This is a genomic window from Streptomyces sp. NPDC055099, from assembly GCF_053607685.1.
The window spans coordinates 467,970-525,082 of the sequence record NZ_JBSGUA010000001.1; the positions used below are offsets into that span (position 1 = coordinate 467,970).

At 71.7% G+C, this 57,113-nt stretch carries 48 protein-coding genes and 1 pseudogene (2 of these 49 cut by a window edge); 26 read left to right on the forward strand and 23 right to left on the reverse strand.

The window, feature by feature from the left end:
* The 3 genes in view from ACWFRU_RS02125 to ACWFRU_RS02135 are tightly spaced (at most 41 nt apart) and all read right to left on the reverse strand, a layout consistent with a single transcriptional unit that may run on beyond the window.
* Positions 1-38 carry the 5' end (the start) of a 3-oxoacyl-ACP reductase gene (locus tag ACWFRU_RS02125; protein ID WP_453683822.1) on the reverse strand. Its footprint begins 916 nt before the window's first position, so 38 of the gene's 954 nt are visible here — the first part of the coding sequence; its start codon is at positions 36-38; its stop codon lies off the left edge, out of view.
* Between the two features lie 17 nt (positions 39-55).
* A complete protein-coding gene (locus ACWFRU_RS02130; RefSeq protein ID WP_453683823.1) occupies positions 56-1,132 on the reverse strand; it encodes a Zn-dependent alcohol dehydrogenase in 1,077 nt (358 codons plus the stop codon).
* Between the two features lie 41 nt (positions 1,133-1,173).
* Entirely contained in the window at positions 1,174-2,028 is an 855-nt protein-coding gene (locus ACWFRU_RS02135) for a MaoC/PaaZ C-terminal domain-containing protein (protein ID WP_453683824.1), read from the reverse strand.
* A gap of 314 nt (positions 2,029-2,342) precedes the next feature.
* Between ACWFRU_RS02135 and ACWFRU_RS02140 the strand changes: the two genes are divergently transcribed.
* Together ACWFRU_RS02140 and ACWFRU_RS02145 are read left to right on the forward strand one after the other, a co-directional pair.
* On the forward strand, positions 2,343-3,620 hold the full coding sequence (locus ACWFRU_RS02140) for a sensor histidine kinase (RefSeq protein ID WP_453683825.1): 1,278 nt from the start codon (positions 2,343-2,345) through the stop codon (positions 3,618-3,620).
* Complete coding sequence (locus ACWFRU_RS02145) at positions 3,617-4,222, forward strand: response regulator (RefSeq protein ID WP_453683826.1); 606 nt, start codon at positions 3,617-3,619, stop codon at positions 4,220-4,222. The genes ACWFRU_RS02140 and ACWFRU_RS02145 overlap by 4 nt, the downstream gene beginning before the upstream one ends.
* A 170-nt stretch (positions 4,223-4,392) precedes the next feature.
* Here the strand turns inward: ACWFRU_RS02145 and ACWFRU_RS02150 are convergent, their stop codons facing one another.
* The 3 genes from ACWFRU_RS02150 to ACWFRU_RS02160 all read right to left on the reverse strand — a co-directional run bounded on the left by ACWFRU_RS02150 (position 4,393) and on the right by ACWFRU_RS02160 (position 9,332).
* Entirely contained in the window at positions 4,393-5,817 is a 1,425-nt protein-coding gene (locus ACWFRU_RS02150; RefSeq protein ID WP_453683827.1) for an MFS transporter, read from the reverse strand.
* Between the two features lie 114 nt (positions 5,818-5,931).
* A complete protein-coding gene (locus ACWFRU_RS02155; RefSeq protein WP_453683828.1) occupies positions 5,932-7,122 on the reverse strand; it encodes a lipid-transfer protein in 1,191 nt (396 codons plus the stop codon).
* Positions 7,119-9,332: an acyl-CoA dehydrogenase gene (locus tag ACWFRU_RS02160; protein WP_453683829.1), complete on the reverse strand. Its 2,214-nt coding sequence runs from the start codon at positions 9,330-9,332 to the stop codon at positions 7,119-7,121. The genes ACWFRU_RS02155 and ACWFRU_RS02160 overlap by 4 nt, the downstream gene beginning before the upstream one ends.
* A 238-nt stretch (positions 9,333-9,570) precedes the next feature.
* On the opposite strand from ACWFRU_RS02160, the gene ACWFRU_RS02165 reads away from it, so the two are divergent.
* Positions 9,571-11,304: an MFS transporter gene (locus ACWFRU_RS02165; protein ID WP_453683830.1), complete on the forward strand. Its 1,734-nt coding sequence runs from the start codon at positions 9,571-9,573 to the stop codon at positions 11,302-11,304.
* A gap of 96 nt (positions 11,305-11,400) precedes the next feature.
* Here ACWFRU_RS02165 and ACWFRU_RS02170 read toward each other — a convergent pair whose 3' ends face one another.
* Positions 11,401-12,045 carry a CatB-related O-acetyltransferase gene (locus tag ACWFRU_RS02170; protein ID WP_453683831.1) on the reverse strand — a complete coding sequence of 215 codons (645 nt, stop codon included), beginning with the start codon at positions 12,043-12,045 and terminating at the stop codon, positions 11,401-11,403.
* Positions 12,046-12,164: 119 nt separating this feature from the next.
* On the opposite strand from ACWFRU_RS02170, the gene ACWFRU_RS02175 reads away from it, so the two are divergent.
* The 4 genes from ACWFRU_RS02175 to ACWFRU_RS02190 all read left to right on the forward strand — a co-directional run bounded on the left by ACWFRU_RS02175 (position 12,165) and on the right by ACWFRU_RS02190 (position 16,019).
* On the forward strand, positions 12,165-12,818 hold the full coding sequence (locus tag ACWFRU_RS02175) for a class I SAM-dependent methyltransferase (RefSeq protein WP_453683832.1): 654 nt from the start codon (positions 12,165-12,167) through the stop codon (positions 12,816-12,818).
* A gap of 22 nt (positions 12,819-12,840) precedes the next feature.
* Positions 12,841-13,839: an N-acetylmuramoyl-L-alanine amidase gene (locus ACWFRU_RS02180; protein ID WP_453683833.1), complete on the forward strand. Its 999-nt coding sequence runs from the start codon at positions 12,841-12,843 to the stop codon at positions 13,837-13,839.
* A 171-nt stretch (positions 13,840-14,010) separates the two neighbouring features.
* A complete protein-coding gene (locus ACWFRU_RS02185) occupies positions 14,011-14,883 on the forward strand; it encodes a hypothetical protein (protein ID WP_453683834.1) in 873 nt (290 codons plus the stop codon).
* 116 nt (positions 14,884-14,999) lie between these two features.
* Entirely contained in the window at positions 15,000-16,019 is a 1,020-nt protein-coding gene (locus tag ACWFRU_RS02190) for an LLM class F420-dependent oxidoreductase (RefSeq protein WP_453684492.1), read from the forward strand.
* Positions 16,020-16,055: 36 nt separating this feature from the next.
* Here ACWFRU_RS02190 and ACWFRU_RS02195 read toward each other — a convergent pair whose 3' ends face one another.
* Complete coding sequence (locus tag ACWFRU_RS02195; RefSeq protein WP_453684493.1) at positions 16,056-16,610, reverse strand: hypothetical protein; 555 nt, start codon at positions 16,608-16,610, stop codon at positions 16,056-16,058.
* A gap of 128 nt (positions 16,611-16,738) precedes the next feature.
* Here ACWFRU_RS02195 and ACWFRU_RS02200 point away from each other — a divergent pair, with 128 nt between their 5' ends.
* Positions 16,739-17,029, forward strand: a complete 291-nt coding sequence (locus tag ACWFRU_RS02200; RefSeq protein WP_361189676.1) for a hypothetical protein — start codon at positions 16,739-16,741, stop codon at positions 17,027-17,029.
* A 73-nt stretch (positions 17,030-17,102) separates the two neighbouring features.
* On the opposite strand, the gene ACWFRU_RS02205 is transcribed toward ACWFRU_RS02200, so the two are convergent.
* Genes ACWFRU_RS02205 through ACWFRU_RS02215 form a run of 3 tightly spaced genes read right to left on the reverse strand, consistent with a single transcriptional unit; the run spans position 17,103 to position 20,295 of the window.
* The gene (locus ACWFRU_RS02205; RefSeq protein WP_453683835.1) at positions 17,103-18,194 is read right to left on the reverse strand and encodes a prenyltransferase; all 1,092 of its coding nucleotides are present in this window, start codon (positions 18,192-18,194) and stop codon (positions 17,103-17,105) included.
* Positions 18,191-18,934, reverse strand: a complete 744-nt coding sequence (locus tag ACWFRU_RS02210; protein ID WP_453683836.1) for a methyltransferase domain-containing protein — start codon at positions 18,932-18,934, stop codon at positions 18,191-18,193. The genes ACWFRU_RS02205 and ACWFRU_RS02210 overlap by 4 nt, the downstream gene beginning before the upstream one ends.
* Positions 18,934-20,295, reverse strand: coding sequence for a glycosyltransferase family 4 protein (locus ACWFRU_RS02215; RefSeq protein ID WP_453683837.1), 1,362 nt, complete (start codon positions 20,293-20,295; stop codon positions 18,934-18,936). The genes ACWFRU_RS02210 and ACWFRU_RS02215 overlap by 1 nt, the downstream gene beginning before the upstream one ends.
* A gap of 221 nt (positions 20,296-20,516) precedes the next feature.
* On the opposite strand from ACWFRU_RS02215, the gene ACWFRU_RS02220 reads away from it, so the two are divergent.
* Both ACWFRU_RS02220 and ACWFRU_RS02225 read left to right on the forward strand, forming a co-directional pair.
* Positions 20,517-21,152, forward strand: coding sequence for a TetR family transcriptional regulator (locus ACWFRU_RS02220; protein WP_365817437.1), 636 nt, complete (start codon positions 20,517-20,519; stop codon positions 21,150-21,152).
* A gap of 506 nt (positions 21,153-21,658) precedes the next feature.
* Positions 21,659-21,901: pseudogene (locus tag ACWFRU_RS02225) on the forward strand (LuxR C-terminal-related transcriptional regulator); the annotation flags it as partial.
* Here the strand turns inward: ACWFRU_RS02225 and ACWFRU_RS02230 are convergent.
* From ACWFRU_RS02230 to ACWFRU_RS02255, 6 genes are all read right to left on the reverse strand, one after another.
* Positions 21,827-23,890, reverse strand: a complete 2,064-nt coding sequence (locus tag ACWFRU_RS02230) for an ATP-binding cassette domain-containing protein (RefSeq protein ID WP_453683838.1) — start codon at positions 23,888-23,890, stop codon at positions 21,827-21,829. The pseudogene ACWFRU_RS02225 and the gene ACWFRU_RS02230 overlap by 75 nt on opposite strands.
* Entirely contained in the window at positions 23,887-25,656 is a 1,770-nt protein-coding gene (locus ACWFRU_RS02235) for an ABC transporter ATP-binding protein (RefSeq protein WP_453683839.1), read from the reverse strand. Before ACWFRU_RS02235 ends, ACWFRU_RS02230 begins: the two co-directional genes overlap by 4 nt.
* 142 nt (positions 25,657-25,798) lie before the next feature.
* Complete coding sequence (locus tag ACWFRU_RS02240; protein WP_365817431.1) at positions 25,799-25,927, reverse strand: SapB/AmfS family lanthipeptide; 129 nt, start codon at positions 25,925-25,927, stop codon at positions 25,799-25,801.
* 45 nt (positions 25,928-25,972) lie between these two features.
* A complete protein-coding gene (gene lanKC, locus ACWFRU_RS02245) occupies positions 25,973-28,654 on the reverse strand; it encodes a class III lanthionine synthetase LanKC (protein ID WP_453683840.1) in 2,682 nt (893 codons plus the stop codon).
* A 206-nt stretch (positions 28,655-28,860) separates the two neighbouring features.
* Positions 28,861-29,094: a ferredoxin gene (locus tag ACWFRU_RS02250; RefSeq protein WP_453683841.1), complete on the reverse strand. Its 234-nt coding sequence runs from the start codon at positions 29,092-29,094 to the stop codon at positions 28,861-28,863.
* A complete protein-coding gene (locus ACWFRU_RS02255) occupies positions 29,094-30,584 on the reverse strand; it encodes an aldehyde dehydrogenase (RefSeq protein WP_453683842.1) in 1,491 nt (496 codons plus the stop codon). The genes ACWFRU_RS02250 and ACWFRU_RS02255 overlap by 1 nt, the downstream gene beginning before the upstream one ends.
* A gap of 196 nt (positions 30,585-30,780) precedes the next feature.
* Here ACWFRU_RS02255 and ACWFRU_RS02260 point away from each other — a divergent pair, with 196 nt between their 5' ends.
* The 7 genes from ACWFRU_RS02260 (at position 30,781) to ACWFRU_RS02290 (ending at position 38,550) form a co-directional block, all read left to right on the forward strand.
* Positions 30,781-31,830: an MBL fold metallo-hydrolase gene (locus ACWFRU_RS02260; RefSeq protein WP_453683843.1), complete on the forward strand. Its 1,050-nt coding sequence runs from the start codon at positions 30,781-30,783 to the stop codon at positions 31,828-31,830.
* Positions 31,831-32,172: 342 nt separating this feature from the next.
* Entirely contained in the window at positions 32,173-33,390 is a 1,218-nt protein-coding gene (locus ACWFRU_RS02265) for a prenyltransferase/squalene oxidase repeat-containing protein (RefSeq protein ID WP_453683844.1), read from the forward strand.
* Positions 33,387-34,061, forward strand: coding sequence for an SCO2322 family protein (locus ACWFRU_RS02270; RefSeq protein WP_453683845.1), 675 nt, complete (start codon positions 33,387-33,389; stop codon positions 34,059-34,061). Before ACWFRU_RS02265 ends, ACWFRU_RS02270 begins: the two co-directional genes overlap by 4 nt.
* Before the next feature lie 7 nt (positions 34,062-34,068).
* Positions 34,069-35,241 carry an energy-coupling factor transporter transmembrane component T gene (locus tag ACWFRU_RS02275; protein ID WP_453683847.1) on the forward strand — a complete coding sequence of 391 codons (1,173 nt, stop codon included), beginning with the start codon at positions 34,069-34,071 and terminating at the stop codon, positions 35,239-35,241.
* A complete protein-coding gene (locus ACWFRU_RS02280) occupies positions 35,238-36,917 on the forward strand; it encodes an ABC transporter ATP-binding protein (protein WP_453683849.1) in 1,680 nt (559 codons plus the stop codon). The genes ACWFRU_RS02275 and ACWFRU_RS02280 overlap by 4 nt, the downstream gene beginning before the upstream one ends.
* Entirely contained in the window at positions 36,914-37,747 is an 834-nt protein-coding gene (locus ACWFRU_RS02285) for an ECF transporter S component (RefSeq protein ID WP_453683850.1), read from the forward strand. Before ACWFRU_RS02280 ends, ACWFRU_RS02285 begins: the two co-directional genes overlap by 4 nt.
* A 347-nt stretch (positions 37,748-38,094) precedes the next feature.
* A complete protein-coding gene (locus ACWFRU_RS02290) occupies positions 38,095-38,550 on the forward strand; it encodes an aggregation-promoting factor C-terminal-like domain-containing protein (protein WP_453684495.1) in 456 nt (151 codons plus the stop codon).
* A 107-nt stretch (positions 38,551-38,657) separates the two neighbouring features.
* On the opposite strand, the gene ACWFRU_RS02295 is transcribed toward ACWFRU_RS02290, so the two are convergent.
* Entirely contained in the window at positions 38,658-39,827 is a 1,170-nt protein-coding gene (locus ACWFRU_RS02295; RefSeq protein ID WP_453683852.1) for a steroid 3-ketoacyl-CoA thiolase, read from the reverse strand.
* Between the two features lie 297 nt (positions 39,828-40,124).
* Between ACWFRU_RS02295 and ACWFRU_RS02300 the strand changes: the two genes are divergently transcribed.
* A complete protein-coding gene (locus ACWFRU_RS02300; RefSeq protein WP_453683854.1) occupies positions 40,125-41,369 on the forward strand; it encodes a cytochrome P450 in 1,245 nt (414 codons plus the stop codon).
* A 148-nt stretch (positions 41,370-41,517) separates the two neighbouring features.
* Complete coding sequence (locus ACWFRU_RS02305; protein ID WP_453683856.1) at positions 41,518-43,140, forward strand: hypothetical protein; 1,623 nt, start codon at positions 41,518-41,520, stop codon at positions 43,138-43,140.
* Here the strand turns inward: ACWFRU_RS02305 and ACWFRU_RS02310 are convergent.
* Positions 43,094-45,190, reverse strand: coding sequence for a bifunctional glycosyltransferase 87/phosphatase PAP2 family protein (locus tag ACWFRU_RS02310; RefSeq protein ID WP_453683858.1), 2,097 nt, complete (start codon positions 45,188-45,190; stop codon positions 43,094-43,096). The genes ACWFRU_RS02305 and ACWFRU_RS02310 overlap by 47 nt on opposite strands.
* Before the next feature lie 507 nt (positions 45,191-45,697).
* On the opposite strand from ACWFRU_RS02310, the gene proP reads away from it, so the two are divergent.
* Positions 45,698-47,212, forward strand: coding sequence for a glycine betaine/L-proline transporter ProP (proP, locus tag ACWFRU_RS02315; protein WP_453683859.1), 1,515 nt, complete (start codon positions 45,698-45,700; stop codon positions 47,210-47,212).
* A gap of 574 nt (positions 47,213-47,786) precedes the next feature.
* Here the strand turns inward: proP and ACWFRU_RS02320 are convergent.
* Entirely contained in the window at positions 47,787-49,031 is a 1,245-nt protein-coding gene (locus tag ACWFRU_RS02320) for a serpin family protein (protein WP_453683861.1), read from the reverse strand.
* Between the two features lie 184 nt (positions 49,032-49,215).
* Between ACWFRU_RS02320 and ACWFRU_RS02325 the strand changes: the two genes are divergently transcribed.
* Complete coding sequence (locus tag ACWFRU_RS02325) at positions 49,216-49,884, forward strand: O-methyltransferase (RefSeq protein WP_453683863.1); 669 nt, start codon at positions 49,216-49,218, stop codon at positions 49,882-49,884.
* Between the two features lie 101 nt (positions 49,885-49,985).
* On the opposite strand, the gene ACWFRU_RS02330 is transcribed toward ACWFRU_RS02325, so the two are convergent.
* The gene (locus tag ACWFRU_RS02330; protein ID WP_453683865.1) at positions 49,986-50,378 is read right to left on the reverse strand and encodes a hypothetical protein; all 393 of its coding nucleotides are present in this window, start codon (positions 50,376-50,378) and stop codon (positions 49,986-49,988) included.
* 115 nt (positions 50,379-50,493) lie between these two features.
* Here ACWFRU_RS02330 and ACWFRU_RS02335 point away from each other — a divergent pair, with 115 nt between their 5' ends.
* The 4 genes from ACWFRU_RS02335 (at position 50,494) to ACWFRU_RS02350 (ending at position 52,681) form a co-directional block, all read left to right on the forward strand.
* The gene (locus ACWFRU_RS02335) at positions 50,494-50,907 is read left to right on the forward strand and encodes a DnaJ family domain-containing protein (RefSeq protein ID WP_453683866.1); all 414 of its coding nucleotides are present in this window, start codon (positions 50,494-50,496) and stop codon (positions 50,905-50,907) included.
* A 79-nt stretch (positions 50,908-50,986) separates the two neighbouring features.
* Complete coding sequence (locus ACWFRU_RS02340; protein ID WP_453683868.1) at positions 50,987-51,313, forward strand: antibiotic biosynthesis monooxygenase family protein; 327 nt, start codon at positions 50,987-50,989, stop codon at positions 51,311-51,313.
* Positions 51,314-51,429: 116 nt separating this feature from the next.
* Complete coding sequence (locus ACWFRU_RS02345) at positions 51,430-52,068, forward strand: LysE family translocator (protein ID WP_453683869.1); 639 nt, start codon at positions 51,430-51,432, stop codon at positions 52,066-52,068.
* Between the two features lie 73 nt (positions 52,069-52,141).
* Entirely contained in the window at positions 52,142-52,681 is a 540-nt protein-coding gene (locus tag ACWFRU_RS02350) for a GNAT family N-acetyltransferase (RefSeq protein WP_453683871.1), read from the forward strand.
* Between the two features lie 97 nt (positions 52,682-52,778).
* On the opposite strand, the gene ACWFRU_RS02355 is transcribed toward ACWFRU_RS02350, so the two are convergent.
* Positions 52,779-54,848: an MDR family MFS transporter gene (locus tag ACWFRU_RS02355; protein WP_453683873.1), complete on the reverse strand. Its 2,070-nt coding sequence runs from the start codon at positions 54,846-54,848 to the stop codon at positions 52,779-52,781.
* A 337-nt stretch (positions 54,849-55,185) separates the two neighbouring features.
* Between ACWFRU_RS02355 and ACWFRU_RS02360 the strand changes: the two genes are divergently transcribed.
* The gene (locus ACWFRU_RS02360; protein ID WP_453683874.1) at positions 55,186-55,989 is read left to right on the forward strand and encodes a peptidoglycan-binding domain-containing protein; all 804 of its coding nucleotides are present in this window, start codon (positions 55,186-55,188) and stop codon (positions 55,987-55,989) included.
* 618 nt (positions 55,990-56,607) lie between these two features.
* Here the strand turns inward: ACWFRU_RS02360 and ACWFRU_RS02365 are convergent.
* Positions 56,608-57,113 carry the 3' portion of an HAD-IA family hydrolase gene (locus tag ACWFRU_RS02365; protein WP_453683875.1) on the reverse strand. The gene runs 160 nt beyond the window's last position, so only the last 506 of its 666 coding nucleotides appear in the window; its start codon lies off the right edge, out of view; its stop codon occupies positions 56,608-56,610.

The window sequence follows — 57,113 nt, forward strand, 5'->3', positions numbered from 1 at the left end:
GCCAAACCGGTCAGTGGCCGTGGCAATGGCTGTGCCATCAGGGATCGAAGTCCTCTCAGATCTCGATGCACGTACGCAGCGCGACGCCCGTACGCATCTGGTCAAGCGCTTCGTTGATCTCGGAGAGCGGCACCCGGTGGGTGATGAGGCTCTCCAGGTCGATCCGGCCCGCGCGCCACAGCGCGATGGCCCGCTCGTAGGACTGCAGGACGTCGCCGCCGCCGTACATGGACGGCAGGATCCTCTTCTCGTCGAAGAACAGCTCAAACATGTTGAGCTGGAGGTTGTCGTCCATGGCGCCCGCGCCGACGACGACCAGCGTGCCGCCGCGCCGCGTCGTCTCGTACGCCGTACGGGCGGTGGCCGACTTGCCGACGACCTCGAAGACGTAGTCGAAGCCCTCGCCCGCGGTGATCCGCTGCTTGGCGTCGGCGAGTTCGCCCGGGGAGACCGCCTCCGTGGCGCCGAACCGCAGCGCGGCCTCGCGCCGCGATGCCACCGGGTCGACGGCGACGATCTGCGCCGCGCCCTTGAGCCGCGCGCCCTGGATCGCGGAGATGCCGACGCCGCCGCAGCCGATGACGGCGACCGACGAACCGGCCTCCACCTTCGCGGTGTTGATGGCCGCGCCGAGCCCCGTCGTCACCCCGCAGCCGATCAGGGCCGCGATGTCGAAGGGCACGTCGTCCGGGATCGGCACGGCGCAGCCCGCGTCGACCACGACCTCCTCGGTGAAGGTGCCCGTGCCCGCGAAGCCGAAGACGTCCCCGCCGGGACGCTTGAAGTTGGGCGTGCCCGCGTTCATGAAACCGGCCAGGCACAGCTGGCTCTGGCCACGCTTGCACGCCGGACACGTGCCGCAGGCGGGCAGCCAGCACACCAGGACCCGGTCTCCCCGGCTGATCCCGCTCACGCCGTCGCCGACGTCGACGATCTCGCCCGCGCCCTCGTGGCCGGGGATGAACGGCGCGGGCTGCGGCAGTACGCCGTTCATCGCGGAGATGTCGGAGTGGCACAGGCCGGTGGCCCGCACCCGGATCTTCACCTTGCCGGGGCCGAAGCCCACCGCCTCGACGTCGTCGAGGACCTCCAGCTTGTCCTGGCCTATCTCGTGCAGTACGGCTGCGCGCATGGTGCGGCTCCTCTCGTACGAAATTCAGGCGGTACGGCGCTTCAGGCGTGCTCGACGATCGTGTCGGCGAGGACCGGTGCGTCGTCCCGTTCGACCGCCGTCACCGCCACGTGGACCTGGCCCGCGGAGTGCCACATCCGGATGCGCAGGGTCTCGCCCGGGAAGACGACCCCGGTGAAACGTGTGCTGTAGCTCCGCACCCGCGACACGTCGCCGCCGAGCACCGTGTCGACGACGGCCTTGAGCGTCATCCCGTAGGTGCACAGGCCGTGCAGGATCGGCCGGTCGAAACCGGCGAGCTTGGCGAACTCGGGGTCGGCGTGCAGCGGGTTCCAGTCCCCGGAGAGGCGGTAGAGCAGCGCCTGCTCCTCGCGGACGGGGCGCTCCACGATCCTGTCGGGCTCGCCCTCGGGTGCCGGGAGGCGGGTCGACGGCCCGCGTTCGCCGCCGAAACCGCCTTCACCGCGTACGAAGATCTGGGCGTCGCTCGTCCACAACGGCCCGTCGGAGTCGGCCACTTCGGTGCGCAGGACGAGGATCGCGGCCTTGGTCTTGTCGTACACGGCGGCCACCTTGGAGGTGGTGACGGCCTCGCCCTTGACCGGGATCGGGCGGTGCAGCGTGATGCTCTGGCCGCCGTGCAGGACCGCGGCCAGGTTCACCTCGATGCCGGGGGCCGAGAGGCCGCCTACGACGCCCATGCCGCCGCCCGCGACGGTCGCGAAGCTGGGCAGGACGTGCAGCCTGGACTCCAGGGTGTAGCGCAGCTCGTCGGGGTCGGTGGCGGGGACGCCCGCGCCGAGGCCCAGGTGGTAGAGCTGGATGTCCTTGTGATCCCAGGTGATCTCGGCCGACCTGGGCTCCGCGGCCAGTGCTTTCGCGGCATCGATGGGCATGGGGTGGCAGCTCCTTGGCCGGTCTGAAGACCTCGGTGCGGCCGTCCGCACCGTCGGTCGCACCGAGGTCGCAACAGGGCCGGAAGGAGCCCGTTCTAGAACGCGTTCCAGTCCGGCGATCCCATGTATAGCCGAGGGCCCGGTAGTTGTGAAGACTCCTGACGTCACGTCAGATGCGCGCTCGGCGGGCCGCCTCACCCAGCCCGTGACATTTGTACCGGCCGACTCCGTACAACCACATCTGCCGGTTTTCCGCCCCGGCTCCGTAGGGTCGGCAGCCTGGGACGAGGCGCCCCGGCGCGACAGGAGAAACGATGGCGGCGAAGGTGGCGGCGAAGGGCTTCTGGCAGCGGCACACGCGCCTCGCGCGCTGGAAACACAGCGGCGGGGCGCAGCTTGCCGAGGTGCGGGCGCGGGAGAAGTCCGGCCGGAGCAGACCCGAGGACCTGGGCCCGCCCAACGGCTTCGCGATGCTGCCCTGGCTCCTGATGGGGATGGGCTCCTTCTCCAACCTCCTCCAGGGCGAGACGGGCAACCCCTGGCTCGGCGGGCTCGGCCTGCTGGTCTTCAACTCCCTCTACATCAGCGTGGTGTTCCGCGCCTTCGACAAGCGGGCGCGGGAGGCGCGCGTCACCAAGCAGCTCCTGCTCGCGCTGACCGCGGTCACCCTCGCCCTCGCGATCGGCTACGGCGGCAGCTGGCTGATGTTCTTCCCGCTGCTCGGCCTGGCCACGGGTTCGGTGCTCCGGGGCAGGCAGCTCATTCCCGCGGCGTTCGCCCTGAGCGCCACGGCGGCGGTGGTCGGCGGCCTCCAGGACGGCTGGGACGCGGCGGGCATCGCGTACGGCACGCTCATCTCGGTCATGGTGACGGCCGCGATCCTCGCCCTCTCCGAGACGGTGAAGGAACTGCGTTCCACCCGCGAGGAGCTGGCCCGCAGTGCGGTCGAGAAGGAGCGGCTGCGTTTCTCCCGGGACCTGCACGACCTGCTCGGCCACACGCTCTCGGTGATCGTCGTGAAGGCGGAGGCGACGCGGCGTCTGGCGCCCCGCGACCTGGACGCCGCGCTCGGCCAGGTCTCCGACATCGAGTCCGTCGGCCGCCAGGCCCTGACCGAGATCCGCGAGGCGGTCACCGGCTACCGCGAGGGCAGCCTGGCCACGGAGCTCGACCGGGCCCGCGACCTCCTGGACGCGGCGGGCATCGAGGCCGCCGTGCGCCAGTCGGGCCCGCCGCTCGCCCCGCAGACCGCGGCGCTGCTCGGCTGGGTCGTCCGGGAGTCCGCCACGAATGTCGTACGTCATTCAAGGGCGACCCGCTGCGAGATCGAGGTGGCGGGCACCGCCGAACGGACTCGGCTGCTGATCACCGACGACGGTCGCGGCGTAGGCTCGGGCACGCCCGGCAGCGGGCTGAAGGGCCTGGCCGAGCGCCTGGCGGCGGCGGGCGGCTCCCTGGAGTCGGGTCCCGCACCGGGCGGCGGATTCCGGGTCGCGGCGGAGCTGCCGGTCATCGAGCCAAGCCCCGGTCCCGGCCCCGGTTCCGGTACCGATCCCGGTTCCGGCCCCCTCCTGGAGGAGCGCACCCCATGATCAGAGTCCTGCTCGCCGAGGATCAGGGCATGATGCGGAGCGCGCTCGCGCTGCTGCTCGGCATGGAGGCGGACATCGAGGTCGTCGCGCAGGTCGGCGCGGGCGACGAGATCGTGGACGCGGCGCTGAACGCCCGCCCCGACGTGGCGCTCCTCGACATCGAGCTGCCGGGCCGCAGCGGGCTCGACGCGGCGGCGGACCTGCGGGACGAGTGCCCGGAGTGCCGGGTCCTCATCCTCACGACCTTCGGCAGGCCCGGTTATCTGCGCCGGGCCATGGAGGCGGGCGCGGTGGGCTTCCTGGTCAAGGACGGCCCGGTGGAGGACCTCGCGGAGGCGATCCGGCAGGCGCTGCGGGGCGAGACGGTGATCGACCCCGCGCTGGCCGCGGCGGCCCTGAGCGCGGGGCCGAGCCCGCTGACCGGCCGGGAGGCGGACGTCCTGAAGGCTTCGGTGGACGGCGCGACGGTCTCCGACATCGCGGAGAAGCTGCATCTGTCGGAGTCGACCGTACGGAACTACCTCTCGGCGGCGATCGGGAAGACGGGGACGCGGAACCGGATGGAGGCGGTACGGGAGGCTCGGCAGCGGGGCTGGTTGTAACTGGCGTGACTGGCCCCTGGGCCTTGACCTGGCCCCCCTGGGCTTTGACCCGGGCCGCCTATGGCCTTGGGCCCCGGACCGGCACATGGCTTGTTGCCCCGCGGCTCCCGGCACCCTCAATCACCGGCTCCGCCGAGTTCGTCCTCAAACGCCGGACGGGCTGATTCCGCTCAGCCCTTGCTCCGCTCCCTCGGCATCCACACCAGCAGCACCACTACCCCCGCCAGCAGGATGAACCCACTGGTCCTGAACGCCGCCGCGTAGCCCTCGGTCAGTGCCTCGGGGCTCGTGGAGCCGCCCATCCGTGAGGCCGCGACGGTGGAGAGCACCGCGAGGCCCAGTGCCCCGCCCATCGTGCGCGAGGTGTTGATGAGACCGGAGACGAGGCCCGCGTCGCCCGGTGCCGCCCCGGACGTGCCCAGCGAGGCCAGCGGCGTCGCGGCCAGGCCGGCCCCGAACATCATCACGATGCCGGGCAGCATGATCGAGGTGAGGTACGCGCCGTCGGCCGTCATCGTCGACTGCCAGCCGAACCCGGCCGACGCCACGATGATGCCGAGCAGCGACACGTTCTTCGCCCCGAGCACCGGCATCAGGCGGGGCGCCAGCTTCGAGCCGAAGACGATCGTCAGCGAGGACGGGATCAGGGCCAGGCCCGCCTTCAGCGCCGAGTAGCCGAGGACGTTCTGCGCGTACAGCGTCATGAACATCCACATGGCGAACATTCCGGCGCCGCACACGAACATCGCTGCGTTCGCCGCCGACACCGACCGCACCCGGAACAGCTTGAGCGGCATCAGCGGCACCGCCGCCCGCGCCTCCACCAGCAGGAACGCCGCGAGCAGCGCGAGGCCCACCGCCAGGGGCACCAGGGTCTCGGCCGCCGTCCAGCCCTGCTCCTCGGTCTGGACGATGCCGTACGCGAGGGTGGCGAGCCCGCCCGTCACCAGGATCGCGCCCGGCAGGTCGAGCTTGCGGCTGCCGCCCGCGCGGCTCTCGGTCAGCCACCACGCGCCCGCCGCCAGGACGAGCGCGCCGATCGGCACGTTGATCAGGAGCACCCAGCGCCAGGAGAGCAGGTCGGTGAGGACTCCGCCGACCAGGCCGCCCGCCGCGCCGCCGCCCGCGCCCACCGCCGACCAGGTGCCGATGGCACGTATGCGCGCGGGCCCCTCGGGCACCGCGGAGGTGAGGATCGTCAGGGTCGAGGGGGCGAGCACCGCCGCGCCGAGTCCCTGCACGGCCCGCGCGAGGAGCAACTGCCACTCGGCCTGCGCGAGGCCGCCCGCGAGCGAGGCCACCGTGAAGAGCGCGAGCCCGACCAGGAACATCCGCTTGCGGCCGAAGAGGTCGCCGGCCCGCCCGCCGAGCAGCATGAAGCCCGCGAACGCGATCGAGTACGCGTTGACCACCCACTGCAGGCCCACCGCGCTCATGCCGAGGTCGGCCCGCATGGAGGGCAGCGCGGTGTTCACCACGGACACGTCGAGGACGACGAGGAACTGTCCCGCGCAGGCGGCGAGCACCACCGCCCACACGGGGGCGGACTTCCGTGCGGTGGCGGACATGTAAGTGTCGGGGGGCGTTTGGACCATGACAGCCATGCTCTCAGGAGTGCATGGCCCTTGCATCGGGGTTTCGCCGCAGAGATCCTCGGCCGTGGGTCCTAGGACCCCGGTCCCTCTCCCGCCCCTCCTTGCTCTTCTCCCTCACTCCTTGCGCAGCAGCGTCACCACCGCGGCCCCGCCGAGACCGATGTTGTGCGCGAGCCCCACCCGCGCCCCCGCCACCTGCCGCGCGTCCGCCTCGCCCCTCAACTGCCAGGTCAGCTCGGCCACTTGGGCGATGCCCGTCGCGCCGAGCGGATGGCCCTTGGAGATCAGGCCGCCCGAGGGGTTCACCACCCAGCGCCCGCCGTACGTCGTGGCGCCGCTCTCGACGAGCTTCCCCGACTCCCCCGCCGCGCACATGCCGAGCGCTTCGTAGGTGAGGAGCTCGTTGATCGAGAAGCAGTCGTGCAGCTCGATCACGTCGATGTCCTCGATGCCGAGGCCCGACCTCTCGTACACCTGCCGCGCCGCCTCCCGCGACATCGGCTGCCCCACGACGTCGATGCACGAGCCCGAGTCGAAGGACTCCCCCGTATCCGTGGTCATCGCCTGCGCGGCGATCTCCACGGCCCGCTCCTGGAGGCCGTGCCGCTCGACGAACCGCTCCGACACCACCACCGCGGCGGCCGACCCGTCCGAGGTCGGCGAGCACTGGAGCTTGGTGAGCGGGCGGTGGATGGTCTTGGCGGCGAGGATCTCGTCGACGGTGTACTCGTCCTGGAACTGGGCGTACGGATTGTTCACCGAGTGCCGGTGGTTCTTCGCGCCCACCGCGGCGAGCTGCGCCTCGGTCGTGCCGTACTTCTCCATGTGCTCGCGTGCCGCGTTGCCGAAGATCTGGGCGGTGGGCGGGGTCATCTCGAAGCCGTGGCGCGCGGCCATCACGCCGTAGTGCCTGGCGACGGGGGATGTTTTGAAGTCCCCGCCGTCACTCCCACCCCCCAGTGCGCCCCGCGCCATCTTTTCGAAGCCGAGCGCGAGCACGCAGTCGTTGATGCCGCCCTCTACGAACTGCCGCGCCATCATCAGCGCGGTCGACGCCGTCGCGCAGTTGTTGTTGACGTTGTAGACGGGGACGCCGGTCAGGCCCAGTTCGTACGCGGCGCGCTGGCCCGCCGTCGAGGCCTGGAAGCAGTACCCGACCGGCACCTGCTCCACGTCCTCGTACGAGATCCCGGCATCGGCGAGCGCTTTCGTCCCCGCCTCCTTCGCCATGTCCCAGTACTGCCAGTCCCGCGTCTCCGGCTTCTCGAACTTCGTCATGCCGACGCCGACTATGTATGCCTTCACTGTCCGGCTCCTTCCGGGTGGTGCGGCTCGGGGTCCCTCGGCAGGCCGAGGAGCCGTTCCGCGACGACGTTCAGCTGCACCTGCGTGGTCCCGCCCGCGATGGTCAGGCAGCGCGACATCAGAAAGCCGTGCAGCGCCCGCTCCCCTGCCCCCTCGCGCACCGCGCCCGCGGGGCCGAGCAGTTCGAGGGCCAGTTCGGCGACCTTCTGCTGATGCGGGGTCTGCACGAGCTTGCGGACGGAGGCCCCGGCGCCCGGTTCCGCCCCGGCCACCTGCCGCATCGTCGTGCGCAGGCCGATGCAGGCGAGCGCGTGCGCCTCGGCGGCGAGCGCGCCGATCCGCGCGCGGCAGGCGCCGTCGAGCTCACCGGCGCGCTCGATGAGCGCCTCCAGGCCGGTGTCGAAGGTCAACTGGTCGGCCATGTGCACGCGTTCGTTGCCGAGCGTGTGCCGCGCGACCCGCCAGCCGTCGTTCACCTCGCCGACGACGGCGTCGGCGGGCAGCAGGACGTCGTCGAAGTAGACCTCGTTGAAGAGGGAGTCCCCGGTGATCTCCTTCAGCGGCCGGATGTCGATGCCCGTCGCCCGCTTCATGTCGACGAGGAAGTACGTGAGTCCCTTGTGCTTGGGGGCTTCCGGGTCCGTGCGGGCCAGCAGGATGCCGTGGTCCGCCCACTGCGCCGCGCTCGTCCACACCTTCTGGCCGCTGATCAGCCAGCCGCCCTCGACCCGCTCGGCCCGCGTCCGCAGCGCGGCCAGGTCCGAGCCCGCCCCGGGCTCGCTGAACAGCTGGCACCACAGCACCTCGCCCCTGAGCGTCGGCGCCAGGAACCGCTCCTGCTGCTCCCGCGTCCCGTACGCGATGAGCGAGGGCACCACCCAGGTGGCGATCCCGAGATCGCTGACGCGCACCCCGGCAGCCGCCAACTCCTGCTGTACGGCGAGCTGTTGGACGGGACCCGCACCGAGACCGTACGGCTCGGGCAGGTGCGGCGCGGCATAGCCGGTCGGCGCGAGGGCCTTGCGGGCGGCGGCGGGGTCGAGGCCGCGGGCCGGGGCGATGGCCTCGCGCGCCTGCTCCCGGTAGGCCGCCGCCTCCTGGGGCAGCTCCATCCGCAGCTCCCGGCGCGCCCCGCCCTCCGCGAGCCGCACCGCGCGCAGCCGGTGCGCGTCACCGGTGCCGAGCAGCTGCCGGGCGACGAGTGCCCTGCGCAGATACAGATGCGCGTCGTGCTCCCAGGTGAAGCCGATGCCGCCGAGGATCTGGATGGCGTCCTTGGCGCAGGAGTAGGCGGCGTCGAGCGCGGCGCCGGCGGCGAGCGCGCAGACGAGGCTGCGCACGTCCGGCGCGGGGTCACGTGACGGCGGGGCGTCCGCCGCCCGCGCCGCGTCCCAGGTCAGCGCCCGCGCCTGCTCAAGGCGCACCAGCATGTCCGCGCAGAGATGCTTGACCGCCTGGAACTGCCCGATCGGCCGCCCGAACTGCTCGCGCACCTTCGCGTACTCGGTGGCGGTCTCCAGCGCCCAGGCCGCCACCCCGCACGCGTCCGCCGCGAACAGGGCACAGGCCAGGTCGCGTACGAGCGCCGCGTCGACGCCCAGCACCCGCCCGGCCGGGACCTCGACGCCGTCCGCCGTCACCTCGGCGGTGGGCCGCGTGGGATCGGTGCTCTCCTGCGTACGTACGGTCAGCTCGGCCGCATCGACGGCGAGCCACACGGTTCCGCGAGCGGACTCGGCGGCCAGGATCAGCAGGTCGGCGTCGGCCCCACAGAGCAGGGGCGGCGCGACGCCGTCGAGCAGATAGCCGTCCGCCACGGACACCGCGGTCAGCGTGCCCGCACCGAGCGCGACGGCGCCGATCCGCGCCCCGGAGGCCAGGTCGGCGGCCAGATCGGCGGCGCCCGCCCGGTGCAGGACGGCCGAGGCGAGGGAGCCGGCCAGGTACGGCCCCGGGAGCGCCGCCCGCCCGGCCTCCTCCAGGGCTACCGCGAGGTCCACGAGGTCGCCGCCCCCGCCCCCGCACTCCTCGGGCAGGTGCACCGCGAGCAGCCCCTGCTCGGCGAGACCGTCCCAGTGGGCGGGCCTGCCGCCGGTGCCGGGCGGGGCGTCGAGCAGCTTGCGTATCTCCTCGGGCGGGACCGCGCGGGCGATCCAGCCGCGCACCGCCGCCGCCAACTCCCTTTGTTCCTGCGTGATTCCGATGCCCATGCGCGTCCTCGCCGGTAGCAGCTTCCGGGACGGCGTCACACTAGAACACGTTCCAATCTTCCGGAAGACTGACGCGGGGTCAGATGGAGGCCGCCCCGACGCCGCCCTTAACCGGCCGGTTAACAACAGGTCAAGAATTCCCCTCGTACGACATCCGTCGGAATAGTCGCCCGGGGAAACAGGTTCGCACTGCACGTACCCCTGCCAGCCTTTGCACCGCCCCCGGAGGCCCCACGTAATGACGCAGTCGACGACCCACCAACGCGGCACCCGCGGAGTCGTCCCCGTACTCGCCTTCGCCGGCATCGTCGTCGCGGTGATGCAGACGCTCCTGGTGCCGGTCATCAAGGACCTGCCGACGCTGCTGAGCACCACGCCGTCGAACGCCACCTGGGTCATGACGGCGACCCTGCTCGCGGGCGCCGTCTCGACCCCGATCATGGGCCGCCTCGGCGACCTCTACGGCAAGCGCCGCATGCTGCTCACGAGCCTCGCCGTGATGGTCGTCGGCTCCCTGGTCTGCGGCTTCACCGACAACCTCGTCGTGATGATCGTCGGCCGCGCCCTTCAGGGCTTCGCGATGGGCGCCATCCCGCTCGGCATCGGCCTGATGCGCGACATGCTGCCCCGCGAGAAGCTCGGCTCCGCGATGGCCCTGATGAGCTCCTCCATCGGCGTCGGCGGCGGCCTCGCGCTGCCCCTCGCGGCACTGACCGCGCAGCACGCCGACTGGCACACCCTGTTCTTCGGCGCGGCGGGCCTCGGTGTCATATCGATGCTCCTGACCGTCCTCTTCGTGCCCGAGAGCACGGTGAAGGCGCAGGGCACCTTCGACGTGACCGGCGCGCTCGGCCTCTCCGCGGGACTCGTCCTCTTCCTGCTCCCCATCACCAAGGGCAGCGACTGGGGCTGGACCTCGGGCATGACGCTCGGCCTGTTCGGCGCGGCCGCGGTCGTCCTCGTCCTCTGGGGCGTGATGGAGCTGCGCCTCAAGGCGCCGCTGGTGGACCTGCGCACCACGGCCCGCCCGGCGGTCCTGTTCACCAACCTGGCCTCGATCATGGTCGGCGTGGCGTTCTACGCGATCTCGCTGGTTCTGCCCCAGCTTCTCCAGCTGCCCACCGCCACCGGCTACGGCCTCGGCCAGTCCATGGTCGTCGCGGGCCTGTGCGTGGCGCCGCTGGGCCTCACGATGATGTTCACGGCCCCGGTCTACGCCCGCCTCTCGGCGAAGTACGGCCCGAAGGTCACCCTCATCCTCGGCATGCTGATCATCGCGATCGGCTACGGGGCGGGCCTCGGCCTGATGAGCGCCGCCTGGCAGACGATCATCATCGCGGTGGTCGTGGGCGCGGGTATCGGCCTCGCCTACTCCTCGCTCCCGGCACTGATCATCGGCGCCGTGCCCGCTTCGGAGACGGGTGCGGCGAACGGCCTCAACACGCTGATGCGCTCCATCGGTACGTCGGTCTCGTCCGCTGTGATCGGCATGGTCCTCGCCAACACGGCGAACCACGTGGGCGGCGTCGCCGTCCCGACGATGGCGGGCTTCCGCACGTCCTTCCTCATCGCCACGGGTGCGGTAGCCCTCGGCCTGGTCTTCGCCCTCTTCCTGCCCTCCGCCCGCCGCTCGGTCAAGACGCAGCTCCGGGCCAGCAGCGAGGAGGACGCGAACCTGCGCGCGGCCACGGAGGCGCTGGCCGGTTTCCACGGCCGCGTCCTGAGCCCTTCCGGGGCACCGGTCGCGCGGGCCAAGGTGACGCTGATCGACCGCCGGGGTCGGCAGGCGGGGTCGGCGCTGACGGATGAGGGCGGCCGCTACGCGCTCTCCGTTCCGGGCGACGGCTCGTACGTCCTCGCGGCCACGGCGTCGGGGCATGCGCCGCTTGCCTCGGCGGCGGCGTATCGCGGTGACGACAGGGCCGTGGAGATGGACCTTTCGCTGCCGGGCGGGAGCGGGGTTCCGGCATAGGACGAACTCGGCGGAGCCGGTGATCGACGGCACGCAAGGCCCCCGCGCCAGAGCGGGTTTTCGGGAAGGGGCGGGGTTGGGGAGGAGAAAGGCCCACTACCCCCGCGGAGCGACCCTCTCCAGCTCATCGATGGTCCCGGACATCACGGTCCGGACATGCTCGGTCAGATGCTCCGCAGGCCAGTCCCACCAGGCAACGGCCAGCAGCCGGGCGACCTCGTCCTCGCTGTACCGCGTACGGATCAGCTTGGCGGGGTTGCCGCCGACAACCCCGTAGTCCGGGACGTCGTCCACGACGACCGACCCCGAGGCGATGACGGCCCCGTGCCCGATCCGCACACCCGGCATCACCGTCACCCCGTACCCGAACCACACGTCATGACCGACGACGGTGTCCCCCCGCCCCGGCAGCCCGCTGATCAGATCGAAGTGCTCGCTCCACGACCCGCCCATGATGGGGAAGGGGAAGGTGGAGGGCCCGTCCATCCGGTGGTTCGCGCCGTTCATGATGAACCGCACCCCCGTCCCGAACGCACAGAACTTGCCGATACGGAGCTTCTCGGGGCCGTAGTGGTAAAGGACGTTGCGCGTCTCGAAGGCGGTCGCGTCGTCCGGGTCGTCGTAGTAGGAGAACTCCCCCACCTCGATCAGCTCGGACTTCACCAGCGGCTTCAGAAGCACGACGCGCGGCTGATCCGGAAAGGGATGCAGCACCGTCGGATCCGCCGGTACGAGTTGCATGGCATGCCGCCTTCCACTCCTCTGCACGGCCCCGCTTCCATGATCAGCGGGACCATGCGGCAGCATAGGGCGGCCCACGGCGGAGACCCACCGCTTTTCGCAAAGCCCAGGAGGACCCCATGGCCGCCCCCCAGCCCACGCCGGAGATCCTCGCCGCCTTCGAGGCGGCCAAGGGCTTCATGCCGGCCGACGAGGGCCTCGCCCTGTACGCCGCGGCGACGGACGCGGCGGCGCTCGGCCTGCCGCTCCTGGAGGTCGGAACGTACTGCGGCCGCTCCACGATCCTGCTCGCGGCCGCCGCACGCGAGGCGGGCGTCACGGCCATCACCGTGGACCACCACCGCGGCAGCGAGGAGCAGCAGCCGGGCTGGGAGTACCACGACCCGGCCACGGTCGACCCGGAGGTCGGCCGCATGGACACGCTCCCCACCTTCCGCCGCACGCTGCACCACGCAGGCCTGGAGGACCACGTGATCGCGATCGTCGGGCGTTCGCCGCAGGTGGCCAAGGCGTGGGGCGGACCGCTGGGTCTGGTCTTCATCGACGGCGGCCACACGGACGAGCACGCGACGGGCGACTACGAGGGCTGGGCCCCGCACCTCGCGGAGGGCGGCCTGCTCCTGATCCACGACGTGTTCCCTGACCCGGCGGACATCATGACCGGCCAGGCCCCCTACCGCGTCTACCTCAGGGCCCTTGAGTCCGGCGCATTCACCGAACTCCCGTCAACCGACTCCCTGCGCGTCCTGCGCCGAACGGGCGCGGGGATCTGACCTGCCCGTTAGAGTCGCTCTCGTGTCGTACGTAGGTCCGGACAGCCAGCCCCCACGCCCGCCCCGCCGTTTCAGCGGCGGCCCTCTCACGGTGACGCTCGCCGCGCTGGTGCCGACGGCCCTCGCGGGATGGCTCATTTACGAGGCCACAAGCGGACCCGGCGGCAGTGAGCCGGCCAGATCGCTTCCCTCCACGAGCCAGTCCGCGAAGGGTTCGCCCTCCGCCGAGCCCTCCCCGTCCGCCTCCGAGAAGGACGACGGCAAGGGAGACAAGGGCGACGGCGACGCGAGTGACGAGCCGAGCGCGTCGAAGCCCCCGAAGTCCTCCACCCGTCCCGCCGCCTCCGGCCCGCTCAAGGGCAAGGTGGTCGTCGTCGACCCCGGCCACAACACGGGCAACGGCAAGCACACCGCCGAGATCAACCGCCTCGTCGATGTCGGCACGCACCGCAAGGAGTGCGACACGACGGGCACCTCCACCAACAACGGTTACAGCGAGGCCCAGTTCACCCTCGACGTCTCGCGCCGCCTGCGCACGCTGCTCGAGAAGCAGGGCGCCACGGTCAAGTTCACCCAGGACGGTGACCGGCCCTGGGGACCGTGCGTCGACGAGCGCGCCCGCATCGGCAACAACGCCCGCGCGGACGCGGTCGTCTCCGTGCACGCCGACGGATCGGCCGCGGGCAACCGCGGCTTCCATGTGATCCTTCCCGCATCGGTGAAGTCCGGCGCCGCGGACACCTCCAAGATCGTCGTCCCGTCGCGCGCCCTTGGCGAGCGGATCGCGGGCAAGTTCCTGAGCGCGACCGGCAGCGCCCCCTCCAACTACGTCGGCGACGGCACCGGGCTCGACGTCCGCAAGGACCTGGGCGGCCTCAACCTCTCCACCGTCCCTAAGGTCTTCATCGAGTGCGGCAACATGCGCGACACGAAAGACGAGGCGTTGCTCACCAGCGGCGCCTGGCGGCAGAAGGCGGCGCAGGGGATCTCCGACGGAATCGTGAGCTTTCTGCGCGGATAACGGGTTGGTTCGTCGGGGATAACGGGTTGGTTGGTCTTTATCCCGAGCAGACACCCCACCCGCGTGAACGATAATGTCCTCCGTACGATGGGGGGCCATCCCCGCGCTCAGCACCACGACCTTGGGGCGAGCGACGCCTCCACCGACGAGACGACTTACGAAGGACCTGAAGTGAATATCCGCTCTCTCACTCGAGGCGACGGCGTGGTGATCGGGGCAGCGGTGTTGCTCTTCATCGCATCGTTCCTCAACACCCTTGACGCCGAAGGCGGCGACAGCGACAAGCTTCCCAACGCCTGGGAGAACGGCAACCTGCTGCTGAGCGTGTACCTGCTCGGGATCATCGGTGCCGCGCTCATCGTCGTGGGCCGTGCGCTCCCGCAGCCGCGCAAGGTCGCGGGCCTCGACCTCGGCCAGCTCGGCGTCGCCTTCACGATCGCCGCCGCCTGGAGCTCGCTCGGTGCGATCTTCGACGCCGACCAGTCGTACGGCTTCTTCTTCGAGAGCAGCCTGGGCGGCAGCTCCAACGGGCCCGAGGCCGGTGTCGGCCTCATCCTCGGCCTGATCGCCGCCCTGGTCCTGGCCGCCGCCGCGGTCGCGACGGCGCTGGTTCCGGCGCTCAAGGCTCCCCTCGTCGGCGCCCCCCGCCCCGCCCCCCAGCCCTACGGCGGCCAGCCGCAGGGCGGGTACGGGTACCCGGGCGCGCAGGGTCAGCCGCAGCAGGGGCAGCCGTACGGCGCCCAGCCCGGTCAGCCGCAGCAGGGTCAGCCCTTCGGTGCCCAGCCGGGTCAGCCGGGGCAGCCGCAGCAGCAGACGCCGCCTCCCGGGCAGGCGCAGGCCGCCGGTGACTTCTCGCCGTTCTGGTTCGCCGTGCCGGTGCCGCGTCCGCTGTACGCGGAGGACGGTTCGCCGACGCCGATCGCCGAACTGGCGCCCGGTACCTGGTACTTGGCCGTCGAGCAGCGCGGGCCCGGCCTGGTGGCCCAGACGCAGGACGGCCGTCGTGGCGTGCTGCAGGACACCACGGGGATTCAGCGCGGCTGATCTCCCGTACCAGCGACACCTCGCGGCCCCTCGCCCTTCCGGGCGGGGGGCCGTTGTCGTACAGTCGCCACCCTGCACCGAACTGACGTACCGTCAGAAAGGATCGGGGTATGGGCATGCGCCTGGGACTCGCACTCGGCTACTGGGGGCGCGGGCCCGACCCCGGGCATGTGGCACTCGCCCAGGAGGCCGAACGGCTCGGTTATGACTCCGTGTGGACGGCCGAGGCGTGGGGGTCCGATGCCTTCACCCCGCTGACCTGGATCGCGGCGCAGACCTCACGGATCAAGCTGGGCACGGCGGTCGTACAGATGGCGGCACGCTCGCCGGTGACGACGGCGATGCACGCGCTGACGCTGGACCATCTGTCCGGCGGGCGGATGATGCTCGGGCTCGGGCTCTCCGGGCCGCAGGTAGTGGAGGGGTGGTACGGACGGCCGTTCCCGAGGTCGCCGCTGACCGCCACGCGGGAGTACGTGGACGTCATCCGCCAAGTGCTGCGACGGGAGGGGCCGGTGGCGCTGGACGGGCGCTTCCACTCGCACCCCTACCAGGGGGAGGACGGGAGCGGCCTGGGCAAGCCCCTGAAGCCGATCACGCATCCGCTGCGGGCGGACCTGCCGGTGCTGCTCGGCGCGGAGGGGCCGAAGAACATCGCGCAGACGGCGCGGATCGCGGACGGCTGGCTGCCGCTCTACTGGTCGCCGATGCGGGCCGACGTGTACGAGGCTTCGCTGGAGGGCGCACCCGAGGGCTTCATGGTCGCGCCCATGGCGCGGGCGAAGGTCTGCGACGACGTTGCGGAGGGCCTGCTTCCGGTCAAGGCGATGCTGGGGTTCTATATCGGGGGGATGGGACACTCCGCGCGGAACTTTCATGCAGATCTGATGGCGCGCATGGGCTTCGAGGCGGAGGCCCGGCGCATTCAGGAACTGTTTCTGGCGGGGCGCCGGGAAGAGGCGGTCCTGGCGGTTCCGGACGCTTTCGCCGATGAGATTTCATTGGTTGGGCCGCGGGAACGCATCGCGGAACGCCTTGAGTTGTGGCGAAAAGGTCCCGTCACGGATCTGCTGGTACTGGCTCCGGACCGGCATACGCTGCGGACGCTGGCGGAGCTGGCCGAGCTGGAGCGGTAGCTCGGCCTCTCCGGCACCTGACGCCCCCGCCGTTGCCTACCCCTTCGCCAGCTCCCCCGCCGAAGGCACCTTGTTCTTGACCTCCGCGCCCGCGTCCTTGCCCGCGTCCTTCACCTTGTTGATGACGTCGTCGAAGGAGTTCACGACCGAGTCCGTGGAGTCGCCCTTGCGGAGCTTGGACGGGAGATCCTTGAGGGCGTCGATGCCCGCCGTCAGCGGAGCCACCGCCTTGGCCAGCGCCGGGTCGCCCTTCGCGTTCTTCGACGCCGCCTTCAGGCGGTTGTAGGCGAGGGTCCCGGCGAGGCCCGCCTTGATCAGGGCGAACTTGCGCCCGTCGGCGCCCTTCTTGAACTTCCCCGCACGGAAGGGCTTCACGATCCACTGGTACGTCGCTCCGGCGGCGATCCCCGCGTTCGCCACGAACCGCGTCTTGGCGTACTTCTGCTTCTCGGCGGAGCTCGAACCCGACGGCGCAGCGGAGGACGACGCGGCGTCCGCGTCGTCACCCCCGCACCCGGTCGCCCCCGCGATCAGGGCTCCGCAGAGCACAGGGGCGACGAGAGACCGGCGTACGGTCGCGGCGGACGGCAACACGGGGACCTCCGGGGGTGGGCAGCCTGCGGACAGCTCTCCCGGCAGCCTCGCCCCGGTCGGCGGGGCCCGCCACTCGGGCGAGCCCGTACGGGTTTCAACCGGGCCGGGCCAGGTACACGGTCTTTATGTCCACCCGACAAGCACGTGGCAGCACCGCAGCGAGGGTCATCGTCATCGTCGCGGACGTGATGGCCATCATCCTCGGCCTGTGGATCCTCATGTATCTGTTGGACGCGAACCGCGCCAACGACCTCGTCCAGTTCATCCACGACGTGGCCCGCTGGCTGGCCGGCTGGTCACATGACCTGTTCACCTTTGACGAGGCCTGGGCCCGTGTGGTCTGCGGTTACGGCCTCGCGGCACTGGTCTACGTCTTCGTCGGCCACGCCATCGCAGGACGTCTCCGCCGCTACTGACCGGCGGAGCCGCCCGCACGTACCACCACGGCCGCCGCTGTCACCCCCCGGCAGCGGCGCCGCTGCGGTGCCGCTACTGCCCCCCGGTGGCGGCGCCGCAGCACTCCGGGGCCAGGCCCACGGGGAGGCGTTCGCCCGAGAAGACCGCGCAGGTGGCCTCGTCGCCGCCGAGTGCCGCCACGGCGAGCAGCAGGGAGCCCGCGGTCCATGTGGTGAGTTCTTCCGGCCAGATCGCGCCGTCGTCGAAGACGTAGCCCGTCCAGTAGAGGCCGGTCTCCGGGTCGCGCAGGTGCTGGATCGACTGGAGGATCTCCAGGGCACGGTCCGATTCGCCCAACACCCAGAGGGACAGGGCCAGTTCGGCGCTCTCGCCGCCCGTCACCCAGTTGTTGGGGATGACGCAGCGCACGCCGAGGTCCGGCACCACGAAGCGGTCCCAGCCCTCCTCCATGCGGGACTTGGCCGCCGCACCCGTGAGCGCGCCGCCGAGGACCGGGTAGTACCAGTCCATCGAGTAGCGGTCCTTGTCCAGGAACCGCTCGGGGTGGCTCTGGATCGCGTGGGCCAGCGCGCCCGTCGCCAGCTCCCAGTCCGGTTGCGGCTCCTCGCGTTGCTCGGCGATCGCCAGGGCGCACCGCAGCGCCTGGTGGATCGATGAACTGCCCGTCAGGAGCGCGTCGTTGACCGGCGTCCCGTCCTGCTCGCGCTTCCAGCCGATCTGTCCGCCCGGCTGCTGCAGAGCGAGCACGAACTCGATCGCGCCCATCACCGTCGGCCACATGCGGTCCAGGAACGTGTCGTCACCGGTCGAGAGGTAGTGGTGCCAGACGCCCACCGCGATGTACGCGCAGAAGTTCGTCTCGCGTCCCCGGTCCGTCACGTCGTGCGGGTCACCGTCGGCGTACGCCGCGTACCAGGACCCGTCCGGATTCTGGTGCCGCGCCAGCCAGTCGTAGGCGCGGGCGGCGGCCGCGTGCTCGCCCGCCGCGTCCAGGGCCATGGCGGCCTCGGTGTGGTCCCAGGGGTCGAGGTGGTGGCCGCGGAACCACGGGATCGCGCCGTCCTCGCGCTGGACCGCCAGAATCCCGCGCACCGTGCGCGTGGCCTGATCCGCCGTCAGGACGCCCGGCAGGACCAGGTGTTCCGTCCGCTCCGGGCTCGTCACGCGTCGGTCTTCGCGTCGGCCTTCGGCAGGTGCGGCTTCGTCGCGTACGCCACGAAACTCTTGCCCACGACCGGGTTGAGCAACTGCTCCGCCACCTTCGTGGCCAGCGGTTTCTTCATGATGTCCCAGACGAGGAGCTTGTGGTACGCCCGCACCGGCAGCGCCTTGTCGTTGTCGACGCCGAACGCGCACTTCAGCCACCAGTACGGCGAGTGCAGCGCGTGCGCGTGGTGCGTGCCGTACGGCTTCAGGCCCGCCTCGCGCATCCTGCCGAGCAGCTCGTCCGCCTTGTAGATGCGGATGTGACCGCCCTCGACCTCGTGGTACGCGTCCGACAGGGCCCAGCAGATCTTCTCGGGGCCGTAGCGCGGGACGGTGACCGCGATGCGGCCGCCGGGCTTCAGGACCCGGACCATCTCCGCGAGCACGCCCTTGTCGTCGGGGATGTGTTCCATCACCTCGGAGATGATCACGACGTCGAACGAGGCGTCGGGGAAGGGCAGGTTGAGCGCGTCGCCCTCCATCGCCGTGGCGGTCGCGCCCGCCGGCGCCTCACCGGCCTCCTTCATCGCGGCGAACCACTTGGCGACCTCGCGGATCTCCTCGGCGTTCTGGTCGAGGGCCACCACCCGGGCCCCTCGCCGGTAACACTCGAAGGCGTGCCGGCCCGCGCCGCAGCCCAGGTCGAGAACGCGGTCGCCCGCGGCGAGCGGGAAGCGGGTGAAGTCGACGGTCAGCATCAGCGATGGCTCCCGGAGTACGTCGGGGTGGTGGCCGGGGGGCGGCCGGATTGCGGGGCCGCGTTGCCGGCGATCGCCGCGCGGTACAGCTCTGCGGTGCCCTGGGCGGCGCGGGCCCAGGTGAATTTGGCGAGAACCCGCTCACGCCCGGCGGCGCCGAGGCGGGCCCGCAGCTCCGGGTCGCCGAGCAGCCGGTTCAGTCCGGCGGCGAGCGCGTCGGGGTCGGCGGGGCGTACCGCCAGGCAGGTCTCGCCGTCCGGCCCCGCGACCTCCGGGATCGCGCCGCCGGTCGTCGCGAGGAGCGGCGTCCCGGTGGCCATGGCCTCGGCCGCGGGGAGCGAGAAGCCCTCGTAGAGGGAAGGGACGCAGGCGATCTCGGCCGAGCGGACCAGGTCCACCAGTTCCTCGTCGGTGATGCCCTTGACGAACTCGACGGCGCCTTCGAGGCCGTACCGCTCGATGGCCTGCGCCACGGGACCGTCCTCGGCGCGTTTGCCGACGACGACGAGGTGGGCGGCGGGGTTCTCGGCGCGGACCTTGGCCAGCGCCTCCACGAGGTGGATGAGGCCCTTGAGCGGGACGTCCGCGCTGGACGTCGTGACGATGCGTCCGGGCACCTCGGGGATCGAGGGGTCCGGCGAGAAGAGGTCGGTGTCGGCGCCGATGTGCACGACGCTGATGCGGTCCTCGCGTACGCCGAGGTGGTCGACGATCTCCTGGCGCGACGTGCCGGAGACGGTGAGCACGGAGGGCAGGCGGCGGGCCACGCGCTTCTGCATGCGCGTGAAGGCGTACCAGCGGCGCACGGACATGCGGCGGCGCCAGTCGGGCGCCGCGTCGAGTTCGAGGCGGCGGTCCACGGTGATGGGGTGGTGGATCGTGGAGACGAGCGGGGCCCCGAGGTCGCCCAACAGGCCGTAGCCGAGGGTCTGGTTGTCGTGCACGACGTCGAACTCGCCCCGCCTGGCCCGCAGATGGCGGCGGGCGCGCAGGCTGAACGTGGCCGGTTCCGGGAAGCCGCCGGTCCACATCGTCGCCACTTCGAGCGCGTCGACCCAGTCGCGGTACTCGTCGCGCTTGGGTGTGCGGAAGGGGTCGGGCGAGCGGTAGAGGTCGAGGCTCGGCAGCTCGGTGAGCCTGAGGCCTTCGAGGCCCTCGTCCAGGACGGGGTAGGGCTGGGCGCCGATCACCTCGACGCTGTGGCCGAGGCGGGCCAGCTCGCGCGAGAGGTGACGTACGTAGACGCCCTGGCCCCCGCAGAACGGGTTGCCCTTGTACGTGAGGAGAGCGATGCGCAACGGACGGTCACCATCGGCGTGCGGCCCCGTCCGGGGGCCGGCCTCCATGGCCTCAGCGGTCACTCTCGGCCCCCTTCTGCCTGCGGTTGTCCGCGAGGTTACGCCGGGACGGTAATCTAGAACAAGTTTCAGACTTGATCGTTGAATGATCGCTGAACGAGCATTGAATCTACCGGCAGGTAGCCGCGCTGTAAGGCCCGGATCAGGTGATTCGCGCCACGGCAGGCGCCCTGCCATGCTGGCCGACCACGCAACCCGACCGGGACGACGGAACAACGGGACATATGACAGCGGAAGCCAAGGCAGCGGAAGTCGCAGCAGCTGATCCGGCGTCGCCACCCCTGACCGAGCGGCAGGAGGCGCGCCGCCGCCGCATCCTGCACGCGAGCGCCCAACTCGCGAGCAGGGGCGGGTTCGACGCGGTGCAGATGCGCGAGGTCGCCGAGTCCTCCAGCGTCGCCCTCGGCACGCTGTACCGCTACTTCCCCTCCAAGGTGCATCTCCTGGTCGCCACCATGCAGGACCAGCTGCAGCACATGCACACCACGATCCGTAAGCGCCCGCCCGCCGGTGAGACGCCCGCCGAGCGGTGCGCCGAGACGCTGATGCGGGCCTTCCGTGCCCTGCAGCGCGAGCCGCATCTGGCGGACGCGATGGTCAGGGCGCTGACGTTCGCCGACCGCTCCGTGAGCCCCGAGGTGGACACGGTCTCGCGGCTGACCACGGCGATCATCCTGGACGCGATGGGCCTGGCGGACGCGCCGACCCCCGAGCAGCTCTCGGCGGTCCGGGTCATCGAGCACACCTGGCACTCGGCGCTGATCACCTGGCTCTCGGGGCGGGCGTCGATCGCGCAGGTCAAGATCGACATCGAGATGGTGTGCCGCTTGATCGACCTGACGTCTCCCGAGGCAGCGTAGGGCCCGACGAGTGCGCGGCCCCGTTTGCCCGGGAACCCGCGAGGCCTAACCCCCGAACCGTTGCATGGGGGGCGCACACGCTCCTGGCAGTTGCGCCCCTGAGCCTCTCCTTGGTCCCGCTTGGCCAGTTATCCGCGTCCGTACGGGCCGTCGGCGCCGCTATGAATGGCTACGTGCTGTACGAAGCCATCGGGACCCCAAGCGGGAACCTGGAGGAGCGAAGCGTGATCCGGGTACTTCTCGTGCACGACGCCTGTCTTCTGCGATCGGCTCTGGCCGAACGCCTCGCCCGTGAGCCGGACCTGGAGGTCTCCCATGCGCCGTGGCACAACGCCCGCGACCGTACGGGGGCGGTGCGCCCCGACGTCTGCGTGGTCGACCCCGAGGACGACGCGGCCCACGCGTCCGCCGAGTTCGGGGAGAAGTCCCATCCCGTTTCCGGGGGCCTCGGCTGCTCACTCCTCGTCCTGGTGTCCGGCAACCGGCCGGGGCTGCTCCGCCGCTGCATGGATGCGGGCGCCCTCGGCTATGTGGACAAGGCGAGCCCGCCGGACCGGCTGCTCGCCGCGATAAGACAGGTGGCCGCCGGCCGGCGGTTCGTGGACGAGACGCTGGGGTTCGGCTTCCTGAAAGCAGCTCAGATGCCGCTCACAGCACGGGAGTTACTGGTGCTTTCACTGGCCGCCGGGGGCGCGCCCGTCGCCGAGATCGCGAACCGCCTGCATCTGACGAACGGGACGGTGCGCAACTACATGGCCGCGATCACCCGCAAGACCGGGGCCCGGAACAGGATCGACGCGATCCGGATCTCGCGGGGCGAGGGCTGGGTGTGAGACCCCGCCCGCCGAACCGTTCCCCGAGGCGTTCGCCGCTCCGTTACCCGAGGCGTTCGCCGGACCGTCCGCCGGCCCCCAGTTGCCGGAGAGCTCGCGGTAGAGGGCGGAGCTTTCGACCAGTTCCTCGTGGCGTCCGCACACGGCGTGCGTCCCGTCCATCACCAGGATCCGGTCGGCACGGCGGGCCGAGCTGATGCGGTGGGCGATCACCACGAGGGTGCCGCCCGGCCGCGCCGCGAAGGCCCGCTCGGCGCGGGCCTCCGCCACCGGGTCGAGGTGGCAGGTCGCCTCGTCGAGCAGGGCGAGGGGCGCGTACGAGACATGGGCGCGGGTCAGCGCGATGAGCTGGCGTTCGCCCGCGGAGAGCGCGGCGGGGTCGACGGGGGCGGCGAGGCCGCCGAGCCGCTCGATCACCGCGCTGAGCCCGACGGCCCGCGCGGCGGCCAGCAGCTCCGCGTCGCTGACGGCGTCCGCCCGCAGGTACTCCAGGTTCTGCCGCACCGTGCCGCTGAAGACGTAGGCCTCCTGCGGGATCAGCACCCGCCGCCCGACGGCCTCCCGCCCCCGCACGGACCGCCCCTCCACACGCACGACACCGCTCCCGGGCTCGAGCATCCCGGCCACGAGCCCGGCCAGAGTGGACTTCCCGATCCCGCTGGGCCCGACCACCGCCAGATGGCCACCGCGCGGAACGCTGAGCGACAGATCGCGCAGGACGGGCTCGGCTTGGGGACCGTAGGCAAAGGTGACGGAGTCGAGCTGGAGGGCGGGAGCGTCGTCGGCGACGGGGTCAGGAGCAGCACCGGCCGTATGTGTGTCCGTGTCCGAGTCCGTGTTCGCGTCCGTGCCTGTGCCTGTGCCTTCGACCGCGACCGTTCCGCTCGGCTCAGGTGCCTCCGTGTGCGGGTTCTCCGGGTTCTCCGGGTTCCACGTCAGGCGGCGCAGGACTATGGCCAGGCGGGAGCCGCTGGTGCCCAGGCCGTGGATCAGGTTGTGGAGGGCCGGGAGCAGGGCCTGGGTGACGTAGGCGATCGCGCCGACCAGGGCGCCCGGCGTGACGCCGTTGTTCAGGAGCCAGGGGGCCGTGACGAGGAGCAGGACGAGCGGGAGTTGGCCGCCGGTCACGAGGGCCGCCGTGCGCAGGATGCCCCAGCGGGCGAGGGAACCGGCCGCCGCGTACTCCGCGGCGATGCCCCGGTCCAGGTCCCCGGCCACGTCCTGTTCCGCGCCCGCGGCGGCTACGTCCCGCAACCCCGGTGCGACTGCACCCAGTTGGTCCGCGATGCCCTCGTCGGCGACGAGGAAGTCCTCTTGGCGCCGCGCGAGCGGCCGCAGGCTCGCCACGAACAGGCCGACTCCGGCGAGCAGTGGGGGCGCGACGACCAGGAGGAGGAGCGGGGCCAGCGAGAACAGGCCGATCAGCGCGCCCGCCGCCGTGAAGACGAAGGAGCGGGACACCAGGACCAGCCCCGCGAAGGTGTCCCTGGCGATCTCCACCTGCTGGGTGAGCCGGGACACGGAGGCCCCGTCCGCGTCCCGCACCCCCCGGCCGACGACCTGCCGTACGAGGGTGTCCCGCAGGGGTTCCACCAGGTCGGCGATCGCGCGGAACACCCGTCCCGTGCCGTACGCGGCCACGAGTACGCCGAGTCCGGCCCCGCCGAGCCACGCCAGGCCCACCGCCTGGCGCCCCGCGAGGAACCCGTCGTCCAGGGCGCGTGCGAGGGCGTATCCGGTGAGGAAGGTCTGCCCGGTCTCCAGGACGGACCAGAGGGCGAGCCGCAGCACCACCGGCCACCGTCGCCGGAGGAACCGCAGGCCGCGGCGGTAGGTGCCTGGCTGCGCCGCGAAGGCCGAGAGGGTCGAACCGCCCGGCTTCGAGGCGCCAGAATCCTTCCTCACGCGCCGAACACCTCCCTGTACTCCGCCCGCTCCCACAGCTCCGCGTGCGTCCCCACCGCCCGGATCCGGCCGCCGTCCAGCCAGGCGACCACGTCCGCGCGGGCGGCCGTCGCCGCGCGGTGGGCGATGATCAGGCGGCTGCGGTGCGGGGTGTGGTGAAGCAGGGCCTCGGCGATGTGGTGTTCGGTCACCGTGTCCAGGCTCGACATCGCGTCGTCCAGGATCAGGATCCGGCCGCCTCGCGCGAACGCCCGCGCGAGGCCTAGGCGTTGGGCCTCGCCCCCGGAGAGGGGCGCGTCGGCGCAGGGCGTGGCGTAGCCGTCGGGGAGGCGCGTGATGAAGGGGTCCGCGTGGGCCGCACGGGCCGCCTCACGGATGCGGGGCGGCGTCGGGCGCGGGGCGCCGAAGCCGATGGTGCCCTCCAGGGTCGTGCCGAGGAGCGCGGGCCGCTCGAAGGCGTAGCCGATCTCGCGGCGCAGCTCCTCGCGGCCGAGCGAACGCAGCGGGACGCCGTCCAGGCGTACGTCCCCTTCGTCGGGGTCGGCGAGCCGCCCCGCGACGGCCGCCAGGAGCGACTTGCCCGCGCCGGAGCGGCCGACCACGGCGAGGGTGCGGCCGGCGGGGACGGTCAGGTCGACGCCGTCGAGCACGGTGCGTTCGCCGCGGGTCACCGTGACTCCCCGCAACTCCAACAGCCCGTCTCCAGGCGGCAGTACGGCGTCTCCATACGTGGTCGAGGGTTCGGCGAGGACCTCTCCCAGGCGGCGCGCCGCGGCCTTGGCCCGCACCAGGGCCCCCAGCTGTCCGACGAGCATGCCGATGCCGGTGGCGAGCACCGCGTACCGGGACGCGGCCAGCAGCTCGCCGACGCTGATGCGGCCTTGCAGCACCAGGTGGCCCGCGACCGCGACGACCGCGATCTGCAGAAGGGGGGCGACCGCGACGGCCTGTGACTGTGAGCGGCCCTGGACGCGCCACATCCGGTGCCCGTGCCGGGAGAGTTCGGGCAGCGGCCCGAGGACGCGCCTGGCCTCCTTGTCCTCGGTGTGCGCGGCCGCGATGGTCCTGGCCCCGCCGACCGCCTCGCCGAGCCGGCCCGCGATGTCACCCTGGACCTGCTGGTAGCGGGTCACGCAGTCGGAGGTGGCGCGGGTGAACGCCCGCAGGAGCAGGACGAGTACGGGGACACCGGCGATGAAAGCCACGGCGAGCCAGGCGTCGATCAGGGCGAGCGCCACCACGGCCCCCGCGGGCACCACCAGGGCGGCGAGAAGCCCGGCGAGCGTGGCGGGCGCGACGCCCGCGTGCGCCGCGTTGTCGACGAGACGGGCCACCAGGTCGCCGGGGGCGAAGCGTGCGGTGGTGCGGGGGCCGACGGCGAGGACGTGACGGGCCAGGTGGCGGCGCAGCCAGGCGGTGGTGCGGGCGTTGGTGGTGGCGGTCAGGACGCCGTCCACGGCGTCGAGCACGGCTCTGGCACCGATGAGCGCCGCGCACACGAGGATCCAGCGGGTGGCGTCGGCACCGACGTGACCGGCGGCGTGTCCGGCAAGCACGGCGTCCAGGGCGCGGCCGATGACGAACGGCAGCAGCAGGCTGGCTCCCGCGCCCCCGGCGGCACACAGCACGAGCACCGTGCAGCGGACGGCGCTGTGGCGGGTCGCCTCGCGCAGCAGTCCCGTGTCGGACGCGGGCGGAGGAGCGGACGCGGGCGGAGGTCCGGACGCGGGTCGTCGAGGGCGGAGACGGTGGGTCGTGGTCGCCATGCGGTCCGGGTCCTCGCAGTCCTCGTGTCCGTCGCCGGGCGTCTCCGAAGCGGCCGACGCCGGCGGACCCGGGCGGGCCCCCTCCTCGGAGGAGGCACCGCCCGGGCCGTCTGATGCCGTGCCGGTCACGCGCGGACGCGCGTCACAGACAGATGACCAGGCTGACCTCGCTCCAGCAGAGCAGCAGGCTGGCCGTGCTCTCGCCGCCGCCACCGCCGCCGCCACCGGTCATCTCGTCGGACTCCATGCTCTGCAGGTCGAGAAGCGTCATGATCTTCCCTCTCTTTGGGGACGTAGTGTTCCTTTTTGGGTGTTGTCACGACCCCGCTGAAACGCGGGACCGGCTCTGGGGCCGCCGGAGCGGCGGCAGGAAGGGGATGTGTGCGTCGCTGTCGCCCAGCGCGGCACCGAGGGCGACGAGAACGCCCGCCGTGCCGGTGTGCAGGTCCATCGACAGGCGCATCATCTGGTTCCCGGGAAAGGCGAGTTGGCCCTCGTAGGACATGGCGAACCAGCCCAGTGCCGCGATCTGCCCGTCGATGTCCTCGGGCGTGATGCCCGGCGCGGTACTGCGGCTGAGGTGGAGCAGCAGTCCGGCCCGCCCCTGGTACAGGCCCGGCTGCACGCAGAAGCGTGAGCGCGCGGCGGCCAGGATGCCCGGCCGTGCCGCCTCGAACCCGGCGTCCTCCCGGTGTGCGAGGTAGTCGTCGAGGACCATGCCGATGCCGACGCTGCCGTCGCCGAGGTAGGGCATGGCCCGCCAGCCCTCGTCCACCTGGATGCCGCCGTCCGCCCGCGTCACGCACCGGGAGAGGTCCGCGCGCAGGGCGTGGGCCGCCAGGTCGAGGAGCGCGGCGTCGCCGTTCCGCTCGTAGAGCCGCAGGAAGAGGAGGGCCGGGCCGGTGGCGCCGCGGAGCAGACCGGCCCGCGGCCGCGCGTTCGGCGGACTGTCGGAGGTGAGTCGTTCGGCCAGCAACTCCGCCGCATGGAGAGCGTGTTGGGCGAGGGATTCCTCGCCGGTGCTGTGGGCGAGGGCGTCGAGGGCGAGGCCGAGTCCGGCGAGGCCGCCGTGCAGGTCGGAGGGGAGCCGCTGCCAGTTCTCCCTCAGGACGGTCTCCATCAGGTCGAGGGCACGGGTGCGGTGACCGAGCCGGTCGAGTACGTGGGCGATGCCGGAGAGGCCGTCGTTGAGCCCGAGGGGCGTGCCGGGCGTTGCGGGCTCGGTGTGCTTCAGGAGCCAGCGCTCGCCTTCCTCGTAGCGTTCCCCGCCGCTTTCGGCGAGGGCGAGGAGCACTCCGGCCGCGCCGTGCGCGATGCCGAGTCCGCCGCCGTCGGTGAACTGGGCGATGTCACCGGGGAAGAGCCGGTCGTCGCGCTCGGGGCTGGCCGAGGCGAGGATGGCCTTGACCATCGAGTCGCGGCTGTGGGGCCAGTCGGCGGGGTCGACGAAGACGGTGGCCGCCCCCGCCGTCCTTGCGGCGCCGGTCCCGTCCCCCTTCAGGACGCCCTCCCCCTGGGCCTCCGGTGCTTCCGCCACCAGGGCCGGCGCCTGCTCGTCCGTGCCGGGGCGCTGGATCTCCGCCACGGCCTCGTCGAGGAACTCCCGGGGTACGTCCGGGAATTCGGCCGCGATCATCTCGGCGAGGTGCGCGGCCTTGCCGCGGTCGACGGCGAGCAGCGAGGTGACCGGCAGGAAGAGGGCGAGCCGCAGACACGCGAGGGCGTAGCGGTCGACGTCCGCGCCGGTGCGGTCCGGCGGCGCCACGAACCCGGGGTGAGCCATGACCTGGCGCCCGGAGTCGCCCACGGTGCCGGCCGCCTCGAAGTCGAGGAGCGCCACGGACTGTTCGTCGGGCGCGACCATGATGTTGAAGAGGTGGAGGTCGTTGAAGACGACGCCGCGTTCGTGCACGGCGGTGACGGCCTCCTCGACACAGCGGTGCATGCGCAGCGCCCAGGCCGTGTAGTCGGCGATGGCCTCGGGGTCGGGCCGGCTGACCAGCAGCGGGTGCCGGTGGGCGAAGAAGGAGTTGAGGGTGGTGCCCTCAAGAAAGTCCATGACCAGGAAGCGGTGATCGCCGAGCAGGAACCAGTCCCTGACCTCGGGGGCGACACCGAGCCCGGAGAGCTTGTCCAGGGCGGCCTTCTCGCGTTCGAGCCGGGCGACGGCGTCGGCTCCGCCCGCGGCGAGACCCGCGTGCGGCCTGCCCTCCTTGAGGACGACCTTGCGGCCGTCGCGGGTGTCGGTGCCCGCGTAGACCCCGCCGCCGTTGGAGAAGTGCAGGGCCTTCTCGATGCGGTACGGCAGGTCCTGCACGGTCGTCGTGTTGCGGGCGGCCAGTTGGGGCGCGAGGAACGCGGGCAGCTCCACCCACTCGGGCACCCGGAAGGCCGGGTCGCGGGAGTCGGGGACGAGCACGCCCTCGGCGTTCTCGACGGCGGGCACGAGCGTGCCCTTGCCGTTGTCGCACATGCGCCGGGTGAAGGCCCCGTACCTGACGTAAAGGGGTCCTTCCTCCCAGCGCAGGTCGGTCAGGATGTAGGGCCCGTCGAACCCTTCGAGGCGCTTGCCCAACTCGGTCAGGACGGAGTGCAGTTGTGTCTCGTCGTCCGGGTAGATCGTGGCGAACTTGCCGCTGTTGTCGCGGCTCGCGTACTTGCTGTTGCGCAGGTGCAGGAGGTGGGCGGCGGGCACGAACTTGAAGGGGATGCCGCGCTCGACGCAGTGGTCCCAGATGATCGCGCCGATGCGGTCGGCGTTGTCCGAGGTCGCGGAGGCGTGGATCTTCCAACCCTGCGCGGGTGTGGGGCGCGGCTCCCCGTCGGCGCCGAGCGGGACGAGCGAGAGCCAGTCCCCCTTGCGCAGCGAGCGCCAGCCCCGCGGCACCCCCCTCCCCGCGGTCTCGAACTCAGGGGCGCTCTTGCCCACGGACAAGCGGTCCGGAGTCTCGTAGAAGTGCCTGTCCGCCAGACAGTAGACCTCGTACCGCTTGTCCACGAACGTCTCCTCCCCATGTGGCCTGGCTCAGAGAGTTCCAGGCCGCAAAGAGGACGGACAGTCACGGATGTCATCGACCGGGCATGCGGAACGCATGGGTAAAGTCCTGTTCGCACACTTTCGAGCACACATCACGTCCGCGGAACGTACACAATTCGGTTCAGAGGGCGTCACACAAGTAAATTCCGCCGCGGGAGCGGACCCGGTCAGTCCTCCGGCGGGAAGACGACCTCCCCGCTGCCGGACAACGTGATGGTGATCGCCTCGACCGGGCACCCCTCGGCCGCTTCGAGCACCTTCTCGTTGGCGTCGGTCTCGGGTTCCTCGGGGTGCGACTGGCGGGCGGAGTCGAGCGTGAAACCGCCCGGCGCCGTGATCACGCACATCCCGGAGCCGATGCAGACCGACCGGTCCACCTCGACGTGCCAGCGGTCACCCATCAGGCACCCGCCCCTGAGCCCGCCGCGTCAGCGGCTGATGTGTACGTGGCGGGCAGGTGGATCATCTTGTGCTCGAAGTACTCGCCGTACCCCTCGGGCCCGAACTCCCGCCCGAGGCCGGAGTTCTTGTAGCCGCCGAACGGACCGAGCATGTCGAGGCTGAAGGTGTTCACCGAGTACGTCCCGGTGCGCACCCGCCGCGCGATGTCGATGCCGCGCTCGGTGTCCGCCGTCCACACGCTGCCGCTGAGCCCGTAGTCGGAGTCGTTGGCGATCTTCACGGCCTCGCTCTCGTCGCCGTACGGGAGGAGGCAGATGACCGGGCCGAAGATCTCCTCGCGGGCGATGCGCATCGAGTTGTCGACGCCGCCGAAGAGTGTCGGCTCGACGTACCACCCCTCGTCGAAGCCTGCCGGACGGCCGCCGCCCGTGAGGATCTTGGCGCCTTCCTCCTGGCCGATGCGGATGTAGTCGAGCGAGCGCTGCTGCTGTCGCTTGGCCACGAGCGGGCCGAGTTCCGTCTCGGGGTCGAGCGGGTCGCCGACCTTGAGCGCGGCGGCCGCGGCGGCGAAGGCCTCGGCGAACTCGTCGTGGCGGGAGTGCGGCACGAGGATGCGGGTCTGGGCCACGCACGCCTGGCCGTTGATCATCCAGGCGAAGGGGACGATGCCGGCGACCGCCGCCGACGCGTCCGCGTCCGGCAGGATCACCGCGGCCGACTTGCCGCCCAACTCCAGTGTCACGCGCGTGAGATTGCGGGCCGCGACCTCCATGACGCGCTTGCCCGCGCCGACGGAGCCGGTGAAGGACACCTTGTCGACGCCGGGGTGCCCGACGAGGTACTCGCTCACCTCGCGGTCCGCCGAGATGATCGAGAGCACGCCCTGCGGCAGCCCCGCCTCGGTGGCGATGTCGGCGAGGATGTACGCGTCGAGCGGCGTCTCGGGCGAGGTCTTGAGGATCACCGGGCACCCGGCGAGCAGCGCGGGCGCCAGCTTGGCCGCGGCGGTGAACTGCGGGACGTTCCACGGGACCACGGCCGCCACCACGCCGACCGGCTCGCGCCGGACCAGGATCTTGCCGAGGGCGCCGTCGCGCGCCTCCTCGTACGTGAAGTTCTTCGCGACCGTGAGCGCCGAGTCCCAGACCATCATCGCGGCGAGGGCCTGCACCATCACGCTCGATGTGTACGGGGTGCCGTTCTGGGAGCTGATGACGCGGGCGATCTCCTCGTGCCGTACGGCGAACGCGTCCTTGATCCTGGTGACGATCTCGATCCGCTCGTCGAGGGTCATCCGGGGCCAGGGCCCCTCGTCGAACGCCTTGCGCGCGGTGGCGACGGCCCGGTCGACGTCGGCGGGCGCGGCGTGCGGCACCCGTGCGAAGACCTGGCCGGTGTGCGGCGAGACCACCTCGATGACGTCCTTGCCGTGGGGGTCCACCAACTCCCCGCCGATGAACAGCTGTCCGTGTTCCACGAGATCGGTCATGGCTGACTGCCTCCTGCGGGATTCCGCCGTGTGCGGCACGCTTTCTGACACTGTTTCAGAACTGATACCAGTTCTAGTTCCACTAGTCCACGGAGGGCAAGGCTCAAGTAGCCTGTTGAAACGGTCGACTTGGGCGATCATTGGAACTAGTTCTAGTTACGGTCGAGCGACGAACGAGAGAAGACGAGGGCGCCCCATGACGCAGGTGACCGATCCGCAGGTGACCGAGCACGGCGGGGGCGTATGGAGCATCAAGGTCCCCATCCCCGACAACCCGCTGGGCTTCACCCTCGTCCACCTCCTGGACACGGACGCGGGCCCCGTCCTCATCGACACGGGCTGGGACGACCCCACCTCCTGGGACGCGCTCGCCGAGGGCCTCGCCGCCTGCGGCACGTCCACCGACGCGGTGCACGGCATCGTCATCACCCACCACCACCCCGACCACCACGGCCTCTCGGCCAAGGTCCGCGAGGCGTCGGGCGCGTGGATCGCGATGCACGAGGCGGACGCCTCGGTCGTACGCCGCACCCGGACCGGACCGCCCGCCCGCTGGTTCGACTACATGGTGGAGAAGCTGACGGCCGCGGGCGCCCCCGCCGACCACCTGGCCCCTCTCCTCGCCGCCCGTGACGCGGGCCGCGCGCCCCGGCTGCCCGGCATGGCCGCCGCGCTCCCCGACCGCGACATCACCCCGGGCGAACTCCTCGAACTGCCGGGACGCAGGCTCCGCGCGATCTGGACGCCCGGCCACACCCCGGGCCACGTCTGCCTGCACCTGGAGGAGGAGCACCCGGCGCGCCTGCCGGGCCACGGCCGCCTGTTCTCCGGCGACCATCTCCTCCCCGGGATCACCCCGCACATCGGCCTGTACGAGGACCCCGACGACGAGACGGTGACCGACCCCCTCGGTGACTACCTCGACTCCCTGGAGCGCATCGGCCGCCTGGGGGTCGCCGAGGTGCTCCCGGCCCACCAGTACGCGTTCTCCGACGCCCCGGCCCGCGTCCGGGAGATCCTGGCCCACCACGAGGAGCGTCTGACGGATCTGCTCGCCCTCCTCGCCGAGCCCCTCACTCCTTGGCAGCTCGCCGAGCAGATGGAGTGGAACCGTCCCTGGGCCCAGATCCGCTACGGCTCGCGGAACATCGCGGTCTCCGAGGCCGAGGCCCATGTGCGGCGCCTGGTGAAGCTGGGGCGCGCGGAGGCGGTGGGCGACGATCCCGTGCGGTACCGCGCGGTGTGACCTTTTGCCGGGGGCGGCCACCTCGGGGCCCTTCCCCTACGGGCCGGTAGAGTGGCTCCGTCGTCATCATGCCCGTACGGGGGAAAGCCGGTGCGAATCCGGCGCTGACCCTTCCCCAAGCTCTCGGCTCCGCTCGAGCAGGGGAGACCCCAATCCGTGACACCGCGGCCCAAGGCCCAGCGGAAAGCCGGAACGCCCCGTACGGAACGTGACCGGCTCGCGTCATCGGAACCGCCGATGACCGGCACCGTCGAGGTATACGGAGCCGGAGCCGCCCGGTGCCCGTGCCCGCACGCGCCCGTGCTGCCCCGCTCCCCCGCAGGGAGAGGCACCCGCCGCATCATGAACGTTCGCCGCAGCGCAGCGGTCCTGGCCGCCGTCGCCGTGTTCGGTTCGGCCGCCGCCCCGGCCGCCTTCGCGGACACCGCGTCCCCGTCGCCCTCCGCCAAGCTGCCCTCCGGTCTGTACGGCGACGCGGACCCCAAGTTCGACGGGGTGTTCCGGCAGTCGTACGCCCTGCTCGCCCAGGACACGGCCGGTGTGAAGCCCGCCGCGAAGTCCGTCGACTGGCTCACCGGCCAGCAGTGCGCGAACGGCGGTTACGCCGCCTACCGCGCCGACGCGGGCGAGCCCTGTGACTCCAAGACGATGTTCGACAGCAACGCGACGGCGTCGGCCGTGCAGGCGCTCGCCGCGCTCGGCGGCCAGAAGAAGACGGTCGGCAAGAGCGTCGACTGGCTGAAGTCCGTGCAGAACCAGGACGGCGGCTGGGGCTACAGCCCCGGCATGGATTCGGACGCCAACTCCACCGGCATCGTCATCGGCGCGCTCGCCGCGGCGGGCGAGAAGCCGCAGTCGGTGAAGTCGCAGGACGGCAAGTCCCCCTACGACGCGCTGCCCGCCCTCTCGATGAGCTGCGGCAAGGACGGCGGCGCCTTCGGCCTCGCGGACGTCAAGTCCGGCAAGCTCTCGCCGAACGCGGACGCCACCGCGGCCGGTGTCCTCGGCGCCCACGGCAAGGGCCTGGTCGTGGACGCGGCCGAGAAGAAGGAAGCCGCCCCGAAGTGCGCGAAGGCCGACACCGCCGAGCAGGCGGCGGCGAACGGCACGGGCTACCTCCTGAAGACCCTCGCCAAGGGCGACGACCACCTGATGTCGTCGATGCCCGGCGCCAAGAACATGCCCGACCTCGGCAACACCGCCGACTCCGTGCTCGCGCTCGCCGCGGCCGGTCAGCCGGAGCAGGCCGAGAAGTCGGCCCAGTGGCTGGCGAAGAACTCCGCGCAGTGGGCCGAGAAGTCCGGCCCCGCCGCCTACGCCCAGCTGATCTTCGCGGCCCACGCCGCCGGCCTGGACCCGCGTGACTTCGGCGGCGCGGACCTGGTCAAGCAGCTGGGCGCGCAGGGTCCTGCCCCGGAGGCGACGGAGAAGGCCGCCGACGAGAAGAAGGACGGCGACGACGGCGGTGTGAGCATCTGGTGGATCATCGGCGTCGGCATGGTCGCCGGTATCGGCATCGGCTTCCTCTACAGCGGCAACAAGAAGAAGCAGCAGCTGTGACGCGGGGTCGCGCGCGGTGGGGGCGCCTGGTGATCGGGGCGCTCCTCACCGCCCTGCTCGGTGTCCTCACCGCCGCCCCCGCCCAGGCCGGTACCGGCTACCGCTACTGGTCCTTCTGGGACCGCGACGGCTCCACGTGGGTCTACGCGAGCCAGGGGCCGAGCACCGCGCGCCCCGACGACGGGGCCGTCCAGGGCTTCCGGTTCGCCGTGTCCGCCGACTCGAAGGACGCCGCGAAGCCGCGCGGCGCCGCGGACTTCGACACGATCTGCGCCAAGACCCCCGCCAAGGACGACCGCAAGCGGATCGCGCTGGTCATCGACTTCGGCACGCCGGGCGACGCCCCCGACGGGGAGAGCCCGCCGAAGGCGCGTACGGCCTGCGCGCGGATCGCGGACGACGCGACCAGCGCGGACGCGCTCGCCGCGGTCGCCAAGCCCCTGCGCTACGACAGCAACGCCCTGCTGTGCGCCATCGCGGGCTACCCGAAGTCGGGCTGCGGCGAGCAGGTCTCGGGCAACGGCGGGTCCGGCGAGACGGAGAAGAAGCCGGCCGCGAGCGACGCGGAGAGCGGCTCCGGCGGCCCCTCCGTCGGACTGATCGCGGGTGTGGCCGCCATCGCCCTGCTCGGCGGGGCCGCCGTCTGGCAGGCACGCCGCCGACGCGGCTGACCGCACGATGACCGATCAGCCGAGCACCGCTCCCGGTGCGCTGCGCAGGCGTCTGGCCCCCGCGGCGCACCGGAGCAACGCGCTGCACCCCGGCGCCTGGTGGGTGTGGGCGCTCGGGCTGGGCGTCGCGGCGTCGCGCACCACCAACCCCCTGCTGATCGGTCTCCTCATCGGGGTCGCGGGCTATGTCGTCGCGGCCCGCAGGACGTCGGCCCCGTGGGCGCGGTCGTACGGCGCCTTCGTGAAGCTGGGCCTCGTCGTGATCGCGATCCGGCTGGTCTTCGCCGTCTTCCTCGGCTCCCCCATCCCCGGTACGCACGTCATCGTGACGCTCCCCGAAGTGCCGCTGCCCGACTGGGCGAAGGGGGTGCGGATCGGGGGCCGGGTGACGGCCGAGGGGCTGCTCTTCGCGCTGTACGACGGGGTGCGCCTCGCCGGTCTCCTCATCTGCGTGGGCGCCGCCAACGCCCTGGCCAGTCCGGCGCGGCTGCTCAAGTCGCTGCCGGGCGCGCTGTACGAGGTGGGGGTGGCCATCGTCGTCGCGATGACGTTCGCGCCGAACCTGATCATGGATGTGCAGCGCCTTCGCGCCGCGCGGCGCCTTCGCGGGCGTGCGGACAAGGGCATCCGGGGGCTGCTCCAGGTGGGGCTCCCGGTCCTTGAGGGCGCCCTTGAGCGGTCGGTCGCGCTGGCCGCGGCGATGGACGCGCGCGGCTTCGGCCGCAGCGCGCCGGTTCCGGCCGGGGTGCGCAGGGCGACGGCGGCCCTGACTCTGGGCGGTCTGATGGGCGTCTGCGTGGGCACGTACGGCCTGCTCACCGCGGACGGCACGAGGTACGGCCTGCCCGTCCTCGCCGTCGGTCTCGCCGCCGCACTCGCCGGGCTCCGCCTCGGCGGCCGGCGCTCCGTGCGCACCCGCTACCGCCCCGACACGTGGGGCGTGCGCGCCTGGCTCGTCGCCGGGTCGGGCATCGCGGTGGCGGGCCTGATGATCTGGACCGCCTCGTACGACGCGGCCGCCCTGCACCCCGGCGTCGTCCCCCTGACCGCGCCGACGCTGCCGCTGTTGCCCGCGGTGGCGGTCCTGGTCGGCCTGCTGCCCGCTTTCGTGGCGCCGGTGCCGGCCGACTCCGCCACCACCCCTGTCTCCGCCCCCGCTCGCATCAAGGAGCCCTCATGATCCGCTTCGAGGATGTCTCCGTGACGTACGAAGGGGCCGCGGGGCCCACCGTGCGCGGGGTCGATCTCGCCGTGCCCGAGGGCGAGTTGGTGCTCCTCGTGGGGCCTTCGGGGGTCGGCAAGTCGACGCTGCTGGGCACGGTGAGCGGGCTCGTGCCGCACTTCACCGGGGGCACGCTGCGGGGCCGGGTGACGGTGGCGGAGCGCGACACCCGTACCCACAAGCCGCGTGAACTCGCCGATGTCGTCGGCACGGTGGGCCAGGACCCGCTCTCGCACTTCGTGACGGACACGGTCGAGGACGAGCTCGCGTACGGGATGGAGTCCCTCGGGCTCGCCCCCGACGTGATGCGCCGCCGCGTCGAGGAGACCCTCGATCTGCTCGGCCTGGCCGACCTGCGCGACCGGCCCATCGCCACGCTCTCCGGCGGCCAGCAGCAGCGCGTCGCCATCGGCTCGGTGCTCACGCCGCACCCCGAGGTCCTCGTCCTGGACGAACCGACGTCGGCCCTCGACCCGGCCGCCGCCGAAGAGGTCCTCGCCGTACTCCAGCGCCTGGTGCACGACCTGGGCACGACGGTCCTGATGGCCGAGCACCGCCTGGAGCGGGTCGTGCAGTACGCCGACCAGGTGCTGCTGCTCGCGGCGCCGGGCGAGCCGCCCGTGCTCGGCGATCCCGCCTCGCTGATGGCCGTGTCGCCGGTCTACCCGCCGGTGGTGGGCCTCGGCCGGCTCGCGGGCTGGTCTCCGCTGCCCCTGACGGTGCGCGACGCCAGGCGGCAGGCCGGCGCACTGCGGGAGCGGCTGGCCGGGGCCGAACCGCGCGAGGAGGTCACGGCCGTACGTCCGGCGGCGTCGGGCCGCCCGAGCCTCTTCCGGCGTACGAAGAAGACGGATGCCGCGGAAGCAGCCGCCGCGAGCGTCACGGGTCTGGCCGTGCGCCGGGGCCGGGTGGAGGCCCTGCGCCGCGTGGACCTCACCGTCTTTGCGGGCGAGACGGTGGCCCTGATGGGCCGCAACGGCGCCGGGAAGTCCACGCTCCTGTCCACCCTGGTGGGCCTGCTCGAACCGGCGGCGGGCTCGGTCCGCGTCGGCGGCGCGATCCCCCACCGCACCGGACCCCGCGAGCTGATCCGGCACGTGGGCCTGGTCCCCCAGGAGCCACGCGACCTCCTCTACGCGGACACGGTGGCCGCCGAGTGCACGGCCGCCGACCACGACGCGGGAGCGGAACCCGGCACCTGCCGCGCGCTGGTCACCGGGCTGCTGCCAGGCATCGCGGACGACACCCACCCCCGGGACCTCTCCGAGGGCCAGCGCCTCACCCTGGCCCTGGCGATCGTTCTGACGGCCCGCCCGCCGCTGCTCCTCCTGGATGAGCCGACCCGGGGCCTCGACTACGCGGCCAAGGCCCGCCTGGTCACGCTCCTGCGCGGCCTCGCCGCCGACGGCCACGCGATCGTCCTGGCCACGCACGACGTGGAGCTGGCCGCGGAACTGGCCCACCGGGTCGCGATCCTCGCCGACGGGGAGATCGTCGCCGACGGCCCGACCCCCGACATCGTGGTCTCCTCCCCCTCCTTCGCCCCCCAGACCACCAAGATCCTCGCCCCGCAGAAGTGGCTGACGGTCACGGAGGTACGGGACGCGCTCGACGCCGGGGGCGGTACCCCGTGAGCGGCTCCCCCGTGGCCCGGCAGGCGCGCCCCATCCGCCTGGGGCCGCGCTCGATCGGCGCCCTCGCGCTCGTCAGCGCGGTCGGTGTGGTGGCCTTCGGGTGGCCGCTGATCGCGGGCGGGGAGTCAGGGCTGAGCGCGCACGCCCAGGACGCGCCCTGGCTGTTCGCGGCGCTCCTTCCGTTGCTGCTCGCCGTCGTCGTGGCGACCATCGCCGACGTCGGCCTCGACGCGAAGGCCATCGCGATGCTGGGGGTGCTCGCCGCGGCCGGTGCCGCGCTGCGACCGCTGGGTGCGGGGACGGCCGGGATCGAGCCGATGTTCTTCCTGATGGTGCTCAGCGGCCGGGTGCTCGGGCCGGGGTTCGGGTTCGTGCTCGGCGCCGTGTCCATGTTCGCCTCCGCGCTCCTGACCGGCGGCGTCGGGCCGTGGATGCCGTTCCAGATGCTGTCCATGGGGTGGGTCTGCATGGGGGCGGGGCTGCTGCCGGGTCCCGACACCCTGCGCGGGCGCGGGGAGCTGTGGCTGCTCGCCGCCTACGGGGCCGTCTCGTCCGTCCTGTACGGGACCGTGATGAATCTGCAGGGCTGGCCCTACCTCGGCGGCCTCGCGACCGGCGTCTCCTTCGTGCCCGGCGACCCCGTCGGCGACAACCTGGGCCGTTTCATCGCGTACTGCCTGGCGACCTCGCTGGGCTGGGACCTCCCCCGCGCCGTGGTGACCGTCCTGCTGAGCCTCGCCCTCGGGCCCGCCGTCCTGAAGGCGCTTCGCCGGGCCACGCGCCGGGCCGCGTTCGAGGCCCACGTCACATTCGAGGGGCCGAAGGCGTAGGCGGCCGGTGGCTCTCTGTCGCCCGGAGGGGGCCTCGGCGGTGAGGCGGCCCACAGTACTTTGGTCCTCTACTAGGGCGGGCCGTAGCGGCGACTTGCTGACGCGCACGCGTCAAAACATGCGCTGACCTGCGGATTGAGAGCCAGGTCACACGAGGGACCTTCCGCGCACATGCGACATCCACTAGTAAAAAGGGTCATTGCGGAGACGTGGCAGCCCTGCTTCTCTGGATCGAGTCGCACCGCGCCGCCGGTCGCAAGGCCCCCGGCGCCGACGCATTCCTCCAGCCACATCCCCGTGGCCCACGGCATGCCCGCGACACCATGTCCCCCACGGAAGGCCACGCTTTGTCCGCCACGCTCCTGAGCCGTATCGCCACCCCCAAGAAGGCCCTCACCGGTGCCGCCGTGGCCGTCGCCACGACCGGCATGGTGTTCAGCGCGGGCGCGGCCCAGGCCGCGACCCCCACGGCGGCGAAGGCCGCGGCTCCGGCCGCCGCTCCCGCCGCGGCGCCCTCCTCGGCCCAGGCGATCGCGAAGAAGTTGATCCCGGACCCCGCTCAGTACAAGGCGTTCAGCAAGATCGTGGAGCACGAGAGCGGCTGGAACCCCAAGGCCACGAACGCCTCCTCCGGCGCCTACGGCCTGGTCCAGGCCCTGCCCGCCTCGAAGATGGCGTCGGCGGGCTCGGACTGGAAGACCAACCCCGAGACCCAGATCAAGTGGGGCCTCGACTACATGAACGACCGCTACGGCAGCCCGACCGGCGCATGGGCCCACTGGCAGGCCAACGGCTCGTACTGAGCCGAACCCCCTCGCGGCGCACCGGAAATCACCGGCTCCGCCGAGTTCGTCCTCAAACGCCGGACGGGCTGGATACCCCAGCCCGTCCGGCGTTTTCGGCTTACGGCCTACAGCCGCTGAATGATCGTCCCCGTGGCGACCGCCCCGCCCGCGCACATCGTGATCAGCGCGAACTCCTTGTCGCGCCGTTCGAGCTCATGCAGGGCGGTGGTGATCAGCCGCGCCCCGGTCGCCCCGACCGGGTGGCCGATGGCGATCGCGCCCCCGTTCACGTTCACCTTCTCCAGGTCCTGCTCGAAGACCTGCGCCCAGCTCAGGACCACCGACGCGAAGGCCTCGTTGATCTCCACGAGGTCGATGTCCTTCAGGGACATCCCCGCCTTGCCGAGCACCGCCCGCGTCGCGTCGATCGGGCCGTCCAGGTGGAAGTGCGGATCGGCGCCCACCAGCGCCTGCGCCACGATCCGCGCGCGCGGCCGCAGCTTCAGGGCGCGCGCCATCCGCTTCGACGCCCACATGATCGCCGCGGCGCCGTCCGAGATCTGCGAGGAGTTGCCCGCGGTGTGCACGGCGGTCGGCATCACCGGCTTGAGCCGCTCGAGGCCCTCCATCGTGGTGTTCCGCAGCCCCTCGTCCCGGTCGACGAGGCGCCACATGCCCTGCCCCGCGGCCTGCTCCTCCTCCGTCGTCGGGACCTGCACGGCGAACGTCTCGCGTTTGAAACGCTCCTCGGCCCAGGCGGTCGCGGCGCGCTCCTGCGAGATCAGGCCGAGCGAGTCGACGTTCTCCCTCGTCAGGCCGCGGTTGCGGGCGATCCGCTCGGCCGCCTCGAACTGGTTGGGCAGGTCGACGTTCCACTCCTCGGGGAACGGCTTGCCGGGACCATGCTTGGAGCCTGACCCGAGCGGCACCCGTGACATGGCCTCGACGCCGCAGCTGATGCCCACGTCGATGACACCGGACGCGACCATGTTGGCGACCATGTGGCTCGCCTGCTGCGACGAACCGCACTGACAGTCCACTGTCGTCGCGGCGGTCTCGTACGGCAGGCCCATCGTGAGCCAGGCCGTGCGCGCCGGGTTCATGGACTGCTCCCCGGCGTGGGTGACCGTGCCGCCCACGATCTGCTCGACGCAGTCGGCGTGGATGCCGGTGCGGCCGAGGAGCTCGCGGTAGGTCTCGCCGAGCAGATAGGCGGGGTGGAGATTGGCGAGCGCGCCGCCGCGCTTACCTATGGGGGTGCGTACGGCTTCGACGATGACAGGTTCCGCGGCCATGGGCGTCCTCTCCATCCACATCCCGCGCGAGTGTCCCGGCACCCACGCGGAGAACTAGTACGCGTTCTAGTTCTGCAAGCAGTCTGCTGAGCGCGACCCCGGCACCGCAAGGGGCTTGCACGCACCTTGCGCAGGACGCACACACAGTGGGGCCTCCCCTGCTCTTTGAGAGCTTGGGGAAGCGACCCCGGCACGGGCCTTGCCACTTGTAGAACCCGTTACTACCTTGCGGGGCATCTCCTGATGGACCGTCAGGACAGCTACAGAGCTGCCAGAACTGAACTCCTGGAGTTGCCGATGCCCTGTCCAGCGCTGCCCGACGGGTTCGACTTCACCGACCCCGACCTGCTCCAAGAGCGCGTGCCCCACCCGGAGTTCGCCCAGCTGCGGCAGACCGAACCGGTGCGCTGGATCGCCCAGCCGCCACGCATCTCGGGCTTCGACGACTCGGGCTACTGGGCCGTCACCCGGCACGCGGACGTCAAGTACGTGTCCACACACCCGGAGTTGTTCTCCTCCAACCTCAACACCGCGGTCATCCGGTTCAACGAGACGATCAGCCGCGACCAGATCGAGGTCCAGAAGCTGATCATGCTGAACATGGACCCGCCCGAGCACACCCGGGTCCGCCAGATCGTGCAGCGCGGCTTCACCCCCCGCGCCATACGTTCCCTGGAGGACGCCCTGCGCGAGCGCGCGGGCTCCATCGTCGAGACGGCCCTGGCGAACGCCGCGGCCGACGGCTCCTTCGACTTCGTCACGAACGTCGCCGTGGAACTTCCCCTCCAGGCGATCGCCGAGCTCATCGGCGTGCCGCAGGACGACCGGACGAAGATCTTCGACTGGTCCAACAAGATGGCGGCCTACGACGACCCGGAGTACGCGATCACCGAGGAGGTCGGCGCAGAGGCGGCCATGGAGATCGTCTCGTACGCGATGAACCTCGCCGCGGCGCGCAAGGAGTGCCCGGCCAAGGACATCGTCAGCCAGCTGGTGGCCGCCGAGGACGAGGGCAACCTGTCGTCCGACGAGTTCGGCTTCTTCGTGATCCTGCTCGCGGTGGCCGGCAACGAGACGACCCGCAACGCCATCACCCACGGCATGCACGCCTTCCTCACCCACCCGGAGCAGTGGGAGCTCTTCAAACGCGAGCGCCCCGAGACCACCGCCGAGGAGATCGTGCGCTGGGCCACCCCCGTGGTCTCCTTCCAGCGCACCGCGACCCAGGACACCGAGATCGGCGACGCGAAGATCAAGCGGGGCGACCGCGTCGGCATCTTCTACTCCTCGGCCAACAACGACCCCGAGGTCTTCGACGACCCGATGACGTTCGACATCACCCGCGACCCGAACCCGCACCTCGGATTCGGCGGCGGAGGCCCGCACTTCTGCCTCGGCAAGTCGCTCGCGGTCCTGGAGATCAACCTGATCTTCAACGCGATCGCGGACGCGCTGCCCGACCTTCGTCTGGTGTCCGACCCCCGCAGGCTCCGCTCGGCCTGGCTGAACGGCGTCAAGGAACTGCAGGTCAGCACCGGCTGACCCGCCGCCAGGGAGGCAGGGGCAACTCCACCCACGCCCTGCCCCTGCCTCCCCGGGTCTTTTTCCGCCGAAGCCAACTTCTCCGTTGCGTGACGCGTCTTGAGAAGTGAACCTTGCCTTTCCAAGACTTCGAACGGAAACGGTCGCCGTGGTCTCCGCAGGTCTCTCCGTCGCACCGTCGGGCAGCACACCCAATGAGCGGAAGACCTCCCTCCGCGGTTTCTGCCGACGCCACCGGATTCCGCTCGTCGCCACGCTGCCGACGCTTCCGCTGTACGCGGTGTGGGCGGCGTTTCTCGCCACCGGCGGCGGCGACCTGGCGGCTCAGGAGGCGTGGGCGCGGTTCGCCTCGGAGCATGGGGCCGCCGCGTACGGCCTGTTCTGGTACGGCGGCATGCACACCGCCAACTACAGCCTGATCTCCCCCTACTTGATGGCCGCCGTGGGCGTGAAGACCGTGACGGTGGTGTCGGGTGTCGCCGGTGCCTGGCTGGTCGCCGCGCTCGTCGAACGCACCGGGATGCGGCGCCCGCTGTGGCCTGCGGTGCTCGCCTCGTTCGCGGTGTGGTGCAACGTCGCGTCGGGGCGCACGACGTTCGCGCTCGGCATCGCCTTCGGGTTCGCGGCGTGCCTGGTGCTCGTGCGGGAGCGGCGGGTGGGGGCCGCCGTGGTGTGCGCGGCGCTCGCCACCATGTCCAGCCCGGTGGCGGGACTCTTCCTCGTGGTGGCGGGCGCCGCCTATGTCCTCGTACGCGACTGGGGGCGGGCCGCGGCGCTCATGGTGCCACCGGTGCTGGTCGTGGGGATCACCACCGCGCTCTTCCCCTTCTCCGGCGAGCACCTGATGCCGTTCGACCGGATCTTCCCGCCCGTGCTCTTCAGCCTGGCGCTCATCGTGGCGGCTCCGCGCGAGTGGCGCGTGCTGCGGTGGGGAGCCGCGGTGTACGCGGGCGGGACGGTCCTGACCTACCTCATCCCGTCCCCGATCGGCACGAACGTCGAACGCCTGGCCGAGCTGCTCGCGCCCGCCGCGCTGCTCGGGGCCCTGCTGATGCCCGCGCTGTCCCGCGTACGCCGCGGTGTGCTCGTCGTCGCGCTCGTGCTGTCCACGGCCTGGGTGGCGCAGAAGACCGCCGACGACCTGACCGTGTCGACGGCCGTGCCGAAGTGGGCCGCCGACACCGACGGCGTGGTGCGGGAGCTGGAGCGGCTCGGCGCCGACCGGGGCCGCGTGGAGGTCGTCCCGGCCCGCAATCACCGCGAGGCCACGGCCCTGGCGCCGTACGTGAACATGGCGCGCGGCTGGAACCGGCAGCTCGACATCGAACGCGGGCGCCTCTTCTACGACGGGTCGTTCTCGGCCACCACCTACCGGGCGTGGCTGGACAAGTGGGCGGTCGGCTATGTGGTCCTGCCGTCGGGCAAGCCGGACGGTTTCGCCGAGGACGAGGCGGCCCTGGTCGCCAGTGGCCCCAAGTGGCTCGAACCGGTGTGGCGGGACGCGCACTGGCGGGTGTTCCGGGTGAAGGACGCGGTGCCGATGGTGTCGAAGCCGGCGACCGTCGTGAAGTCCACCGGGTCGGCCATGGTGGTGCGCGTCCCCACGCGCGGGCCGGTGACGCTGCGCCTGGTGTACTCGCCGTGGCTCCGGGCCGAGGGGGCCTGCCTGGAGCGGCACGGCGAGTTCACCCGGCTGACGGTGTCCACGCCGGGCACGTACACGATCAGCTCGGGGTACGGTCCTTCGCCGAGTCCTTCGTCATGTCGATGACCGGCTTCGCGCCCGTGACCGGCTCCGCACCCGTGACCGCTTCGGCCCCCGTCGCCACCTCCAGGTTCCTGCCCACTCGGGGTCCTGCCAGGAGGTAGCCGATGCCGAAGCCCGCGCCGACGACGGCCGCGCCGCCCACCGCGTCCAGAATCCAGTGGTTGCCGGTGGCGACGATCGCGGCGACCGTAAACAGCGGATGCAGCAGGCCCAGCGCCTTCATCCACCACTTAGGCGCGAGGGCCACGATCACCACACCGCACCACAGCGACCAGCCGAAGTGCAGCGAGGGCATCGCCGCGTACTGGTTGGTGAGCGCGGTCAGCGTGCCGTAGTCCGGCTGGGTGAAGTCCTGCACGCCGTGGACCGTGTCGATGAAGCCGAGTTCGGGCATCAGGCGCGGCGGGGCCAGCGGGTAGAGCCAGAACCCGACGAGCGCGAGGAGCGTGGCGAAGCCGAGGGCCGAGCGCGCCCAGCGGTAGTCGGCGGGGCGCCGGACGTAGAGCACGCCGAGGACGGTCAGCGGCACCACGAAGTGGAACGAGGTGTAGTAGAAGTTGAAGAACTCTTCGAGCCAACTGACCTTCACCACCGCGTGGTTGACCCAGTGCTCGATGTCGATCCGCAGGAACTGCTCGATCGCGTGGACCTGCTCGCCGTGCTGCTCGGCGGTGGCCCGGCCGCCCGAGTTGGTGCCGCCCGTAGCTGCCAGGCGGGCCTGCTGGTAGGCGGAGTAGCCGACGCGGATCAGGAGCAGTTCGAGTAGGAGGTTCGGCCGGGTGGTGACCCGCCGCCAGAACGGGAGCAGCGGCACCCAGCTCCAGCGCGCGGGCGCGGGCCTGGCGTAGTCGGTCGGGATGGGCGCCTGGTACCGCGGGTCCGTACGGGAGAGGAACGGCACCACCGTGGCCGCGGCGAGCGCGGCGATCAGGACGACGTTGTCACGGATGGGCTCCACGACCGGCATGTTCGGCAGCATCATCTTCGCCGGCAGCGTCGAGACGAGGACGACGGCGACGGGCCACATGTACCGGTCGGACTGCTTCTTGCCGGCCCGGCCGACCACCGCGAGCAGCACCCACAGGAGCTGGTGCTGCCAGGTCGTCGGGGACACGGCGACGGCGACACAGCCGGTGATCGCGACGGCGAGCAGCAGCTGCCCGTCCTTGGCGTAGCGCACGGCCCGGCGCACGCCGAACCAGACGACGGCCGCGCCCAGGACCACGTACAGCCCGATCTCCACCGGCCCTTCGAGGCCGAACCGGAGCAGGGCGCCGTGCAGCGACTGGTTGGCGAGCCCGGCCGGACTCGCGCCGAGGCCCGCGCCCGCGAGGTGGTGTATCCAGTACGTCCACGAGTCGTGCGGCATCGCGGCCCAGGCGAGCGCGGTGATGGCGAGGAAGGTGGCGCCGGTGGAGGCGGTGGCCCGTCTGCGGCCGGTGAACCAGAAGAGGGCGGCGAAGAGCAGCAGCGTGGGCTGGAGCGCGGCCCCGATGCCGATGAGGACGCCGCTGGCCCGTTCCCCGCGGACCGCGAAGCACCCGAGCAGGACGAGGAGCACGGGGAAGATGCTGGTCTGGCCCAGATACAGGGTGTTGCGCACCGGGAGCGACAGCATCAGGAGGCAGATCGCGACGGGCGCGGCGAGCAGTGAGGTGCGCCGCGACACGGGCTGCGGCAGGGCGCGGGCGGCGACGAGGCCGAGGATCACGACCAGGATCAGCGTGCCGAACGTCCAGCCCCAGCCGAGCGCCTGCTCGGCCGCGCGGGAGAACGGTTTGAGCACGAGTCCCGCGAAGGGGGTGCCGGTGAACTTGTCCGCGTCGTAGAAGGAACCGTTCACATGCAGGACGCCGTCCGGGCCGATCCAGGTCTCCAGATCGATGAGCCGCTCGCCTTTCGGCGTACGCAGGACGACGGCCGCCTGTCGTACCGCGAGCACCGCGGCGATCAGCCAGAGGACGACACGGACCGCCCCGATCCGCGTCGTCGGTGCGCCGGGACCCCCCGGCCCAAAGGCATTTCCCGGTCCTCCGTGCTCGACATTCGCCACGCCCCGTCGGCCCTCCCGCCCGTTCGTCGTCTCCGCTCGGTCCCGACGTCCGGTCGGTCCCGAGAGTTCTTCGTCGGCCCCGAGGTGTGCGGTCGGACCCGAAGGGCTCGCGCCCCTTGGTGAGACGCGCGGCACCCTCATTTCACCTGGCAGCCACACCGCTTTCTACCGGCTTTTGCCCAGACTTCCCAACCAGCACGTTTTGTCCGTTTGACGATCAGGCCAACGACCCGCCCTTCACAGGCCGTCCACCTCATATCCATGGAACAACGACCCGGACCCCCGCGCGCGGTTCCTCGCGTGCGCCGCGACATAGATCACAAGTACGCCTTTCGGCCACCGCCAGGGGTAGATCCATTCGCCCTGCATAGCGCCACATTCCGGACAGTACGCGGCCGACCGGACACCGAACGTAATGGTGCCGTCTACACCTATGGTCGCTTGCGGGCCGCCCCTCGCTGGGCGGCCCTGTCCTTGTCGTCAACCGAGAGGCAGGCGAGCGAACCCTTGCCGGCAGCCGCATCCGTCGCACCCGTTCCCCCGCAGACCTCGCGCACGCAGGCCCCTCCGTCCGGCGATGCCTCGGGGAACGCCCCGGCCACCCCGACGGGCATCCCGGCGAACACTCCCCCGGACGCCCGGCCGGAGGTCACGGTCGTCGACCCGGTGCTGGTCAAGCGGGCAGTGAAGGCGGCGGCACTCGGCAACGCGATGGAGTGGTTCGACTTCGGCGTCTACAGCTACATCGCCGTGACGCTCGGCAAGGTCTTCTTCCCCTCGGGTAACCCCACGGCCCAGCTGCTCTCCACCTTCGGCGCCTTCGCGGCGGCGTTCCTGATCCGCCCGCTGGGCGGCATGGTCTTCGGCCCGCTCGGTGACCGCATCGGCCGCCAGAAGATCCTCGCCCTCACCATGATCATGATGGCGGCGGGCACGTTCGCGATCGGCTTGATCCCGTCGTACGCCACGATCGGCGTGGGCGCCCCGATCCTTCTGCTCCTTGCCCGCCTGGTGCAGGGCTTCTCTACGGGCGGCGAGTACGCGGGCGCCTCCACCTTCATCGCCGAGTACGCCCCCGACAAGAAGCGCGGCTTCCTCGGCAGCTGGCTGGAGTTCGGCACCCTCGCGGGCTACATAGGCGGCGCGGGCCTGGTAACCCTGATGACCGCCCTCCTCTCCACCGACGACCTCCTCTCCTGGGGCTGGCGCATCCCGTTCCTGATCGCGGGCCCGATGGGTCTGATCGGCCTGTACCTGCGGATGAAGCTGGAGGAGACCCCGGCGTTCGCCGCGGAGCTCGCCAAGGCCCACAAGGACGAACAGTCCCGCCCGAAGGTGCGGCTGCGCGAGATGGTCACGGGCCAGTGGAAGGCGCTGCTCCTGTGCATGGGCCTGGTCCTGGTCTTCAACGTCACGGACTACATGCTGCTCTCGTACATGCCGAGCTATCTGACGAGCGAGCTGAAGTACGACGAGACGCACGGGCTGCTCGTCGTGCTCGCCGTGATGGCGCTGATGATGTGCGTCCAGCCGTTCGCGGGCGCGCTGACCGACCGGGTGGGCCGCCGCCCCGTGATCGCGGCAGGCTGCGCGGGCTTCCTGCTCCTGTCCGTCCCCGCCCTGCTCCTGATCCGCCAGGGCTCGCTCTGGGCGATCGGCCTCGGCATGGCGGCACTCGGCCTGCTCCTGGTCTGCTTCACGGCGTCGATGCCGTCGACACTCCCCGCCCTCTTCCCGACCAAGGTCCGCTACGGCTCGCTCTCCATCGGCTTCAACATCTCCGTCTCGATCTTCGGAGGCACGACACCGCTGGTGGTGACGGCCCTGATCGGAGCAACGGGAAACATGATGATGCCCGCGTACTACATGATGGCGGCGGCCGTGGTGGGCGGCATCGCGGTCTGGTTCATGACAGAAAGCGCGGGCCGGCCGCTGCCGGGGTCGGGTCCGGCGGTGGAGGGGAGCCCGGCGGCGGAGGGGAGCCCCGCGGTGGAGGGAAGTCCGGCGAACGGGGCGAGGTGAGGGTTGGGGTGAGGTGAGCGTTGGGGTGAGGTGGGGCTGAGGTGGTGAGATGTTGCGGGGCGGTCCTTGCGGTGCATGGCTTCTGGTGCGGCGCATCGCTTCCGGTCCGGGCGGGCTTGGGGCTGCTGCCTCGGCCCAAGCCCGGCCTTCCAGCCCGTCCGGGCTTGGGGCCGAGGCGCCCCGTCCCGGTCTTTCCAGCCCGTCCGGCGCTTGAGGACGAACTCGGCGGAGCCGGTGATGGACGGCAAGCAAGGCCGCGCGGCCAGCTACGGCATCCAAGGCCGCGCGGCCAGGCTGAGCCAACCTCAGCAGGCCCCTCCCAGCCCGTCCGGCGCTTGAGGACGAACTCGGCGGAGCCGGTGATCGACGGTGACCAAGGCCGCGCGGCCAGCTAGAGCCGCGGGCCCACCCCATTCAGCCCGTCCGGCGCTTGAGGACGAACTCGGCGGAGCCGGTGATGAACGGCACCCAAGGCCGCGCGGCCAGCTACTGCGCCAGAGCAGGTTTTCGGGAAGGGGTGGGGTTGGGGACAAGCCCCGCAGGGGCCACCGACCACCCCGCTAAAGGCCACCGCCTACCTCGGCACACCCGCCTGCCACCCCACAAACAACGGCACCTCCCCCATCCCATCAAGCACCACAACCCCGAACGGCCGGTTAAAGGCGATCCACTCGACCCGTCGAGGGACATAAGCCCCACCAGGAGCCATCGGCACAGCCGTCACCGCCGCCGCCTCCACCCCCTCCTCCGCGACCCGCACCACAACCTCCTGCACCACCTGCGATATCGCGAGCCTCTCCGGCGACATCCCGGAGAAGTCGGCTCCCTCCCCCATAGCCCAACGCACCCCCAACGCGGCCAACTGCTCCGTCGCGTCGACCCGCGTCCGCAAGGACATCCGCGGCAGCGCCATATTGATCTGCTCGGCGTCGATCCCCGTCCACCGCCCCTCCGGCGCCCACGCCAGCGGCAGCACCTCGGCGGCCCCGGCCCCCGGCTCGCCGAGGACGAACCGCACCCGGGCCGGCGCCCGCCCGCCCTCCGCCCGGCACTTCAGCTCGACGACACTCGCACCGCCCACCGTCCAGGCGGAGTTCAGCGGAACGGGCCGGTGCATCGTGGGCACCCGGTGCCGTACACCGAGGGAGTCCGTGAAGTCCTGGTCACGCGTACCCGCCCCTTCGAAGGGGATCTCCCAACGCGCCTTGAGCGCAAGCACGTTGACGAGAAGCAGCAGCACATCCGGAGTGATCACCACCGGCAGCCGCTCGATCAGCCCCCCGGTAGCCTCCCGCACCCAAGCATCAATCCCACCCGAGCCCACGCCACCCGACCCCGAGCCGTCCGCATCCGCATCCGCATCCCCATCCGCATCCGCATCCGCGTCACCCATCGGCCCGAACCCCACATCCGGCAACGCCTCCCGATAGGCGCGGTACACCGGGCCCCTGCTCCACACCCGCGTGGCGACGGCCACCGCATCCGTACCGCCCAAGGCCCGCGCGGCAGCCGTGACCACTCCGGCAGCCTCTCCCCCCGCGACGCCGAGCAACTCCCGCAACTCCCCGGCGGTTTCCCCTCGCGCGCCCACAGCAACGGCGGCCAGCGCGAGCCACAACCCCGCGGGCGAGCACACGAAGTCCCCCGCACCGGCATCCTCACCGCGCCCCGGCCCACCCCCCGAGCCCGGCGAAGCCATCAGCGGAAGCCACCGATCGGCCAGCCCCCGGACAGCATCCACGGGCAACCCCCGCCCAACACTCACATCAGCCCCGGCCCCAGCCCCAGCACCCGCCCGGACCCCATCCCCGTACGTCATCTGAACCCCCGCAGCTCTCAGCCCTCGCCAAACCACCACGACCCGCGCCCCGCGACCCGCGACCCGCGCCCCACGCCCCACAACCCATCGACCTCAGTATGCGAGTCCCCACTGACAATCGACCCCACCCCGACTAACATCGTTAGCGAACCTAACGAGTGCCGATTGCCCCGGAAAGGCCCCCATGCCCCAGCAGCAATGGACCGCGGTGGACACGTACTTCACCGATCTGCTCGCCCCCGCCGACGAGGCGCTGGCCGCGGCCCTGCACGACAGCGACGCCGCCGGCCTGCCGCAGATCAGCGTCGCGCCGAACCAGGGCAAGCTGCTCCAGCTCCTCGCACAGATCCAGGGCGCGCACCGCATCCTGGAGATCGGCACGCTCGGCGGCTACAGCACGATCTGGCTGGCCCGCGCCCTCCCCGCGGACGGCCACCTGATCACCCTGGAGTACTCCCCGGTCCACGCCGACGTGGCCCGCGGCAACCTCGCCCGAGCCGGCCTGGACAAGCTCACCGAGGTCCGGGTGGGCCCGGCGCTCGACTCGCTCGCCGCACTCGTGGCCGAGGAGGCGGCCCCGTTCGACCTGGTCTTCATCGACGCGGACAAGGCCAACAACCCGCACTACGTGGAGTGGTCGCTCAAGCTCACCCGCCCCGGCAGCCTCATCATCGTGGACAACGTCGTACGGAGCGGCGCGGTGGTCGACGCGGACAGCACCGACGCCGGCGTGCAGGGCACGCGCGAGGCACTGCAACTCATCGCCGACCACCCGAAGTTGACCGGGACGGCCTTGCAGACGGTGGGCACCAAGGGCTACGACGGCCTGGCCCTGGCCCGAGTACTGGACTGATCCCCCGCCCGGCAGGAAAAAAATCCCACCCACCAGCCACTCCCAACCACCCAAGCTCAGCCCAACCCAACCCAGCCCTGCCCAGCCCAGCCCCCCGGGCCTCAACCCTCCAAATAAAACCCGACGTTCACGCTGCGAGGCCCGGCCCGGTCCTGAATGACGACGTCACCGGACCCGCCCCGGGGCAGCGGAGCCGTCCCCCCGTACTCAAGGGGCGCCGGCACCCCGCCCACACTGAGCCGCACCTCCGAGGCGGGCTCGGGGTGCGACCCGCGCACCCAGGTGACGGTCCAGGCCCCGTCAGGCCCGCAGCGGAACTCCAGATGGGTGCGCGAGACGAACAGCCAGTCATCCGGCGGCACAAGACGGCACACGCCGCGATCGCGCCCCACCCGCAACACGGAACCCGGCGCGCTCGGGGCGTCGGCCATGAGCATGCCCGCGGTCGCCCCCTCGTCCGCCCCGGCCAGCGAGGCCATGGTCAGCTCCAGCACGTACGCTCCCCCAGCTCTCGGCGTCCAGAAAGCGCGACGGCCGCACACGCCCCCGCGCCGCCGCATCCTATGGCGCACCTCACGTGACCGCACCGTCGCCTGGAACAATGGACGTATGACTGAACGGAAACCACCTGAGGTCAGCTTCGAGTCGTGGATCGACAAACAGATCCGCGAGGCCGAGGAACGGGGCGACTTCGCCACCCTGAAGGGCCGCGGCAAGCCGCTGCCGGCCGCCCTGAACACCACGTCGCACGACGAACAGTGGTGGATCAAACAGAAGATGGCCCGCGAGGGCCTCTCCCACCTCCCCCCGACGCTCGCCCTGCGCAAGGAGGCCGAGGACGTCCTGGCCGCGGCACCGGACGCCCCCTCCGAACGAGCCGCCCGGAAACTCGTGACGGACCTCAACGCCAAGATCACCGAGGCCCTGCGCCTGCCACCCCCGGGCCCGCCCCTGGGCCTGAAGCCGTTCGACGTGGACGAGGTGGCGCACGCATGGCGCGAACGCCACCCGGACAGGGGCTAGCCCGGCAAGCTCCGCCGGCGCCCCGACCTCAGGTCGGGTCGGTCACCGCGGCCGCACGCCCCTGCGGCAGGATGGCCTCATGAGCATCGTGAAGATCAACGTGCTGACCGTTCCCGCCGAGCAGCGGGAAACCCTGGAGAAGCGCTTCGCGTCCCGCGCCGGCGCCGTCGAGAACTCGGACGGCTTCGAGTGGTTCGAGTTGCTCCGCCCCATCGAAGGGACCGACGACTACCTCGTCTACACGCGCTGGCGCGACGAGGAGTCCTTCCAGGCGTGGATGGAGGGCCCGATGAAGGCCGCGCACCAGGGGGGCGGCGCCGCGGGCGGAGAGCGGCCCAAGCCCGCGTCGAGCAGCGCCGCCGTGTGGTCGTTCGAGGTCGTACAGCAGGCCGCGCCCAAGGGCTAGCGACCGCTGCCCGATCCCCGCCCGGCCCCGGCTCCGTCGATCGGCGCGGCACGGCACGGCGCGGCACGGCGGAAAAGCGATACCGGCGCCCGCCTGCCCCGTGGTGCCATGAGTTCATGATGTCCACCGATCGGATACTCGCCTTCGCGGCCATGTCGTTTCTGCTCATCGTGATTCCCGGGCCCAGCGTCCTGTTCGTGATCGGGCGGGCGCTGGCGCAGGGGCGCCGGGCCGCGCTGACCTCGGTGGTGGGGAACACGATCGGCGCGTACGTGCTCGTGGTCGCCGTCGCCCTCGGGGTCGGCACCGTCGTGGAGCGCTCGGTCGTCGTGTTCACGGCGCTGAAGCTGCTGGGCGCCGCGTACCTGGTGTATCTGGGGGTCAAGGCGGTGCGTCAACGCGGTTCGCTGTACGCCTCGTTCACCGGCGACGCCCCCGCCCACAGCGGCCTTCGTACGCTGTGGGAAGGGTTCGCCGTCGGTGTGGCCAATCCCAAGACCATCGTCTTCTTCGCCGCCGTGCTGCCGCAGTTCGTCGACCGCGAGCAGGGGCACGTCATGCTGCAGATGCTGCTGCTCGGCCTGGTCTTCAACGCCATCGCCCTCGCCTCCGACAGCGTGTGGGGGCTGGTCGCGGCCACCGCGCGCGGCTGGTTCGCGCACTCTCCGCGGCGCCTCTCGACCGTCGGCGGCGTCGGCGGGCTCACCATGATCGGGCTCGGCGTCAGCATCGCCGCCACCGGACGCAAGGACTGACTACCCCGGCAGCAAGGCCGCGCCGCCCCTAATTCGCTTGCGGGGCACGGCAGTCGCGTCCCGACAATGGCCCATGACCACCCGCATCGAGCACGGCACCTCCCCCACCGCCTCCTGGACCGTTGCCCCCGAGGCCGTCGGCTCCCCCGTCGCCGCCGCACTGTGGCGCGCGTACTACACCGAGGTGAGCGACCGGTACTACCTCCTCCACGAGGGGCGCAGGACCGACCCCGGAGAGCTGGAGCGCGAGGTCGCGGCGGAGACCGGCGACGACCTGCGCCCGCCCACCGGCGCACTCCTTGTCGCCCGGTACGGGGGCGAACCCGCGGGTACCGCCGGGGTGCGGCTCACGGACGACCTGCCCGGCCCTCCCACCGCCGAGCTCAAGCGCGTCTTCGTCCGCGAGGACATGCGCGGCAAGGGCGGCGCCGCGCTCCTCCTCGCCGCCGCCGAGGACGCCGCCCGCGCGCTCGGCGCCGAGCGCATCATCCTCGACACCCGCCTCGACCTCGTCGAGGCCAGGGCGCTCTACGCCCGGCACGGCTACGAGGAGAGCGAGCCGCTCACCGAGCGGATGTACGCGGAGTGCTGGTACGCAAAGAAGCTGACCTGACCTGCCCCCGCCTGACCCCTGACCCCACCCGTCCTGCCTGACCCGTCCCGACCTGACTTCCCCCCACACGGGCATGAGAGCGAGGTGGCGGCGCCGCTCAGGCCGCCACCCCGCGCTGTGGCGACCTGCCGTTGTGCGGCTGTTCGGCGTCGGAGCCGCACATCTCGGCGCCGAGCTCCTCGACGAGCTTGACCAGGTCGGTGGGCCGGTCGGGCCCCCACCAGTCGCCGAGCAGTTCGGCCAGCGACTCCTCGCGGGCCCTGGCGAGCCTGGCGACCGCCGCCCGGCCCGCGTCGGTCAGCGTCAGGCCCATGCCCTGGCGCAGGGCGAGCCTGCGCTCCTCGACCTGGCGGGACGCCGCCGTGATCACGGACAGGGGCACGGTGGTGCGCTCGGCGAGCATCGCCGGCTCCACGTGGCCGTGCCGGCTGATCCGCAGCAGGAGCCAGCTGGCGGCGGGCAGCAGGTCGTAGCCCGCCCGCTCGGTGATGCGTACGTAGATCTCGCGGCGGCCCTCCCGCGTCCCGAGGACGGAGAGCGCCCGCGCCACCTCGTCGTACGACGAACGCTCGACGGGATTGCTGGCGAGCGTCTGCGTCGGATCGGGCGCCGTGACCGAGCCGCGCAGCTTGTCCTCGCGCAGGAACCAGGCCAGGACGAAGGCGACCAGGGCCACCGGCGCCGCGTACAGGAAGACGTCCGTGATGGAAGAGGCGTACGCGTGGACGACGCCGGGTTGCAGCGCCGCCGGAAGTTCGGCGATGCCGCGCGGGTCCGCCTTCAGGGAGTCCGCGCTGACGCCGGGCGGCAGCTGCTGCCCCGCCACGGCGTCGTCGAGCTTGGTGACGAGCCGGTTGGCGAAGATCGTGCCGAAGATCGCGACGCCGAACGAGGCTCCGATGGAGCGGAAGAACGTCGCGCCGGACGTGGCGACGCCCAGATCCCCGTACGGGACCGCGTTCTGCACGATCAGCACCAGGACCTGCATGACCAGGCCGAGCCCGAAGCCGAAGACGAAGAAGTAGGCGCTCATCTCGCCCGTGCCGCTGTTCTCGTCGAGCTGGTGCAGGAGGAGCAGGCCGAGGGCCGTGATGCCGGTGCCCGCGACCGGGAACACCTTCCAGCGGCCCGTACGGCTGACGATCTGGCCGGACGCCGTCGACGAGATCAGCATGCCGATCACCATCGGCAGCATGTGCACGCCCGACATCGTCGGCGAGACACCCTGGACGACCTGCAGGAACGTCGGCAGATAGGTCATCGCGCCGAACATCGCGAAGCCGACCACGAAGCTGATGATCGCGGAGAGCGTGAACGTCCTGACCCGGAACAGTTTCATCGGGATGACCGGCTCGGCCGCCCTGCGCTCGATGGCCACGAAGGCCGCGGCGAACACGACGCCGAGCACGGCGAGCACGATGATCTGCGGCGATCCCCACTCCCAGGTGGTGCCGCCGAGCGAGGCGACGAGGACGAGGCAGGTGGCGACGGCCGCGATCAGGAAGGTGCCGAGATAGTCGATGACGTGCTTCGTCGAGCGCACCGGGATGTGCAGGGCCGCGGCGATGACGACGAGCGCGACGACACCGATCGGGAGGTTGATGTAGAAGACCCAGCGCCAGCTGAGATGCTCGGTGAAGAGGCCGCCGAGCAGCGGCCCGAGGACGCTCGTCGCACCGAAGACCGCACCGAACAGGCCCTGGTACTTGCCGCGTTCACGCGGCGAGACAATGTCACCGACGATCGCCATCGACAGGACCATGAGTCCGCCGCCGCCGATTCCCTGGAGCGCGCGGAAGCCGATGAGCTGCGGCATGTTCTGCGCCATGCCGCAGAGCGCCGAGCTGACCAGGAAGATCACGATGGCCAGCTGGAACAGCTTCTTGCGGCCGTACTGGTCGCCGAGCTTGCCCCAGAGGGGCGTCGCGGCCGTCGCGGCGAGCAGATACGCGGTGACGACCCACGAGAGGTGCTCCATGCCGCCGAGCTCGCTGACGATGGTGGGCAGCGCGGTCGAGACGATGGTCTGGTCGAGGGCGGCGAGCAGCATGCCGAGCAGCAGCGCACCGATGGAGACCAGTACGCCGCCGTGCGCGTGCGCGTCCGGTGGCCCGGGGACGGGATCTGGCTCCGGCCCCACGGGGCGGGCGCTGACGTCCTGCGTCATGGACACCTCCTGAGGACTCCCGCGTGTCCTGCGAGGGCTCTCCCTCTCCATCCTGGTCCGTGTGACCCGTTATGGCCTGTTGAAGCGTGGGTCTGCATAATCGCTGGAGTTCTCTAGGGGTGGGGTACGAAGAGTGAGCAGCACGGAAAGACGTCCGGACGGCGACGGCAGCGGCCCGGGGGGTGAGCGGCGGTGTCCTGAATGCGGTGCGTCGCGCGCAGCGGGCAGCGCGCCTGTCTGCGGCTGTACGGAACGGGCCGCCGACGCGGCACGGGACGCTAGGTCCGCGGACGCGGCCGCCGCGGAGGACTTCGATCCGCTGCGTATCCGTCCGTACGTGACGTTGCCGGAGCCCGGCCTCGCGCAGGAGCCGGCGCCCGAGCCGGCCCCCGCCCACGTTCTCCCACCGGAGGCCGCGGCTCCGCCGCGCTCGGCGGACGTGGGGCTGTTCGCGCAGGGCGGGGCGGGCGTGGACGGTGCGGGCAGCAACCTTTCCGCACCGGGAGAGGACGGCTCCGCGCCCCCTCTGCCGTACGACGACGGACCAGCGCCGCGGCGCCGCCGTGCGGGCGTGTACGCGGCCGTGAGCGCCGTGGCGGCGGTGGTCGCCGTCGCGGTGCTCGCCGCCGTCCTGCTCTCGCCCGACAAGCCGCAGCGGGAGCAGGCGCTGCCGGACGTGCCGACCCGTGCGGTGACCGGCCCCTCCGAATCCGCCACGGAGGCGCCGCCGCCCTCGACGACGTCCGCCGCACCCTCCGCGTCGCCGTCCACATCGGCGTCATCGTCCGCCTCGCCCAAGGCGAGCCCGTCCCCCGCCCCGTCCCGCTCGGCCTCGGCCAAGCCGCGGACCACCCGGCCGCCGAGCCGCTCGACGGCACGGGCGACGGGCTCGGTGGAACCGGCGTCCCCCAAGGCCGACCGCGTCCTGCGCCGCGGCGACAGGGGCCCTGAGGTCGCGGAACTCCAGGAACGCCTGCAGCAGTTGTACCTCTACATGGATACAGCCCACGGCAGGTACGACCGCCAGGTGGAGGACGCGGTGGCCCGCTACCAGTACGCCCGCGCGACGCACGGCGACGGCAGGGGGGTCTACGGCGAGGAGACGCGAGCGGCACTGGAGGCGGAGACGCGGGAGCCGTAGGGCGGCGGGAGCCGTAGGGCGGCGGGAGCCGTAGGGCGGCGGGAGCCGTTGGACGGCGGGGGACGCGGGGTGCCCTGCCGCACGGGGGACGCGGGGTGCCCCGCAGCACGGGGGAACACGGGGCGCCCTGCAGCACGGAGGAACCCGAGGTGCCCCGCAGCACGCGGGAACAGGGGGCGCCCCGCAGCCCGGGAGAACCCGAGGTGCCCCGCAGCACGGGGGAACACGGGGCGCCCTGCAGCACGGAGGAACCCGAGGTGCCCCGCAGCACGGGGCAGGCGAAGACCCCCCTCAGCCCGCGGGAACGCGAGACGCCCCCACCACCGGGAAGTGCGAGGCACCCCGCCCCAGGAGGAAACGCGAGACTCCCGCGCACCTGGGAAACGCTAGGCACCCCACCTCACGGGGAACGCCCCCACCACCGGAAACCCAAAGACGCCACGCAAGCCGCCCCCACCACGGGAAACGCAAAGACGCCAAGCAAAGCCGCCCCCACCACCAGAAACCAAAAGGCGCCCCGCACCGCAAAGGTGCAAGGCGCCGGAACCCGCAGTGGACGAGTGGACGGCCGCACAGCCGGGCGAAAGCCGCAGCAGACCAGCCAAAGGCCAGCAAAGCTCAGCCGAAGCTGAGCCGCATCCCCCCACCGGCAACCGGCTCCACCCGTACCTCCGTCAGATCGGCGACATGCACGGTGGGCCCGAACTCCCCGGCCCGGGGGCCGATCCCCACGACCCGCATGCCCGCCGCGAGCCCCGCGGCTATACCCGCACCGGAGTCCTCGAACACGACGCAGTCGGCGGGGTCGAAGCCCAGCTCGGCGGCGCCCTTGAGGAACCCCTCGGGGTCGGGCTTGCTCGCGCTCACACTCTCCGCGGTGATCCGCGTGGCCGGAAGCGCCAGCCCGGCCGCGGCCATCCGCCCGTTGGACAGGGGCACGTCGGCGGACGTCACGAGCGCGTGCGGCAGCCCTTCGAGGGAGGCCAGGAAGGCCGCCGCGCCCGGCACCGGGACGACGCCCTCCATGTCGGCGGTCTCGGCGGCCAGCATCTCGCGGTTCTCCGCGTAGTTCTCCTCCATGGGCCGCTCGGGCAGCAGCACCGCCATCGAGGCGTACCCCTGGC

Bases quoted from the DNA above. Each gene is read 5' to 3' on its own strand.
- ACWFRU_RS02130 (WP_453683823.1), bottom strand. From the start codon at position 1,132: ATGCGCGCAGCCGTACTGCACGAGATAGGCCAGGACAAGCTGGAGGTC.
- ACWFRU_RS02135 (WP_453683824.1), bottom strand. From the start codon at position 2,028: ATGCCCATCGATGCCGCGAAAGCACTGGCCGCGGAGCCCAGGTCGGCC.
- ACWFRU_RS02140 (WP_453683825.1), top strand. From the start codon at position 2,343: ATGGCGGCGAAGGTGGCGGCGAAGGGCTTCTGGCAGCGGCACACGCGC.
- ACWFRU_RS02145 (WP_453683826.1), top strand. From the start codon at position 3,617: ATGATCAGAGTCCTGCTCGCCGAGGATCAGGGCATGATGCGGAGCGCG.
- ACWFRU_RS02150 (WP_453683827.1), bottom strand. From the start codon at position 5,817: ATGGTCCAAACGCCCCCCGACACTTACATGTCCGCCACCGCACGGAAG.
- ACWFRU_RS02160 (WP_453683829.1), bottom strand. From the start codon at position 9,332: ATGGGCATCGGAATCACGCAGGAACAAAGGGAGTTGGCGGCGGCGGTG.
- ACWFRU_RS02165 (WP_453683830.1), top strand. From the start codon at position 9,571: ATGACGCAGTCGACGACCCACCAACGCGGCACCCGCGGAGTCGTCCCC.
- ACWFRU_RS02170 (WP_453683831.1), bottom strand. From the start codon at position 12,045: ATGCAACTCGTACCGGCGGATCCGACGGTGCTGCATCCCTTTCCGGAT.
- ACWFRU_RS02175 (WP_453683832.1), top strand. From the start codon at position 12,165: ATGGCCGCCCCCCAGCCCACGCCGGAGATCCTCGCCGCCTTCGAGGCG.
- ACWFRU_RS02190 (WP_453684492.1), top strand. From the start codon at position 15,000: ATGCGCCTGGGACTCGCACTCGGCTACTGGGGGCGCGGGCCCGACCCC.
- ACWFRU_RS02200 (WP_361189676.1), top strand. From the start codon at position 16,739: ATGTCCACCCGACAAGCACGTGGCAGCACCGCAGCGAGGGTCATCGTC.
- ACWFRU_RS02210 (WP_453683836.1), bottom strand. From the start codon at position 18,934: ATGCTGACCGTCGACTTCACCCGCTTCCCGCTCGCCGCGGGCGACCGC.
- ACWFRU_RS02220 (WP_365817437.1), top strand. From the start codon at position 20,517: ATGACAGCGGAAGCCAAGGCAGCGGAAGTCGCAGCAGCTGATCCGGCG.
- ACWFRU_RS02235 (WP_453683839.1), bottom strand. From the start codon at position 25,656: ATGGCGACCACGACCCACCGTCTCCGCCCTCGACGACCCGCGTCCGGA.
- ACWFRU_RS02240 (WP_365817431.1), bottom strand. From the start codon at position 25,927: ATGACGCTTCTCGACCTGCAGAGCATGGAGTCCGACGAGATGACCGGT.
- ACWFRU_RS02250 (WP_453683841.1), bottom strand. From the start codon at position 29,094: ATGGGTGACCGCTGGCACGTCGAGGTGGACCGGTCGGTCTGCATCGGC.
- ACWFRU_RS02255 (WP_453683842.1), bottom strand. From the start codon at position 30,584: ATGACCGATCTCGTGGAACACGGACAGCTGTTCATCGGCGGGGAGTTG.
- ACWFRU_RS02260 (WP_453683843.1), top strand. From the start codon at position 30,781: ATGACGCAGGTGACCGATCCGCAGGTGACCGAGCACGGCGGGGGCGTA.
- ACWFRU_RS02265 (WP_453683844.1), top strand. From the start codon at position 32,173: ATGAACGTTCGCCGCAGCGCAGCGGTCCTGGCCGCCGTCGCCGTGTTC.
- ACWFRU_RS02275 (WP_453683847.1), top strand. From the start codon at position 34,069: ATGACCGATCAGCCGAGCACCGCTCCCGGTGCGCTGCGCAGGCGTCTG.
- ACWFRU_RS02280 (WP_453683849.1), top strand. From the start codon at position 35,238: ATGATCCGCTTCGAGGATGTCTCCGTGACGTACGAAGGGGCCGCGGGG.
- ACWFRU_RS02295 (WP_453683852.1), bottom strand. From the start codon at position 39,827: ATGGCCGCGGAACCTGTCATCGTCGAAGCCGTACGCACCCCCATAGGT.
- ACWFRU_RS02300 (WP_453683854.1), top strand. From the start codon at position 40,125: ATGCCCTGTCCAGCGCTGCCCGACGGGTTCGACTTCACCGACCCCGAC.
- ACWFRU_RS02320 (WP_453683861.1), bottom strand. From the start codon at position 49,031: ATGACGTACGGGGATGGGGTCCGGGCGGGTGCTGGGGCTGGGGCCGGG.
- ACWFRU_RS02325 (WP_453683863.1), top strand. From the start codon at position 49,216: ATGCCCCAGCAGCAATGGACCGCGGTGGACACGTACTTCACCGATCTG.
- ACWFRU_RS02335 (WP_453683866.1), top strand. From the start codon at position 50,494: ATGACTGAACGGAAACCACCTGAGGTCAGCTTCGAGTCGTGGATCGAC.
- ACWFRU_RS02340 (WP_453683868.1), top strand. From the start codon at position 50,987: ATGAGCATCGTGAAGATCAACGTGCTGACCGTTCCCGCCGAGCAGCGG.
- ACWFRU_RS02345 (WP_453683869.1), top strand. From the start codon at position 51,430: ATGATGTCCACCGATCGGATACTCGCCTTCGCGGCCATGTCGTTTCTG.
- ACWFRU_RS02350 (WP_453683871.1), top strand. From the start codon at position 52,142: ATGACCACCCGCATCGAGCACGGCACCTCCCCCACCGCCTCCTGGACC.
- ACWFRU_RS02355 (WP_453683873.1), bottom strand. From the start codon at position 54,848: ATGACGCAGGACGTCAGCGCCCGCCCCGTGGGGCCGGAGCCAGATCCC.